At 65.2% G+C, this 56,244-nt stretch carries 56 protein-coding genes (2 of these 56 running past the window's edge); 42 read left to right on the top strand and 14 right to left on the bottom strand.

Annotated elements, in window-relative coordinates:
* From RQI43_RS07750 to RQI43_RS07675, 16 genes are all read left to right on the top strand, one after another.
* A protein-coding gene (locus tag RQI43_RS07750) for a methanol dehydrogenase [cytochrome c] subunit (protein ID WP_056255295.1) crosses the window boundary here: on the top strand, positions 1–276 show its 3' portion. 15 nt of this gene lie to the left of the window's left edge; the window shows 276 of its 291 coding nt (coding positions 16–291); the start codon falls outside the window, past its left edge; the stop codon is at positions 274–276.
* A gap of 110 nt (positions 277–386) precedes the next feature.
* Positions 387–1,418, top strand: a complete 1,032-nt coding sequence (locus RQI43_RS07745; RefSeq protein ID WP_056162404.1) for a MoxR family ATPase — start codon at positions 387–389, stop codon at positions 1,416–1,418.
* Complete coding sequence (locus tag RQI43_RS07740) at positions 1,415–2,287, top strand: DUF58 domain-containing protein (RefSeq protein WP_405030575.1); 873 nt, start codon at positions 1,415–1,417, stop codon at positions 2,285–2,287. Before RQI43_RS07745 ends, RQI43_RS07740 begins: the two co-directional genes overlap by 4 nt.
* A gap of 8 nt (positions 2,288–2,295) precedes the next feature.
* A complete protein-coding gene (locus RQI43_RS07735) occupies positions 2,296–3,216 on the top strand; it encodes a nonribosomal peptide synthetase MxaA (RefSeq protein WP_311274745.1) in 921 nt (306 codons plus the stop codon).
* A 57-nt stretch (positions 3,217–3,273) separates the two neighbouring features.
* Positions 3,274–4,314 carry a vWA domain-containing protein gene (locus RQI43_RS07730; protein WP_311274744.1) on the top strand — a complete coding sequence of 347 codons (1,041 nt, stop codon included), beginning with the start codon at positions 3,274–3,276 and terminating at the stop codon, positions 4,312–4,314.
* A 182-nt stretch (positions 4,315–4,496) separates the two neighbouring features.
* On the top strand, positions 4,497–5,063 hold the full coding sequence (locus tag RQI43_RS07725; protein WP_056255802.1) for a hypothetical protein: 567 nt from the start codon (positions 4,497–4,499) through the stop codon (positions 5,061–5,063).
* A complete protein-coding gene (locus RQI43_RS07720; RefSeq protein ID WP_311274742.1) occupies positions 5,060–6,049 on the top strand; it encodes a vWA domain-containing protein in 990 nt (329 codons plus the stop codon). The genes RQI43_RS07725 and RQI43_RS07720 overlap by 4 nt, the downstream gene beginning before the upstream one ends.
* Before the next feature lie 3 nt (positions 6,050–6,052).
* The gene (locus tag RQI43_RS07715) at positions 6,053–6,604 is read left to right on the top strand and encodes an SRPBCC family protein (protein WP_056430350.1); all 552 of its coding nucleotides are present in this window, start codon (positions 6,053–6,055) and stop codon (positions 6,602–6,604) included.
* Positions 6,601–7,554, top strand: coding sequence for a cytochrome D1 domain-containing protein (locus tag RQI43_RS07710; protein ID WP_405030574.1), 954 nt, complete (start codon positions 6,601–6,603; stop codon positions 7,552–7,554). Before RQI43_RS07715 ends, RQI43_RS07710 begins: the two co-directional genes overlap by 4 nt.
* Entirely contained in the window at positions 7,551–8,099 is a 549-nt protein-coding gene (locus RQI43_RS07705; RefSeq protein ID WP_311274741.1) for a hypothetical protein, read from the top strand. Before RQI43_RS07710 ends, RQI43_RS07705 begins: the two co-directional genes overlap by 4 nt.
* Positions 8,096–8,731 (top strand): response regulator transcription factor, encoded by a 636-nt coding sequence (locus RQI43_RS07700; RefSeq protein WP_311274740.1) that lies wholly within the window; start codon positions 8,096–8,098, stop codon positions 8,729–8,731. Before RQI43_RS07705 ends, RQI43_RS07700 begins: the two co-directional genes overlap by 4 nt.
* A gap of 159 nt (positions 8,732–8,890) precedes the next feature.
* The gene (locus tag RQI43_RS07695) at positions 8,891–10,213 is read left to right on the top strand and encodes an SLC13 family permease (RefSeq protein ID WP_311274739.1); all 1,323 of its coding nucleotides are present in this window, start codon (positions 8,891–8,893) and stop codon (positions 10,211–10,213) included.
* A 156-nt stretch (positions 10,214–10,369) separates the two neighbouring features.
* A complete protein-coding gene (gene sdhC, locus RQI43_RS07690) occupies positions 10,370–10,771 on the top strand; it encodes a succinate dehydrogenase, cytochrome b556 subunit (protein ID WP_056430365.1) in 402 nt (133 codons plus the stop codon).
* Positions 10,772–10,782: 11 nt separating this feature from the next.
* Positions 10,783–11,196 carry a succinate dehydrogenase, hydrophobic membrane anchor protein gene (sdhD, locus tag RQI43_RS07685; protein WP_311274738.1) on the top strand — a complete coding sequence of 138 codons (414 nt, stop codon included), beginning with the start codon at positions 10,783–10,785 and terminating at the stop codon, positions 11,194–11,196.
* Between the two features lie 28 nt (positions 11,197–11,224).
* Entirely contained in the window at positions 11,225–13,045 is a 1,821-nt protein-coding gene (gene sdhA, locus RQI43_RS07680) for a succinate dehydrogenase flavoprotein subunit (protein ID WP_056430371.1), read from the top strand.
* A gap of 62 nt (positions 13,046–13,107) precedes the next feature.
* Positions 13,108–13,911, top strand: coding sequence for a succinate dehydrogenase iron-sulfur subunit (locus RQI43_RS07675; RefSeq protein ID WP_311274737.1), 804 nt, complete (start codon positions 13,108–13,110; stop codon positions 13,909–13,911).
* Between the two features lie 73 nt (positions 13,912–13,984).
* Here the strand turns inward: RQI43_RS07675 and RQI43_RS07670 are convergent, their stop codons facing one another.
* A complete protein-coding gene (locus RQI43_RS07670; protein ID WP_056430377.1) occupies positions 13,985–14,167 on the bottom strand; it encodes a hypothetical protein in 183 nt (60 codons plus the stop codon).
* Between the two features lie 216 nt (positions 14,168–14,383).
* Between RQI43_RS07670 and RQI43_RS07665 the strand changes: the two genes are divergently transcribed.
* The 14 genes from RQI43_RS07665 (at position 14,384) to RQI43_RS07600 (ending at position 31,078) form a co-directional block, all read left to right on the top strand.
* A complete protein-coding gene (locus tag RQI43_RS07665) occupies positions 14,384–15,634 on the top strand; it encodes a glycosyltransferase (protein ID WP_311274736.1) in 1,251 nt (416 codons plus the stop codon).
* 310 nt (positions 15,635–15,944) lie between these two features.
* Positions 15,945–16,304, top strand: a complete 360-nt coding sequence (locus RQI43_RS07660; protein ID WP_311274735.1) for a phasin — start codon at positions 15,945–15,947, stop codon at positions 16,302–16,304.
* Between the two features lie 171 nt (positions 16,305–16,475).
* Positions 16,476–17,228: a hypothetical protein gene (locus tag RQI43_RS07655; protein WP_311274734.1), complete on the top strand. Its 753-nt coding sequence runs from the start codon at positions 16,476–16,478 to the stop codon at positions 17,226–17,228.
* 73 nt (positions 17,229–17,301) lie between these two features.
* Positions 17,302–18,753, top strand: a complete 1,452-nt coding sequence (locus tag RQI43_RS07650) for a DegQ family serine endoprotease (RefSeq protein ID WP_311274733.1) — start codon at positions 17,302–17,304, stop codon at positions 18,751–18,753.
* Between the two features lie 258 nt (positions 18,754–19,011).
* Positions 19,012–20,328 (top strand): replication-associated recombination protein A, encoded by a 1,317-nt coding sequence (locus RQI43_RS07645; RefSeq protein WP_311274773.1) that lies wholly within the window; start codon positions 19,012–19,014, stop codon positions 20,326–20,328.
* A 50-nt stretch (positions 20,329–20,378) separates the two neighbouring features.
* A complete protein-coding gene (locus RQI43_RS07640) occupies positions 20,379–21,881 on the top strand; it encodes a carboxypeptidase M32 (RefSeq protein ID WP_311274732.1) in 1,503 nt (500 codons plus the stop codon).
* Between the two features lie 153 nt (positions 21,882–22,034).
* Positions 22,035–22,592 (top strand): TerB family tellurite resistance protein, encoded by a 558-nt coding sequence (locus RQI43_RS07635; protein WP_207410567.1) that lies wholly within the window; start codon positions 22,035–22,037, stop codon positions 22,590–22,592.
* Between the two features lie 77 nt (positions 22,593–22,669).
* On the top strand, positions 22,670–23,917 hold the full coding sequence (locus tag RQI43_RS07630) for an Hsp70 family protein (protein ID WP_056430400.1): 1,248 nt from the start codon (positions 22,670–22,672) through the stop codon (positions 23,915–23,917).
* Positions 23,918–24,003: 86 nt separating this feature from the next.
* Positions 24,004–25,422: an RluA family pseudouridine synthase gene (locus RQI43_RS07625; RefSeq protein ID WP_311274731.1), complete on the top strand. Its 1,419-nt coding sequence runs from the start codon at positions 24,004–24,006 to the stop codon at positions 25,420–25,422.
* Positions 25,423–25,534: 112 nt separating this feature from the next.
* A complete protein-coding gene (locus RQI43_RS07620) occupies positions 25,535–25,912 on the top strand; it encodes a hypothetical protein (protein ID WP_405030573.1) in 378 nt (125 codons plus the stop codon).
* Positions 25,913–25,919: 7 nt separating this feature from the next.
* On the top strand, positions 25,920–26,633 hold the full coding sequence (locus RQI43_RS07615; RefSeq protein WP_311274730.1) for an HAD-IA family hydrolase: 714 nt from the start codon (positions 25,920–25,922) through the stop codon (positions 26,631–26,633).
* 76 nt (positions 26,634–26,709) lie between these two features.
* Positions 26,710–27,498 carry an ATP12 family chaperone protein gene (locus RQI43_RS07610; protein WP_056430409.1) on the top strand — a complete coding sequence of 263 codons (789 nt, stop codon included), beginning with the start codon at positions 26,710–26,712 and terminating at the stop codon, positions 27,496–27,498.
* A gap of 116 nt (positions 27,499–27,614) precedes the next feature.
* The gene (locus tag RQI43_RS07605) at positions 27,615–29,147 is read left to right on the top strand and encodes an acyl-CoA carboxylase subunit beta (protein WP_207410559.1); all 1,533 of its coding nucleotides are present in this window, start codon (positions 27,615–27,617) and stop codon (positions 29,145–29,147) included.
* 749 nt (positions 29,148–29,896) lie between these two features.
* On the top strand, positions 29,897–31,078 hold the full coding sequence (locus RQI43_RS07600; protein ID WP_311274729.1) for a calcium-binding protein: 1,182 nt from the start codon (positions 29,897–29,899) through the stop codon (positions 31,076–31,078).
* 353 nt (positions 31,079–31,431) lie between these two features.
* On the opposite strand, the gene RQI43_RS07595 is transcribed toward RQI43_RS07600, so the two are convergent.
* Positions 31,432–32,280, bottom strand: a complete 849-nt coding sequence (locus RQI43_RS07595) for an FkbM family methyltransferase (RefSeq protein ID WP_311274728.1) — start codon at positions 32,278–32,280, stop codon at positions 31,432–31,434.
* A gap of 419 nt (positions 32,281–32,699) precedes the next feature.
* Here RQI43_RS07595 and RQI43_RS07590 point away from each other — a divergent pair, with 419 nt between their 5' ends.
* A complete protein-coding gene (locus tag RQI43_RS07590; RefSeq protein WP_311274727.1) occupies positions 32,700–34,046 on the top strand; it encodes a NarK family nitrate/nitrite MFS transporter in 1,347 nt (448 codons plus the stop codon).
* Positions 34,047–34,127: 81 nt separating this feature from the next.
* Here the strand turns inward: RQI43_RS07590 and RQI43_RS07585 are convergent, their stop codons facing one another.
* Positions 34,128–34,607: an SRPBCC domain-containing protein gene (locus RQI43_RS07585; RefSeq protein WP_311274726.1), complete on the bottom strand. Its 480-nt coding sequence runs from the start codon at positions 34,605–34,607 to the stop codon at positions 34,128–34,130.
* Between the two features lie 230 nt (positions 34,608–34,837).
* Here RQI43_RS07585 and RQI43_RS07580 point away from each other — a divergent pair, with 230 nt between their 5' ends.
* Positions 34,838–35,602, top strand: a complete 765-nt coding sequence (locus RQI43_RS07580) for an alpha/beta hydrolase (protein WP_311274725.1) — start codon at positions 34,838–34,840, stop codon at positions 35,600–35,602.
* Between the two features lie 6 nt (positions 35,603–35,608).
* Here the strand turns inward: RQI43_RS07580 and RQI43_RS07575 are convergent, their stop codons facing one another.
* The 9 genes from RQI43_RS07575 to RQI43_RS07535 form a co-directional block, all read right to left on the bottom strand.
* Positions 35,609–36,370, bottom strand: coding sequence for an ABC transporter permease (locus RQI43_RS07575; protein WP_207410766.1), 762 nt, complete (start codon positions 36,368–36,370; stop codon positions 35,609–35,611).
* Positions 36,371–36,396: 26 nt separating this feature from the next.
* Entirely contained in the window at positions 36,397–37,323 is a 927-nt protein-coding gene (locus RQI43_RS07570) for an ABC transporter ATP-binding protein (protein ID WP_311274724.1), read from the bottom strand.
* A 149-nt stretch (positions 37,324–37,472) separates the two neighbouring features.
* Positions 37,473–37,958: an ATP F0F1 synthase subunit B gene (locus RQI43_RS07565; RefSeq protein ID WP_207410765.1), complete on the bottom strand. Its 486-nt coding sequence runs from the start codon at positions 37,956–37,958 to the stop codon at positions 37,473–37,475.
* Positions 37,959–38,030: 72 nt separating this feature from the next.
* Positions 38,031–38,594 carry a F0F1 ATP synthase subunit B' gene (locus RQI43_RS07560; protein WP_311274723.1) on the bottom strand — a complete coding sequence of 188 codons (564 nt, stop codon included), beginning with the start codon at positions 38,592–38,594 and terminating at the stop codon, positions 38,031–38,033.
* Positions 38,595–38,700: 106 nt separating this feature from the next.
* Complete coding sequence (locus RQI43_RS07555) at positions 38,701–38,928, bottom strand: F0F1 ATP synthase subunit C (protein WP_018044493.1); 228 nt, start codon at positions 38,926–38,928, stop codon at positions 38,701–38,703.
* Positions 38,929–39,018: 90 nt separating this feature from the next.
* Positions 39,019–39,774 carry a F0F1 ATP synthase subunit A gene (locus RQI43_RS07550; RefSeq protein ID WP_018044492.1) on the bottom strand — a complete coding sequence of 252 codons (756 nt, stop codon included), beginning with the start codon at positions 39,772–39,774 and terminating at the stop codon, positions 39,019–39,021.
* A gap of 82 nt (positions 39,775–39,856) precedes the next feature.
* Complete coding sequence (locus RQI43_RS07545) at positions 39,857–40,252, bottom strand: AtpZ/AtpI family protein (protein WP_207410550.1); 396 nt, start codon at positions 40,250–40,252, stop codon at positions 39,857–39,859.
* 204 nt (positions 40,253–40,456) lie between these two features.
* Positions 40,457–41,110, bottom strand: coding sequence for a DsbA family protein (locus tag RQI43_RS07540; RefSeq protein ID WP_056430592.1), 654 nt, complete (start codon positions 41,108–41,110; stop codon positions 40,457–40,459).
* A gap of 130 nt (positions 41,111–41,240) precedes the next feature.
* Positions 41,241–41,732, bottom strand: coding sequence for a DciA family protein (locus RQI43_RS07535; protein ID WP_311274722.1), 492 nt, complete (start codon positions 41,730–41,732; stop codon positions 41,241–41,243).
* 136 nt (positions 41,733–41,868) lie between these two features.
* Here RQI43_RS07535 and mutY point away from each other — a divergent pair, with 136 nt between their 5' ends.
* Positions 41,869–43,194 carry an A/G-specific adenine glycosylase gene (gene mutY / locus RQI43_RS07530; RefSeq protein WP_311274772.1) on the top strand — a complete coding sequence of 442 codons (1,326 nt, stop codon included), beginning with the start codon at positions 41,869–41,871 and terminating at the stop codon, positions 43,192–43,194.
* 67 nt (positions 43,195–43,261) lie between these two features.
* Here the strand turns inward: mutY and RQI43_RS07525 are convergent, their stop codons facing one another.
* Entirely contained in the window at positions 43,262–44,455 is a 1,194-nt protein-coding gene (locus RQI43_RS07525; protein WP_311274721.1) for a site-specific DNA-methyltransferase, read from the bottom strand.
* A 646-nt stretch (positions 44,456–45,101) separates the two neighbouring features.
* On the opposite strand from RQI43_RS07525, the gene RQI43_RS07520 reads away from it, so the two are divergent.
* From RQI43_RS07520 to RQI43_RS07495, 6 genes are all read left to right on the top strand, one after another.
* Positions 45,102–45,407: a septal ring lytic transglycosylase RlpA family protein gene (locus RQI43_RS07520; protein ID WP_018044485.1), complete on the top strand. Its 306-nt coding sequence runs from the start codon at positions 45,102–45,104 to the stop codon at positions 45,405–45,407.
* A gap of 213 nt (positions 45,408–45,620) precedes the next feature.
* A complete protein-coding gene (locus RQI43_RS07515) occupies positions 45,621–45,938 on the top strand; it encodes a polyhydroxyalkanoic acid system family protein (RefSeq protein WP_027172816.1) in 318 nt (105 codons plus the stop codon).
* An 82-nt stretch (positions 45,939–46,020) separates the two neighbouring features.
* The gene (locus tag RQI43_RS07510; RefSeq protein ID WP_056162480.1) at positions 46,021–46,251 is read left to right on the top strand and encodes a hypothetical protein; all 231 of its coding nucleotides are present in this window, start codon (positions 46,021–46,023) and stop codon (positions 46,249–46,251) included.
* Positions 46,252–46,308: 57 nt separating this feature from the next.
* Entirely contained in the window at positions 46,309–48,123 is a 1,815-nt protein-coding gene (locus RQI43_RS07505) for an ATP-binding cassette domain-containing protein (protein ID WP_311274720.1), read from the top strand.
* Positions 48,124–48,937: 814 nt separating this feature from the next.
* Positions 48,938–50,947, top strand: coding sequence for a BON domain-containing protein (locus RQI43_RS07500; protein WP_311274719.1), 2,010 nt, complete (start codon positions 48,938–48,940; stop codon positions 50,945–50,947).
* A 12-nt stretch (positions 50,948–50,959) separates the two neighbouring features.
* On the top strand, positions 50,960–51,343 hold the full coding sequence (locus RQI43_RS07495) for a hypothetical protein (RefSeq protein ID WP_056423751.1): 384 nt from the start codon (positions 50,960–50,962) through the stop codon (positions 51,341–51,343).
* Positions 51,344–51,371: 28 nt separating this feature from the next.
* Here RQI43_RS07495 and RQI43_RS07490 read toward each other — a convergent pair whose 3' ends face one another.
* Positions 51,372–53,678, bottom strand: a complete 2,307-nt coding sequence (locus tag RQI43_RS07490; RefSeq protein WP_311274718.1) for a lytic transglycosylase domain-containing protein — start codon at positions 53,676–53,678, stop codon at positions 51,372–51,374.
* Between the two features lie 185 nt (positions 53,679–53,863).
* On the opposite strand from RQI43_RS07490, the gene dapA reads away from it, so the two are divergent.
* The 3 genes from dapA to RQI43_RS07475 form a co-directional block, all read left to right on the top strand.
* The gene (gene dapA, locus RQI43_RS07485) at positions 53,864–54,763 is read left to right on the top strand and encodes a 4-hydroxy-tetrahydrodipicolinate synthase (protein ID WP_311274717.1); all 900 of its coding nucleotides are present in this window, start codon (positions 53,864–53,866) and stop codon (positions 54,761–54,763) included.
* 136 nt (positions 54,764–54,899) lie between these two features.
* Positions 54,900–55,373: an SsrA-binding protein SmpB gene (gene smpB, locus RQI43_RS07480; protein ID WP_018044478.1), complete on the top strand. Its 474-nt coding sequence runs from the start codon at positions 54,900–54,902 to the stop codon at positions 55,371–55,373.
* A gap of 427 nt (positions 55,374–55,800) precedes the next feature.
* Positions 55,801–56,244, top strand: the 5' portion of a protein-coding gene (locus tag RQI43_RS07475) for a prephenate dehydrogenase/arogenate dehydrogenase family protein (RefSeq protein ID WP_405030576.1). The gene runs 363 nt beyond the window's last position; only the first 444 of its 807 coding nucleotides appear in the window; it begins with the start codon at positions 55,801–55,803; the stop codon falls past the right edge of the window.

Below are 56,244 nucleotides of genomic sequence, written 5' to 3'. Positions count from 1 at the left end.
ACGGCTCTCGCAATCGGTGCGGGCGCGCTGCTCGCCGTTCCCGCGCTCGCCTATGACGGCACCAAGTGCAAGGCCGCCGGCGATTGCTGGCAGCCCAAGCCCGGCTTCCCCGAGAAGATCGCCGGCACGAAATACGACCCGAAGCACGATCCGAAAGAACTGAACAAGCAGGCCGATTCGATCAAGCAGATGGAAGAGCGCAACAAGAAGCGCATCGAAGCCGCCAAGAAGACCGGCAAGTTCGAATACGACGTCACCAAGATTTCCTCCAACTGACGTCGTCGCCGCCCATCGCTTTGGGCGGCCATCACGGTGACCGCGATCCCCTCAGGCGCCTGGACCGCTCCATCCGGGGATCGCGGCCGCTGTCCTCAAAGGCACACCCCATGAATGACATCCGCTCCGGCGACGCGATGCTCACCGATTGGCGCGAGGCGGCCGGCCGTTTCGAACGCGCGGTCCGCGGCGCCGTGGTGGGCCAGGACCGCGCGATCCGGCTTCTCACCATCGCCCTCTTCGCCCGGGGCCACGTGCTGCTGGAAGGCGATGTCGGCGTCGGCAAGACCACCCTGCTGCGCGCCGTGGCGCGGGCGCTCGGCGGCGCCTACGAGCGCATCGAGGGCACGGTGGACATGATGCCGTCAGACCTCATCTATCACACCTACCTCGCCGATGACGGCCGCCCGCGCGTGGAGCCGGGGCCGGTGCTGCGGCAATCCGAAGACCTCTCGATCTTCTTCTTCAACGAGATCAACCGCGCGCGTCCGCAGGTCCATTCGCTCCTGCTCCGCCTCATGGCCGAGCGCAGCCTGACCGCGTTCAACCGCGAATACCGTTTCCCCAATCTCCAGGTCTTCGCCGACCGCAACCGCGTCGAGCGCGAAGAAACCTTCGAACTCCCGGCCGCCGCCCGCGACCGCTTCCTGATGGAGATCGGGCTCGAAGCCCCGCGCGATGCCGAGGCGCGCCGCGCCCTCGTCTTCGATCCGCGCTTCCACGACACCGACGCCCTCATCGCCGGCATCGACGGCGGCGTCCTCGATCACGCCGCCATGGCCGGGATCGGCGCGGCGATCCAGCACGGCATCCAGGCGAGCCCGGCCATCGAGGCCTACGTGGTCGGCCTGTGGGAAGCCCTGGTCCGCCCGCACGAGGCCGGCATCCGCCTGCCCGGCATCGACATGTCGGCGCTGATCCAGGGCGGGGCCTCGCCGCGCGGCGTCGCCTTCCTCGTCCGCGCCGCCCGCGTCCGCGCCTGGCTGGAGGGCCGCGACTGGCTCGTGCCCGAGGATATCCGGGCGATCTTTCCCGAGGTGATGGCCCACCGCGTCTTCCTCGAGCCGATCTACGAGATGCGCCGCAGCACCATCGTGCCGGAACTCTGCCGCGCCGTGTTCGACACCGTGCCCGCCCCGTGACGGCGCCCGAGAGAACGCCCCAGGAGCCGACGCCGGACATCGTCTACCGCCCGCGCGGCCGCGTGCCCGGCACGGTGGCGGGTGCCCATCGCGGTCGCGATGCCGGCGGCCTCGGCACCTTCCGCGACCAGGTGCCGTTCCTGCGCATGCCGGATGCCCGCCGCATCGACGTCCGCGCCACCCTGCGCGACCCGTTCGAGGGCACCTATGTCCGGCGCTTCGAGAGCCGCACGGCGCTCGAAGTCTGGGCGCTGGTCGACCTCTCCGCCTCCATGCGCTTCTCCGGCGAGGCGGACAGGATGGGGCTCGTCTCGTCCTTCTGCGGCTGCCTCGCCGCCTCGGCCACGCGCATCGGCGACGCTTTCGGGCTGATCGGCTGCGACGCCGCATTGCGCGAGGACGTGTTCCTGCCCGCGAGCCGACGCCGCAGCATGGCCGGCGACGTGGTCTCCCGGCTGGCGGGCGCCGCCTGTACCGGGAACCGCGCGGACGGAATGGGGCAAGCGGCCCGCCGCCTCGTCGGCCGGCCCAAGGTCGTGTTCCTGGTCTCCGATTTCCGCTGGCCGGAGGCACTCATCGCCGAGACCTTCGCGAGCCTGTCGCGCCACGACCTCGTGCCGGTGGTCCTGGCCGATTCCGCTGAGGATGACGGCCTGCCCGAATGGGGCCTGATGGAACTCGACGATCTCGAAGGCGCGGGCCGCCGCGTGGTCTTCATGCGCCCCAGCCTGCGCCGCCGCTGGATCGCGCGCGAAGCCGAGCGGGCGGAGACCCTGCGCCGCATCGCCTCCACCTATGGCCGACCGCCTTTCCGCCTCGCGGGCCGCTTCGACCCGGACGCGGTCAGCCGCCACCTCCTGGCGAGTTGAGGCATCCCATGCGCCGCCTCGCCCCGCTCCTGTTCCTGCTCTGCTCGACGCTCGCCGCCCATTCCCAGGTGCGGACCGTCGAGGTGCGCACGCCGCGCCCGTTCGGCTACTTCCTCGGCGATCTCGTCCGCGCCCAGGTCGATATCGTGGTCGAGCCGGGCTTTGCCCTGCAGGCCGCCTCGCTGCCCCAGCCCGGCGCGATCACCTATTGGCTCGACCTTCGCACCGTCGCGGTCACGCAGGCATCCGCGGGCGGCGGCAGCCGGGTACGCCTCGATCTCACCTACCAGAACTTCTACGCCGCCCTCGATGCCCGTGCCCTCGAGATCCCCGGCTTCACCGTCACCTTCGTGAGCGATACGGACAAGGGCGCGACCACGGCCAAGGCCCAGGTCCCGCCCTGGTCGTTCAACATCTCGCCCCTGCGCGAGGTCCAGCCGCCGGCCCGCGAAGACCCGAAGACCTACCTGCGTCCGGACGGGCGGGTCGCCTCCCTCGACACGCAACCCCTCGTCGTCGGAAGCGCCGGCTTCATGGCCATGGCCCTGCTGGCCTTCGCGGGTCTCGCCTGTGACCGGACATGGTGGCCCTTCGCCAAACGCGGAGGAAGGGCCTTCGCGGCGTGCCTGCGCCGCCTGCGCGCCCTCGCCGGACGGGGGGAGGACGAGGCGGCCTACGAGACCGCCCTTCTCGCGCTTCACCGGGCGCTGGACGAAACCGACGGGCGCCGGGTCCTGGCCGACGACCTGCCGGCCTTCCTCACCCGCCACCCCGCCTATACGCGGGAACGGGCCGGCCTCGCCGCCTTCCTCGACGCCTCGCGCCACAGCTTCTTCGGACCCGGTCCGGCCGCCGCCATGCGGCGCCTGCCGCTGGCCGACATCGTGGCCCTGACCCGGAAACTCACCGCCATCGAGCGGGAATCATGAACGAGCCGAAAACCCGTCCGATGGCGGTCGAATCATGGGTCTGATGGCGGTGGTGTCATGCGCCTGATGGCGGATTTTCCCTGGGTGCTCTGGCTGCTGCCGTTGGCGCTGCTGCCGCTCGCCGCGTCGAGCCAGCGGGTCACCCCGCTGTCCAGCATCGCGGCCAGCCCCGTCGACAGCCTGTCGCGCCTCATCGGCTGGGGCCTGCGCCTCGCCGGCATCCTCGCCATCGCCGGCCTAGTCGTCGCCCTGTCCGGCCCTTATCGCCAGGGCGAGACCATCACCCGGACGGGCATCGGCGCCCAGGTCTCGATCCTGGTCGATCGCTCTGGCAGCATGAACGAGACCTTCGCCGGATTGCAGCCCTCCGGTGCCGAGGAATCGAAGGCGGCGGCCTCGCGCCGGCTGCTCGGCGAGTTCGTCGGCAGCCGCGCCCATGACCAGTTCGCCGTCTCGGCCTTCTCCACGGCCCCCATGCTGGTGGTGCCCATGACCGATCGGCACGAGGCGGTCCGCGCGGCCATCGCCGCCATCGACCGGCCGGGCCTCGACTACACCAACGTGGCGCGCGGCCTCGGCATGGCGCTCTCGCAGTTCGGCGCCAGTACCGCCAACGTCTCGCGCGCCCTGCTCATCGTCTCCGACGGCGCGGCGGTGATCGATCCCCGCGTGCAGGGGACGTTGCGCGCCGAGTTCGCGCGTATTCGTCCGAACCTCTACTGGTTGTTCCTGCGGACGAAAGGCTCGCCCTCCATCTCCGACCGGCCATCGGGCGAGGACACCCCTCAGGCCGCGCCCGAACGTCATCTCGACCTGTTCTTCAAGAGCCTCGGGACACCCTACCGCGCCTTCGAGGCCGAGGGCGCCGAGGCGGTGGCCGATGCCATCGGCCAGATCGAGCGCCTGGAGCGCGACCCGATCCCCTACATCGAGCGGCGGCCACGCCGGGATCTCGCAGGATGGGCCTATGGAATCAGCCTGTTGGGCTTGATCCTACTCGTCGCGGCCAAGCTCGCCGAGGCGGATCTCAGCTTGCGCCGGCTGGTGGCTTCCGCCTCCGCCGCGCCGGCTCCGCACCCGCAGAGGCTCGCCGCATGAAGGCGTTCTTAAAACCAATATCGCCGCAGCGCGCCAACCCTCCCCCCTCTGCGGGGGAGGGTGGTCGCACAGCGACCGGGAGAGGGGGCGACCTCTCCGGACAGCGCGCTCCCCTCTCCCGACCCTCGCTCACGCGAGGGCCCCCCTCTCCCGCAGAAGGGAGAGGGGGAGCCGGTGCCGGACTGGGCGGCGCCCTGCGCCGCGCCCGCCCGCACCTTCTCCTCGCCCTGCCGATTCTGCTGCTTCTCGTGGCCCTCGGCTTCGGCGCGGCGGCTTGGCGCATGGCGCGGGACAACGCCACGATCGCCGCTCTGGTGGCCGGCAAGGACGTCCCCGTTTCCATCGACGCGCCGGCTCCGCTCTTGCTGGCGCGGGTACAGCACCTCGCCCGCCGCGGCGTGACCGAGGAGATCGAGCCGCTGATCGAATCCCTCGACCGCCGGGGCGAGACCGACCTCTCCGCGCGCGCCCGTTATGCGCTCGGCAATGCCCGCCTGCGCCAGGCCTTCGACCATCTGGAACGGAGCAACCTCGATCCGGCCGGACCGCTCATCACCTTGGCCCGTCAGGATTATCGGCGCGCGCTCCAGGGTCGGCCGGACCTCTGGGACGCCAAGTTCAACCTCGACGTGGCCTCGCGCCTGCTCCGCGACTTTCCCGAATTCGACCGCAAGACCGGAGACGAGTTGAAGGCCGAACCGAAGAAGATCTGGACAGAGATTCCCGGCCAGCCGCGAGGCGAGCCGTGAGCGCGCCCGGCCTCATCCGCCGAAACCTGCGCGACCGGCGGCTCCAGCTCCTGACCGCCGCACTGGCGCTCGTGGCGCTCACCTTCGTGGCTCGCCCCCTGCCGCTGACCCGCAATGGCGTCGAGATTCTGGCGGTCCTCGACATCACCGGCAGCATGAACGTCCGCGACTACGTCGGCCCAGACGGCAAACCGCAGAGCCGTCTGGACACGGCGAAAGCAGCCCTGCGCGAACTCGTCACCGCGCTGCCCTGCGGATCGCGCGTGGCATTGGCCCTGTTCACCGAACGCCGGCCATTCCTGCTGTTCACCCCCATCGAAGTCTGCGCCGATTTCGGCCCCCTGGACGGTGCGCTGAGTGCCCTGGATTGGCGCATGGCCTGGGAAGGCGACAGCCGCATCTCGGCCGGCCTGTTTCGCTCTGTGGAGATGGCGGCCGGTCTCAGCACCGACCTCGTCTTCATCACCGATGGTCAGGAAGCGCCGCCCCTGCCCAGCACCGGCGGCCCCACCTTCGACGGAAAGCCGGGCGCCGTGCGCGGGCTCATCGTCGGCGCGGGGGCCTACGCCCTGTCGCCGATCCCGCGCTACAACGATCGCGGCCGTGAGACCGGCTTCTACGGATCGGGCGACGTCCAGCAGGAGAACCGGTTCGGGCCGCCCCCCGCCGATGCCGAGAGCCGCGAGGGCTACAACCCACGCAATGCCCCCTTCGGGGCCGCGGCGGCCTCGGGCACCGAGCATCTTTCATCCGTGCGCGAGCCTTATCTCAAGACCCTCGCGCAGGCGACGGGCCTGACCTACGCCCATCTCGATGGCCCTTCGGGGCTTGGGAAAGCTTTGACGGGCGCGGCGACCCCGCGCCCGCTCCCGGGCAGCCTCGACCTGCGCCCCGTCTTCGGCGGGATCGCCCTCGCGCTGATCCTCGCCGTCTTCGCCGCCCCTCTGTTCGGGGCCGGCCGTTTTGTCCCGGTAAAAAAGGTCTGATCGATGCGTTTTGCCCTGCCGTCCGCGTTCCTCGCTCCCCTGGCAGCCACCGCCTTCCTCGCAACCACGGCCCTCGCGCACGGCCCGACGCCGCAGAAGGTGGACCAGTCCATCGCCATCGCGGCAAAGCCCGATGCCGTCTGGGCCGTGGTCGGCGACTTCGCCGGCATCTCGAACTGGCATCCGGACGTGGCCAAGAGCGTCGGCACCGGCGGCAACGCCTCGGGCGGTCGTCGGACGCTGACCCTGAAGAACGGCGGCACCCTCGACGAAGGACTCGACGAGTGGGATGCAGCCAAGCGCAGCTATTCCTACCGTCTCGGCGATGCCGACCTGAAGGCGCTGCCGGTCTCCTCCTACTCGGCGACGATCACCGTCTCACCGGACGGCGAGGGCTCGAAGGTCGAGTGGCTCGGCCGCTTCTATCGCGGCGACACCGGCAACGAGCCACCGGAGGAGCTCAGCGACGCCGCCGGCAAGGATGCCATGAACCTCTATTTCAGCAACGGGCTCAAGGGTCTGAAGGCGCGCCTGGAGGGCAAGACGGCGCGATGAATCCTTCGCGCCCGATGCTCCTTGCCGGTCTCGTCCTGACGCTCTCCACCCCTCGGGTGGAGGCCGGGCCCGTCTATGTGGCGAGCCAGGGAGCGGGGACGCTGAGCCGCATCGAGGCCGGGGCAACCACGGTCGCGGCTACCATCGCGGTGGGGCAGGGGATCGCGCAGGTAGCGGCCGGACCGAACGGCCGCCTCTACCTGAGTCAACCGGACCATGCCGGAATCGACGTGGTCGATGGACGAACCCGCGCCGTGCTGAGACGCCTGCCGTTTCCGGGACAGGCCTTCGGCATCGCCGCCTCGGCGGACGGGCTGAGCCTCTTCGTCGGCGACTGGGCCGGGGGGCGGGTGGTCCGCCTCTCCGCATCGACCGGAGCCGTCGAGGGCGACTGCCCCGTGGGCAAGGACCCGGCCGGCCTCGTCCTGGATCGGCGCGGCCGGCTCTACGTGGCCGACCGCGAGAGCCGGCAGGTGAGTGTCATCGACACCGCGCGCATGGAGCGGGTGGCGACGGTGCCGGTGGGCGAGGGGCCGTTCGCCCTCGGCCTGAGCCCGGGCGAAGACAGGCTCTACGTGGGCAATGTCCGCAGCGGCGACCTCAGCGTCGTCGACACGGGCAGCTTGACGGTGACGACCACGGTGAGGATCGGCGGCATGCCCTACGGCGTCGCGACCAGCGAGGACGGCAGCCTCGTCCTCGTCACCAACCAGCAGGCGGGCACCGTGGCGGTGCTCGACTCAGACAGCCTCGATCTCAAGACGACGATCCCGGTCGGGCGCTATCCCGAAGGGATCGCCGTCGATGGGTCCTTCGCCTATGTGGCGAACTGGTTCTCGGATTCGGTCTCGGTCATCGACCTGAGATCGTTGAAGGAAACCGCCCGCATCCCCGTGGCGGAGGGGCCACGCAGCCTCGCCGTCGGCGCGAACCCGGAGGCGGTGCGATGAAACGGATCAGCCACGCGATCCTGTGCCTCCCCCTCGCCCTGGCGGCCTGCGACAAAGGCGAGGAGGCCGGCAGCGAGGCAGCGAAGACCGAGGATCAGGCCCTCGTCGCCACGAAATCCGATGCGGACGTTCCGACCTGGCTCTCGCATACGGACCCCACCGAGCCGGCCCGGTGGCTCGCGAGCCGCGAGATCGGCAGGCCCGCCGCGGAGGTGGGCTCGCAGACCGAGCATCTCCGCCACAGCCTCGCCCGCGCCAAGGCGGTCTTCATCGAGGATCCGCGCATGATGGCCAACCGCATCGTCCAGCTCGGCGAGATGCTGGCCGAGGCGGGAAAGCCCGAACCCTATGCCGATCTTCTCGACGGGCTGGAGGAGGTCGCCGCCGCCACCCACCGCAAGCAGCTCTTCGGCGAGATGTGCCAGCACTATTACAACACGCGCCAGCAGGGAGCCGACCGGGCAACGACTCTGGCGAGGCTGAAGGAGCGTTACTCGCTCCAGGGTGAGGGACGAGCCCCCCGTGAACGGGAGAACCGGCAATGACGGCCGTCCTCGTCGTGGACGATCATCCCGTGGTCCTGCGCGGCTTCCGGCGCCTCATGGAGGATGCGGGCGTCGAGACGATCCATGAGGCCACCGACATCATGTCCGCCTACCGGATCTTCCACCGCCTGCGCCCGCAGATGGTAGTCGCCGACCTGAGTTTGCAGGGCGAGGGACTGTCCGGCCTGTCGCTGATCCGGCGCATCCATAATCTCGCGCGGGACACGCGGATCCTCGCCTTCAGCATGCACAACGACCCGATCATCGTCTCGCGCGCCCTAGAGAGCGGCGCCATCGGATACGTCTTCAAGGATGTTCGGACATCGGAATTCCTCAAGGCCTTCGAAGCGGTACGCGCCGGGCGTAGCTATCTCGACCACGATCTCGCCGTGGAGATTGCAGTGCTGCAGGCCGGAGCCCGTCGCTCGCCCCTGGCTGATCTGAGCAGTCGCGAGCGCGAAATCCTTTCGCTCCTCAGCCGCGGCACCTCGTATCAAAGCATCGCCGACGCGCTATCTATCAAGTACAGAACGGTTCTCAACACCTGCTCCGCCATGCGTCAGAAGCTCGGTGTCAGCACGCTGGCAGACCTCATTCGTATCGCGGTAGATCAGGAAAATCGATTGCGCTGAACGATGGTCTGAGACCCATGCAGCGCAACGATCCTTCGCTCTTGGCGAAGGATCGGTCAGCGATATCCGAATTGCGAACCACTCCAATTCGAGAGCACTGTCCCCTCCGACGATACCGGGCAACCGCTTTTCACAGCCCGAGCGGAGCGTTCCCGGCAGATGCAGGCGGCGACCACCCTGACAGGCGATTGGACGATGGTCGTCACCGCGCTGTTGCTCGCCGTCTGCATGGGTCTGTGGGCAAGTGGCATCGTGGCCGAAGTGGTAACGGCGATGATGTTCTTCGCCGCAGCCATGCTTTTCAAGCTCGCTCCCGCAGCGACGGTCTTTTCTGGCTTCTCATCATCCGCTTTCTGGCTCGTTCTGAGCGGGATGGTAGTCGGTCTCGCGATCACCCGAACAGGCCTTGGCACTCGCTTGGCGCGAAGCCTCGCGGGCCGGCTGACCGGATCCTATACCGGTTTTGTAGCGGTCATCGTCACCCTGTCATTTGCCCTTGCCTTCGTAATGCCCTCCAATCTCGGGCGCATCGCCCTGTTGATCCCGGTGGTTCTGGCCCTTTGTGATGCATTCGGCCTGGAGCCTGGCCGCCCCGGGCGAAACGGCGCGGTCCTCGCCGTAGCCCTGGCGACACCATTGCTCTCAGCGGCGATCCTCCCCGCCAACGTCCCCAACCTGGTCATGGCTGGCACGGCGGAGACCCAATACGGCCTGCATGTCGGCTACCTGCCCTATCTGCTGCTCCACGCGCCGATCCTCGCCGGTGTGAAGGGGATCCTTCTGGTGGCTATCATCGTGCGCCTTTTTCCAGACCGGATGAGCCCAGCCACCATCGGTATCGGCGAGACAGGACCGGCTTTTTCCGCGCCGGAAGTGCGATTGACAATCATCCTGGCACTGACGCTGGGTTTCTGGGTGACGGACAGCCTTCACCATATCGCTCCGGCCTGGATCGGGCTGATCGCAGCAGTGATCTGCCTCCTGCCGCGCGTCGGCGTCCTTCCGGCGGAAGCCTTTGGCGCAGTGAACCTGAGAACCTGCTTCTACGTGGCCGCTCTCCTCGGGCTGGTCGCCGTGATCAATGAGACGGGCCTCGGCGCTCGGTTAGGCCATGTCCTACTTGCCGTAGCTCCGCTGGAACACGGAGCATCGGCGCAGAATTTCGGCGTGTTGACGATCATTGCGGCGCTCTTTGCCATCGCCGTCACAGCCAACGGCGCTCCCGCCCTCTACACAGCCTTGGCCGGTGAGATGTCCCGCGCGAGCGGTCTGGACCTCGCGAGCGTGGTGATGATCCAGGTCGTCGGATACTCGACCCTGTTCCTTCCCTACCAGGCTCCGCCCATCGTGATGGCAATGGATCTCGGCCGGGTACCGCTCCGATCGGCGACCATTCTGACGCTCGTAGTCGGTCTGTCGTCACTGCTCATTGTAACGCCGCTCGACTACCTCTGGTGGCGTATTCTCGGCCAGATTCCATGAGGACGAGCCGAATGACGATCATGTGAGTGTGTCACACCGCAATGCACATCTAACCGGCTTGCGCATTGGCGCATGGCCCTTACCCCTTTAGAGACGGTCCAATCTGAGCAGCATACCTGCTGGCATTGGCCCCAAAGTGCCGAGGACTTTCGCAGAATGGCCCCCACCGTCAGACCCACGATCGCGCAGCCGCTCTCGCCCTTTCTCCAGATCTACCGCTGGACCTGGACCATGGCGATGTCGGTGTTCCATCGCGTCACCGGTACCGCTCTCTACGGTGGAACCGCCCTGGTAGCGATTTGGCTCGTCGCACTTGCCTCCGGCTCGGCTGCGTACGGCTGGGTCGCTTGGTTCTTCGGCTCCATCATCGGGAAGCTGGTCCTCTTCGCCTACACCTGGATCCTGATGCACCACATGCTCGGTGGCCTGCGCCATTTCATCTGGGATTTTGGCTACGGCTTCGACCGTGAGCAGCGATTGGGCCTGGCTCGCGCGACCCTCATCGGCTCCGTGATCTTGACCGTCCTGATCTGGGCGCTCGCCCTCGTCCTGCGCTGAGGAGCGACTCCATGGTAGACAACCGTCAGAACACGAACGTGACCATGCGTACCCCGCGTGCGCGGGTGAAGGGTCTCGGCGCCTCCGGCCACGGCGCAGGGCATTTTTGGCAGCAGCGACTGACCGCCGCCTCCAACGCGCCTTTGATGCTCGGCTTTGTCGTCATCGTCGCAATGATGGCCAATCGGCCTTACCCCGAGGCGGTCGCGCTGATGTCGCACCCGCTCGTTGCACTCGTTCTTATCCTCGCCGTGATCTCGGTCACGCTCCACATGAGGATCGGCATGCAGGTCATCATCGAGGATTACGTCCACGACAAGGGACTGAAATTCTTGAGCCTGTTCGCCAACAATGCCTATGCGGTCGTCGTCGCCGTTGCCTGCCTCTACGCGATCCTGCGCGTGAGCCTCGGCAAGCTCGTCTGACCCGCCCACGAACCCGAAGGATCTGCCCATGGCCACCAACGGAACCAGCGGCAACGGCGCGCCCGCCTATTCCATCATCGACCACACCTTCGACGTGGTGATCGTCGGCGCCGGCGGGGCCGGTCTTCGCGCCACGGTGGGCTGCTCTCAGGCTGGTCTCCGCACGGCCTGCATCTCGAAGGTTTTCCCGACCCGCTCGCATACCGTGGCGGCGCAGGGGGGAATCTCTGCCTCCCTTGGTAATATGGGCGCGGACGATTGGCGCTGGCACATGTACGACACCGTGAAGGGGTCGGACTGGCTCGGCGACCAGGATGCCATCGAGTACCTGGTGCGTAATGCGCCCGCCGCCGTCTATGAGCTGGAGCATTGGGGCGTCCCCTTCTCCCGCACCGAGGAAGGCAAAATCTATCAGCGCCCCTTCGGCGGCATGACCACCGATTATGGCAAAGGCACCGCACAGCGCACTTGCGCGGCGGCCGACCGCACCGGCCACGCTATGCTCCATACGCTTTATGGGCAGGCAGTGAAGAACCATACCAACTTCTTCATCGAGTACTTTGCCCTCGACCTCATCATGGACGAGGAGGGCCGTTGCCTCGGCGTCATCGCCATCGATCAGGCCTCGGGTGAAATCCACCGTTTCCGTGCCCAGATGACCATCCTGGCCACCGGCGGCTACGGACGCTCGTATTTCTCGGCAACCTCGGCCCATACCTGTACGGGTGACGGCAACGCGATGGTGCTACGCGCCGGCCTTCCATTGCAGGACATGGAATTCGTGCAGTTCCATCCTACCGGTATCTATGGCGCCGGCTGCCTCATCACCGAGGGTGCCCGCGGTGAGGGCGGCTACCTGACCAATTCCGAGGGCGAGCGCTTCATGGAGCGCTATGCTCCAAGCGCCAAGGACCTCGCCTCGCGCGACGTGGTCTCACGCTCGATGACCATGGAGATCCGGGCCGGGCGCGGCGTCGGGAAGTCAAACGACCACATCTATCTCCATCTCGACCATCTCGACCCGGCGATTCTGCACCAGCGCCTGCCGGGCATCTCAGAATCTGCCAAAATCTTCGCAGGCGTCGACGTCACCAAGGAGCCGATCCCGGTCCTGCCGACCGTACATTACAACATGGGCGGCATCCCGACGAACTATCACGGCGAGGTACTGACCCTGAAGAACGGCAACCCCGACACGGTGGTGCCGGGCCTGATGGCGTTGGGTGAAGCTGCCTGCGTCTCGGTGCACGGCGCCAACCGTCTCGGCTCGAACTCCCTCATCGACTTGGTGGTGTTCGGCCGCGCAGCCGGCCTACGCTGCGCCGAGATCGTCGAGCCGGGCCGTCGCCAGATGGATCTGCCTAAGGATTCGGCCGACAAGGCCCTCGGTCGCCTCGACCGCTTCCGTTATGCTGATGGCGGCACGCCGACGGCGGAACTGCGCGCCGAAATGCAGAAGACCATGCAGAACAATTGCGCGGTCTTCCGCACCGGCGAGGTTCTGGAAGAAGGTAAGGCTCTGATCCATAAGGTCTGGCAAGGCGAAGCCGACATCAAGATCACCGATCGCTCGCTGATCTGGAACACCGACCTGCTCGAGACGCTCGAGTTCGATAATCTGATCGGTCAAGCCGTCGTCACCATGGAATCGGCTGCCAACCGCAAGGAAAGCCGCGGCGCTCATGCTCGCGAGGACTATCCCGATCGTGACGACAAGGAATGGATGAAGCACACGCTGTCGTGGCTAGACGACAAATCTCAGCAGGTGAACATCGATTACCGTCCGGTCCACACCTACACCATGTCTAACGAGATCCAATACATCGAGCCGAAGGCTCGCGTTTACTAGGAAAGCGGCTGCGGTCGCTCCCGACGATGGTACTCACGAGACGGATTTAGGCACGCCGAACCATGGCCCAATTCAACCTACCCAAGAACTCCCGGATTACCGAGGGCAAGACCTGGCCTCGGCCGACCGGGGGCAACAACCTTCAGGAATTCCGGATCTATCGCTGGAATCCGGATGACGGCGCCAACCCGCGTGTCGACGTTTATCAAGTCGACCGCGACGATTGCGGGCCGATGGTTCTCGACGCCCTCCTGTGGATCAAGGCCAAGGTCGATTCGACGTTGGTGTTCCGCCGCTCCTGCCGTGAGGGTATCTGCGGCTCCTGCGCTATGAATATCGAGGGTCAGAACGCGCTCGCCTGCACCATGGGCATCGACGAATGCCAGGAGCATGCGAAGGGTAAGAAGACCGGCGCAGTGCGGATCTACCCGCTCCCGCACATGCCGGTCCTCAAGGATCTGGTACCCGACCTGACCAACTTTTTTGCTCAGCATGCCTCGGTCGAGCCCTGGCTCCAAACCGAGACACCGTCCCCCGAAGGTGAGTGGAAGCAGACCCCGGAGGACCGTGCCCAACTCGATGGTCTCTACGAATGTATCCTGTGCGCTTGCTGCACCACGTCCTGCCCAAGCTATTGGTGGAACGGCGACCGCTTCCTGGGTCCCGCTGCGCTTCTACAGGCCTATCGCTGGCTCATCGACAGCCGTGACGAGAACACCGGCGAGCGTCTCGACGCTCTTCACGACCCGTTCCGGCTTTATCGCTGCCATACGATCATGAATTGTGCCAATGCCTGCCCGAAAAGCCTCAATCCCGCAAAGGCCATCGCTGAGATCAAAAAGATGATGGTGTCGCGCGAAATCTGATACCTGAGCCCACGACACCGAACCGCTACCAAAGCCGAGATGCCCAACATCTCGGCTTTGGTTATTCGTAGCCCTATTTCGTGATTTTTACCGAGACCGGATCGCTTGAAGGAAAGGTCTCCTCCAACGCTTCATCGAGTCGTTCGCTCATCTCATCCTGGTTATTACCGGGATTCGTCTTGTCACCGCCGCGCGCCGGGTCAACGCGAGGTTTCTCGTCGGCATCGGACGTGGCTTTTGGCTTCGGGTCGGACATCAGCGTCTCCTGGTGCTTGCCCGGTCATCACCGGGGTTGCGCATTCACCTCGACCAACGCGGATGGGACGACGCCCGATCCCTTTCATCGCTGGCGGTACGGCGGCTCGTCTGTGAGACGGTGGCGTTTACCGGACATGAGTCGATCGTCGCTACCCTGGCCATACCGGCCGGAGCCTCATGGGATCCTCGAGCTGGCCGAGGGATCGGGCGCGCCATGCATATCGTGATCCTCGCCGAGTTCGCCGTAGCGAGTGGCGGTGCTGAGAAAGTGGCGGTCGAATCTGCGCACGGCCTCGCTAAGGCGGGGATCGACATTACCTACATCCAAGCCATCGACGGCGCGGTGGATCCGTTACTCGATCATCCGAACATCCGGCACATTACCCTCGGTAACGCAGACATCTGGAGTCGCCCCCCTATGGAGGCGGCCTTGTCTGGCCTTTGGAATTGGCAATCCGCCGCACGCTTGCGCTCCATACTTCGCAGCCTCCCGAGGCCAGCAGACGTTATCCACCTGCATCAATGGACCCGGAGCCTTTCACCCAGCGTGTTCCCTGTCTTATTCGACAGCGGCGTCCCCGTGGCGGTGACGTTGCACGATTACTTTCTTTCCTGCCCCAACGGCGTCTATTACCGGTTCGACCAGGATCGCCCATGTGGACTGAAGCCACTCTCAAAGTCCTGTGTCGTAGCGCCTTGCGATCCAAGAAGCCGCTTTCACAAGGCCATCCGGGTAGGGCGAAGCGTCGTTCAAAGCCGTGCCTTGCGACGGCGCCATCTCGATCTGGTCCATGTCTGCGATGCCAGCCTCCGCCGCGCTGACGATCTGCAAGGCTCGTTCTCCGTGACGCATCATCGGGTCGACAATCCCGTCCGGGTGGAAAGGGGAGTACGGGCCAACCCGGCTGGGGCGGCAGCTATTGCCTATGTAGGTCGCCTGACGCGCGAGAAAGGCGCGGACCTCGTCGCCGAGGCAGCACGCGATGCCGGCATGCCGGCCCTCTTCATCGGAACTGGACCATTAGAGGCGGAACTGAGCGTGCAGCCGCATGTGGAAATGCTGGGATGGCGCTCTCCCGACGAGGTATGGACCATCCTTGCTCAACGTGCGCGTGCCGTGGCCGCGCCGTCCCGGTGGTACGAGACGGGACCTCTCACCGTCTACGAGGCTTTGGCGACCGGGCTTCCTGTCATCGCGTCAGACCGCTCCGGTGCCGCCGAGAAAGTCGTCAACGGCGTTACCGGTTATGTAGTCGCACCGGAGCGGACAACGCTCGCGGCGGCTTTCCGAAATCTCGACGCGATGACAGCGGAGACGCTCGGGCGTTCCGCTCACGCTAGATATTGGAACGCGCCGATGTCGATCGACGCCCATGCCGATGCACTTGTCCGCCTCTATCGAAGGATCACCCGAAACGTATCGCCTGCAACGCCCGATGTCTTAGAAACACCAAGTCATCGATAGCTGCAGAAAACCTGTGCGTCGGCTCCCACGTGAGATCCATCGAAAAGGATCATCCTCAAGCCCAACATGCTCAACACAGCCGCCAATGAATCGTTACTGCGGACGTCATATTTCACAATTCCTGACTTGCTGGCCTACATTGCATGCTCAGATCCTTCGGCATCCCGCTAATTTGAATCCAACACCGGGATGGCACTGCTACCGGTGGGCTCCGCTAAACGCCCCATCTTGACTTCCATATTGCACCGCAACATATCGATAGTGCGGCGCGTCATCCCGTGTCGCCACCGCTCATTCAGAGAGGAACGACATGAACGCGCCAACCTACGAGATTCCTGCCGAGCTTCGCGACTTCGCGGAGAAGAGCGTCAGTCAGGCCCGGACTGCCGTGAGCAGTCTGCTCGGCACGGTCGTCAAATCCGCCGAACAGCTTCAGACATCGTCCAACACGGTGCATGAGACGATCCAGTCCGTGATCGCCAAGGGCCTTGACCAAGTCCAGGCGAATGCAAGCTCGACGTTCGACTTCGCTCAAAAGCTGGTGCGTACCCGCGACGTGAAGGAAGCGTTCGAGTTGCAGAGCGCGTTCCTGCACAGCCAGATTGCCGCGATTCAGACCCAGGCCAAGGATCTCGGCGCCCTGGCGCAGAAAGCGACCAAAGGCGCCTGAATTTGCCTCTATGCGCGGACTGGCCAATTGCCAGTTCGCGCGCAAACCGGAGAAGCGGTATGGTGTCGGCGCAGTAAATGCGGTCCAACCGGAGTTCCGGCATGAACCGCGGAGGGCGCCGACCGGTACCTGGCGATGCATGTCCGACGATGGATGAAGGGGACGCGAATCATGGCAATACGCCGACCAGCACGCTCAGTAGAGCGCCCCAGAAGCAAAGCCAATCGATCGACCCAGCCTGCCAATGCGGACGCCGCTTCGACGACAGCCGAAGCGCCGGAGATCGTAACGAAGCCGCTCGAGGTGGCTCCGACCTATCAATCGTCGAGTATCGATTCTGCCTTGGCCGGGGCATCTCTGCCTGACGGCTCTACCCCGGTCATCGCGCCCCTGTTGGAGACCGTGTCTTCAGATGCTTTGACGGCCGGACAGTCTGTGACGGAGCTCCATTCCGGCATAGCAGAGACGCTCGCGGAGGATGGGGCATCCGAAGTTCACGCGCCTGCCGCCGTAAACGTATCCAACGCCGCGCAAGATGATGCGCCAGGACATGCCGGCGATGGCGAGGCGCGAACGGAGCACGAGGCGGAACTCGCATCTCTCCTGCCTGCCGAGATTGAGAGTGCGATCTCCTCGGCGAAAGATCTTGCCGCTCAGTCGCCAACCATTGAGGCCCCCTCGGCATTGAAGGAAATAACTGCGGCCAACGATACGCTGGCGACCTATGTCCGCAACGAGAGCATTGCCACTCTTGCGCATTGGCGTGCCTTATCGGCGGCGAAGAACCCCGCTGATGCTCTCCGTCTCCAAGTGAATGAAATGCAACGGGCAGCCGACGCCTCTCTCAGCTGCATTGCGAGTCTTGCCCGCCGCGCGGGCCGCATCGCCGACACGCTTCGACGCCCCGGACACCCCTCGCGCTGACGCCCCGGCGCGTCTAGATATCTCGGATTCCGCAGCGGCTCCGCTGTCTGCGCCTACTATCCGGGAGATCGCGATGATTCATCGGCCGCTGCTCGCCTGCCTCGTCACGGCGTCCATCGTCGTCTCGCCAAACGCTCAAGCGCAGATGATGAAGACGCCGGAAACGCACGTTCCGGCCAAGATCGTTCCCGGCTCGAAGGGCGAAGTCCATCTTTCTTTCGCGCCGGTGGTGAAGCGAGCCGCTCCCTCGGTGGTCAATGTCTACGCGTCGCATGTGGAGCAACGGGGCACGTCGCGTAGCGCCATGGACGAGTTCATGCGCCGGTTCTTCGGCGAGCAAGGCTCTGGTCGTGGCCAGGGCATGCCGGGCGAGCGGGCACAGAAATCCTTGGGGTCCGGCGTCATCGTGGATGAATCTGGGCTCGTCATCACCAACAACCACGTCATCGATAACATGAATGAGGTTCGTGTCTCGCTCTCCGACCGAAGGGAGTTCGAGGCCAGTATCGTCTTGCGCGATCCCCGCACTGACCTTGCCGTCATCAAGATCAAGAGTCCCGTTGGCAGACTCGTGCCGATGCCGATGGGGGATTCCGAGGCGCTGGAGGTTGGCGACTTCGTGATGGCGATCGGCAACCCGTTCGGCGTCGGCCAGACAGTGACGCAGGGCATCGTCTCGGCGGTGGCGCGTACCCAGGTCGGGTCTTCGGACTACCAATTCTTCATTCAGACCGATGCGGCGATCAACCCGGGCAATTCCGGCGGCGCTCTCGTTGACCTGCAAGGGCAACTCGTCGGCATCAATACGGCGATCTACTCGCAATCCGGTGGAAGCCACGGCATCGGCTTTGCCATCCCCACAAGCATGGTTCGCGCCGTGGTCGAAACAGCCAAGGGTGGTGCCACGACGGTACGCCGTCCGTGGCTTGGGGCGCGGGTGCAGAACGTGACACCGGACATCGCCGAGAGCATGGGCCTCGACCATCCGACCGGAGTCTTGGTGGCGAGCCTGCAGCCGAAAAGCCCGGCCGAAGAGGCCGGCCTGAAGCGCGGCGACCTGATCCTCACGGTGGACGACAAAGTCGTCGATGATCCGGAAGCCTTTGGTTACCGCTTTGCCCTGAAGGGAATCAGCGGAAGTGCCAAGTTCGGCATCCTGCGCGGCACCTCCCGCTCCACGATTTCGGTCAAACTCGCGTCGGCTCCAGAGACACGACCACGCGAGGCGGTGAAGCTGCGCACTCGCTCGCCCATGTTCGGCGCCACCCTGGTCAACACTTCGCCGGCCGTCGCGGAAGAATTGCAGAAGGATTTCGCCTCCGAGGGAGTAGCGGTCTCGTCCGTAGAGGAAGGGTCCATCGCGGCTCGCAACGGACTCCAGGTCGGAGACGTGGTCGTGGCGATCAACGGAGCCCCAGTGACCGCCACGAAAGATCTCGAGCGCCTGATCCGGACCAATCCCGGCATTTGGGAGATTACGATTAATCGCGGCGGCACAGTGTTGACCTCGGTGTTCGGAGGCTAGAGGCCTCATTCAGTCGACGCAGCCGGTATCCTCCGGCACCGGGCTCCGGAGGCGTGCCCTGGCGAATTAAACGTTGGTCATAGGAGGCCGGGATCGCGTGTGATTCGCTGGATCCCCATATGAGGAAAACTTGCCAGGCGCCGAGCCGATCTTTGCTCGGCATCCTAACTGCAAGGCAGGGCGGCAAGTCCACCGAAACGCGGGGACGAGGTCATTTCCAGATTGCGGGATGGCGCAGCCCGCGTCTTCTATGCGTCGATGTCCGATCTCTTCGCCTCCGCCGGTCTGCAGAACGATGCGCCTCGCCCGCTTGCGGACCGTTTGCGTCCGCGCTCCCTCGCCGAGGTGGTGGGACAAGAGCACCTCACCGGACCGGACGGATCGCTGACCCGGCTCCTTAACGGCAAATCCTTCGGCTCACTGGTATTCTGGGGGCCGCCGGGTACCGGCAAGACCACGGTGGCCCGCCTTCTGGCCCACGAGACTGACCTGAAGTTCGAACAGATCTCGGCGATCTTTTCCGGCATCGCCGATCTGAAAAAGGTCTTCGAGGCGGCGCGCCAGCGCAGGGCGATGGGTCAGGGGACGTTGCTCTTCGTGGATGAGATCCACCGCTTCAATCGGGCTCAGCTCGACGCTTTCCTTCCCGTGATGGAAGACGGAACCGTAACGCTCGTTGGCGCCACTACCGAAAACCCTTCCTTCGAGCTCAACGCCGCGCTTCTCTCGCGCGCCCGCGTCCTGCTGTTCCGCTCGCTCGACGACGTCGCCATTGCCAAGCTACTGGTCCGGGCAGAGGAATTGACGGGGCGTTCGCTGCCACTGGACGAAGATGCGCGCGGCGTCCTCGTCCGCATGGCCGACGGTGACGGACGGGCCTGCCTCACCCTGGCGGAAGAGGTCTGGCGCTCTGCCAAGCGAGACGAGATCTTCGACGCTGCCACCTTGCAGGAGATCGTCCAGCGCCGGGCGCCGATCTACGACAAGAGCCAGGAGGGGCACTACAACCTCATCAGCGCACTGCATAAGACTGTGCGTGGTTCCGACCCCGATGCGGCGCTCTATTATCTCTGCCGCATGCTCGACGGAGGCGAGGACAGGCTTTTCATCGCAAGGCGCCTCGTGCGCATGGCCGTGGAGGATATCGGCCTCGCCGACCCCCAGGCCCTCGTCGTCGCCGCCGCCGCTAAGGACGCATTCGATTTCCTTGGCTCGCCGGAAGGGGAATTGGCGCTCGCCCAGATCACCGTCTACCTCGCCTGCGCGCCGAAATCGAACGCGGTCTACAATGCCTACAAGGCGGCGACGCGAGTGGCTAAGGAGCACGGCTCACTGCCGCCGCCCCGGACCATCCTCAACGGCTCCACCAAGCTGATGCGCAAGATCGGCTATGGCGAGGGCTACCGCTACGACCATGATGAGCCGGATGCGTTCTCGGGCCAGGATTATTGGCCCGAGGCGCTCGGTCGCCAGTATTTCTATGAGCCCACCGACCGTGGCATGGAGACCCGCTACGGCGACCGCCTTGCCCATTGGGAGGCCTTGCGAAAGCAACGTCGTGACGAGGAACGCTGACCGCGACGTCCAGTGTTAGGGCGGCGCTCCGTCAAGCAGGAAGGCCAACCATGACCACGAATGCCTATCAGAGCCTCGCTACCCGCTTCGCTCGCATCGGGGCCATCGACGATGCGGCCGGCATCCTGGGCTGGGACGCCCAGACATTCATGCCGGACGGCGCCGCAGAGGGTCGGGCAGAACAGCTTGCGCAGTTGCGGGTCATCGCCCACGAGATTCTCACTGGCACCGAGACCGGCGACCTGATTGCGGAGGCCTCAGACGACGGGACCGGCCTCGGGACGTGGGAGCGCGCTAATCTGCGTGAGATGCGACGAGCCTATCATCATGCGTCCGCCGTGCCGGGCGATCTCGTCGCCGCGAGCTCCAAAGCTTCGTCCCACTCCGAAATGGTATGGCGGGAAGCGCGGGCAGGATCCGATTTCGCGATGCTGGCACCTCATCTCGCCGAGACCCTGCGGCTGCAGCGGGAGGTCGGGGAGGCGAAGGGCGCGGCCCTGGGGCTCGCTCCCTACGATGCCCTCCTCGACGGTTACGATCCCGGCATGCGCCAGGCGGCGATTGATCCGCTCTTCGCCGAGCTTCGTGCGATCCTGCCGGGATTGATTGAAGTGATCCGCGATCGTCAGGCTTCACTGCCGGCACCGATCCCGCTTCCCGGGCCGTTTCCGGTGGAGGCGCAGAAGGCCCTGGGATTGACGCTGATGCGCGCCGCCGGGTTCGACTTTCATCGCGGACGGGTCGATATCAGCCTGCATCCATTCTGCGGCGGCGCCACCAACGATGTGCGCATCACCACGCGCTACGACGAGACCGATGCCACCCGCGCCCTGATGGGCGTGCTGCACGAGACCGGCCACGCGCTCTACGAGCAGGGCCGGCCGGCCACATGGCTCCACCAGCCCGTGGGGAACGCCCGGGGGATGAGCCTGCATGAAAGCCAGTCGCTGCTGATCGAGATGCAGGCCTGCCGCTCAGCCGAGTTCTGCGCTTACCTGGCACCTCGGCTGCGCGAGGCGTTCGGCGGGCAGGGAAGCGCCTGGGATGCCGACAACTTGCACCGCCTCTACACACGAGTTGAGCCGGGCCTGATCCGAGTCGATGCCGACGAAGTGACCTATCCGGCTCACATCCTCCTCCGCTACGATCTCGAAACCGCGATGATCGCCGGTGATCTCGCAATCACCGATCTGCCGGGCGCATTCAATGAAGGCATGCGCTCGCTACTTGGTCTCCCGGTACCGAGCGACCGGCTCGGCTGCCTGCAGGACATCCACTGGCCCGGGGGCAGTTTCGGATATTTCCCGACTTATACCCTAGGCGCCATGGCGGCTGCGCAGTTCTTCCGCGCCGCTTGTGAGGACCTGCCCGGAATCCAAGCCGATCTGGCCGAGGGCGATTTTACCGCCATGCGCGGCTGGCTCGGCGAGAACGTGCACGGACGCGGCAGTTTCCTGGAGACGGACGAGTTGCTCGTTGCCACCACCGGCAAGCCCCTGGGCGCAGAAGACTACATGCGCCACCTGCGCCACCGCTATCTTGGGGAAGGCTGAACGCTCGCATCGGTTGGTTGCAAATCGGTTGCTGCGTGGCGATCCTTCGCGGGGTCGGACGTACCTCGGGGTTTGCCGCTGCCGCCATGGCGCTATGCTCACAGCCGAAACAATCGTCCGAGCCGGATCGGATCCGGGGAAAGGTTCGCTTGAATGGTCGTCATCGTCGCAGTGATCGGGATCGTGGGTGCCGTCCTGTTCTGGATCATCCGCGCACATGGCACCGCGACGGCGCTAAGGGAGGTCAATCGTGACACGAAGGGCCTTCAGCGTCGGGCGAAATCGACCCTGGAGGACATCATCGGCACACCGCTGAAGCGAGTGCGGGACGTCAGGCTCGCGGCGGTGATCCTGATGATCCAATTGGTGCGCACGGGTAGCCCCGTCACCGCCGCCGAGAAGACCAAGATCCTGGAATTCATGGATTCTCCGCTCCAGATCGATACTATCTCGGCCACGTTCGAGCGAGCGTGGACCTACACCGAGGCACGACGACCGTTCTCTCTCGTGGCAGACGAAATGCTGCCCCTGCTGCGGGACAACCTGACCGCGGCCGAGCGTCTGCATTTCATCGACATGCTTTCACAGGTCGCCAACGCCCATTCCGCCGCCAGCGAGTTGCAGCGAGAGGCGATCGTGCGGCTCAAGCGGCGGCTCACGGGTGGGAGCCCTGCGCTGAAGGCGAGCCGGGCCGGCGATTTCAAGCGCTGAGACCGGTGGACCGGGACGGGCCCAGCCTGTAGGTCGACGGCCCCCCATTCCAGCGGACCAGCGTCCGGAGATCCTACATGGCGGCCTGTGGCCTCGATTTCGGCACGTCCAACACCACGCTCGGCCTTGTGACCGAGGGACGGCCCGCCCTGCTGCGACTGGAGGGTGACCACGTGACAATTCCCAGCGCGATCTTTTTCCCGCCGGGTGGGACGCCCCTCGTCGGCCGCGCGGCCATGGCGGAGTACGTCGAGGGCACGCCGGGGCGGCTGATGCGCAGCCTGAAGTCAGTGCTCGGATCCTCGCTACTCGAGGAGACGACGCCAGTCGGGCGTGAGCGAATCCGCTTCCGCGACGTCATCGCTCGCTACCTCTTCGCTGTGAAGACGCGCGCCGAGGCGCAGGCGGGAACAGCCATCGATACTGTGGTGCACGGCCGCCCGGTCCACTTCGTCGATGGCGACCCGGAGGGTGACGCCCGCGCGGAGGATGCCCTGCGCGAGATCGCCCAGAGCATCGGCTTCCGCCACGTCTCGTTCCAATACGAACCCATCGCGGCGGCGCTCGATTACGAGCAGCAGGTGACGGGGGAGGAGATCGCGCTCATCGCTGATATCGGCGGCGGCACCTCGGATTTCTCCATCGTCCGGCTCTCACCGGAGCGCCATACCAAGGTCGACCGGTCCGGCGATATCCTCGCCAATGACGGCGTACGCATCGGCGGTACCGATTTCGACCGGCGGCTCAGCCTCGGCACGGTAATGCCGCTCTTCGGGCTCGGCAGCCCGATGAACCGAGGCGACCTCGACGTGCCGAGCGGGTATTTCCACGACCTCGCCACCTGGTCGAGCATCAACCGGCTCTACAATGCCAAGACCCTCCGCGAGATCGAGGAGGTCCGCCGCGACGCGCGCCGGCCGGACCTGATCGCTCGGCTCTACACCGTGGTGGAAGCCGAACGCGGGCATTCCCTGGCGATGGAAGTCGAGGGCGCCAAGATCGCTGCCTCGGATGCCGGCCAGGGCGGCGTCGCGCTCGGCTGGGTCGAGCCGGGTCTCGCCGCCAACCTCGACCATGCCGGCCTCGTGGCGCAGACGGAAGAGCTCTCTCGGCGAATCGCCGAGAGGATCGGGCGCTGCCTGAATCAGGCGGGCTTGCCGGCCGAGGGCATCGACGCCCTGTTCCTGACCGGCGGGTCCACGGGCCTGCCGCATGTCCGTGCCGCATTGGTGGCGGGCGTCCCGAATGCCAGAGTTGTGGACGGTGATACGTTCGGCTCCGTCGGGACCGGGCTGACCATCGAGGCGGGCCGCCGCGCCGCCTGAACTGCGGTTCATGCAACGTCGCGTTCTCGAAGCGCCCCATCCTCGAAGCGCTTTGCCCAGAGGGGCGAGGGTGTTACGAGCACGCGATGACCACCAGACCACCATCACGCGGCAATGCCGGACGTAAAGGTTCCGGCGCCGGCAAAGGCAGGCCGCCCGGCAGCGGCGGCAAGCCTTACCGTCCCGGCAAGCCCGGCGCGTTCCGCAGGCCAGACCGCGAAGGCACTGGCCCCCGCACCAGCGCCCTCGACGCCGCCCATCGCGCGGCGCAGTTGCGCGGCGAGGCCGACAAGCGCGCGCCCTGGCGCCCCGGCGATGCCCCGGAGACGCCGTCCGATGACGAAATCCCGGTGGCCCGTGCGCCTCGGACGCGGGCGCCCCGCAATGAGGTCGTGGAGAAATCGTTGGACGCGCCGCGTCCGCGCCGCGCTGGTGCCAAGTCCCCGGAACCAGTGGTCGAAGGACCGACCCGGCGCGAACAGCGCGCCGCCGCCTCCGCGACTTTGGCCTCCGGCGTACAGACACTGATCGTCGAGGAAGACGAAGCCGAAATGCGGATCGACCGCTTCCTCACGACGCGTTTCCCGCAGCTACCCTTCACCCGTGTTCAAAGCATCGTCCGCAAGGGTGAGCTGCGTGTGGACGGTAAGCGCGCCAAGCCGAACGACCGGCTCCTGCCGGGCATGAGCGTGCGCGTGCCCCCCCTCAAGCTCGACCCGCTGGCGGAACGACCGCGCAGTGTCGCGCGTGACGCCACCGATGCCGACTTCCTACGCTCGCTGATCCTCTACGAGGATGCGGACATGATGGTGCTGAACAAGCCTTTCGGCCTCGCGGTCCAGGGCGGCTCCGGCACCGTGCGCCACGTGGACGGGCTGCTGGAGGCTCTGACCGGACCGGACGGACAGAAGCCGCGCCTCGTCCACCGCCTCGACAAAGACACCGCCGGTTGCCTCATCGTCGCCAAGACACGCCTGGCGGCGGCGACCCTCGCCAAGAGCTTCCGATCGCGGTCCGCTCGCAAGGTCTACTGGGCACTTACCGCGGGCGTCCCACGCGTGCCCCAAGGCCGGATCTCGACCTATCTCGCCAAGGAGGAAGCCCCCGACGGCGATGCCCGGATGCGGGTAGCCCAGCACGGCGACGACGGCGCGGCCCACGCGCTCACCTACTACGCGATGGTCGACAATGCGGCGCAGAAGCTGTCCTGGCTCTCGCTGAAGCCCGTAACTGGGCGTACGCACCAGCTCCGAGCCCATGCCGCGCATATCGGCCACCCCATCGTCGGTGATCCGAAATATTTCAGCGTCGAGAACTGGGCGTTGCCGGGAGGCATCCAGAACCGGCTGCATCTCCTCGCACGTCGCATCGTCATTCCGCATCCGCGCACGCTGAAGCCGGTCGACGTCACGGCGCCTCTACCGCCGCATATGGCGCAGAGCTGGAACCTTCTGGGCTTCGACGCCTCGCGCTACGATCCCATCGTCGAGGCGCCGGAAGCGTGATCCGCTTTGGCCGCATCGGCGGAAAGCATTCACGTATGCGCCTTGGCAATTAGGCGCCATGCCTTATCCTTGTGGTCGACCACACCCGTCGTTGCAGCGAGAAACAATGCCGATGACGTTCGCGACCATGGCCAGCACCGCCTTGATCGGCCTGTTCGTGTGCTTCGGATCAGCGTCGCTGACCGCCGAGGCTGCCGCGCAGGCGGCGGGTCCACAACAGACCCCGCCAAGTCCCGCGGTAAAAGCGGTTCCCGCTCCGGCAACGCAGAACCCAGCTCCGCCACCTCCCGCCGTCGGCCGCCATGGATCACAGGCGCGGGCGGGCGAACGCAGGCGGCGGTCCTATGCCAGTTGCAACCGGCTTTCGCACGCGCGCGGCCTGCGCGGCGGGGTACGGCGGCGCTTTCTGATCCGCTGCAAGCTCGGCTACGAACGCCAGAAGCCAGGCCAGGCAGCGGCGCAACAACTGCAGCCAGGGCGTCAGCCGTAATGCGGCCATGCAGGACTCTTCCGTGAAGCTCGTCGTTTTCGACGTTGACGGTACGCTGGTTGATAGCCAGCACCTCATCGTTGCGGCCCAAGGCATGGCCTTCGCCGAGCACGGCATCGTTCCACCCTCGCGATCAGTCTCCCTTTCCGTTGTCGGCCTTTCACTGCCGCAAGCCTTCCGGCGTCTCGTAGGCGAGGATGGGCCTGTGGAAGGCCTGTCCGAGAGCTACAAGCGGGCCTTCAATACCTTGCGCCTGGATCCGGCCTATGAAGAGCCACTGTTCCCCGGAATGGGCGATCTGATCGAACGTCTGCATGCCCGAGACGATCTGCGCCTCGGACTCGCCACGGGGAAATCCCGGCGCGGTGTCGATCGGCTCGTAGAAAGCCATGGCTGGGGCGACGTCTTCGCCACCATCCAGACTGCCGACGACGCGCCATCGAAGCCCGACCCGGCGATGCTGCATCAGGCCATGGCCGCGGTTGGAGCACCGCCAGAGACGACAGTGATGATCGGAGACACCACCTACGACATGGATATGGCGGTGAGTGCCGGCGCGGCCGCCATTGGTGTCGCCTGGGGCTACCATCCGCCGGGAGCGCTGCTTGGCGCTGGGGCAGTGATCGTGGTCGAAACCGCTTCCGCGCTGGCAGATCTGTTCACGGGCGGCCTTCGAACGGTCGCTGTAGACATGACGATTGCGGATCTTACCCGCGAGTAAAGTTCGCTACAGCCATTCAGTATCGCGCCGGCTTCCTGCTCGCAGGCTGCGAGACGATGCGCTAGAACCTCTCGCCATGAGTACAGACGATCCTGCCGATTGGCTTGGCGACGCCCCTCCGGTGCACGATCCGCACAAGGCCGTGCGCGCACAAACCCGCCCCGCATTGCCAAAGCGGTTCTACAAAGTGGCCGGCCTCGCGGGTAGCGAGGAGGGGTTTCGCCTGATTCTCGACGGGCGATCTGCCAATACACCGGCCCGTAATCCGCTGACCTTACCGACCCGCTCACTTGGCGAAGCTATCGCCGCAGAATGGGCAGCGCAGGCCGAGTTCATCGACCCCTCGACCATGCCGCTGACTCGCCTCGCCAACACTGCCATCGACGGGGTCGCTCCCCGCCGTGACGCGGTGATCGATGATCTCTCGGCCTATGCAGGGACGGATCTCGTCGCCTACCGCGCCGGAGACCCGGAACGTCTCGTGGCCGATCAAGCCCGTGCCTGGAACCCCGTGATCGACTGGGCGCACGAGACCTTGGGCGTACGCCTGATATTGAGCGAAGGCGTGATGCATGTGACCCAGCCGGAGACGTCGGTGAACGCGCTTCGCGCTGCGATCGCGGCCGTCGAAGGGCCTTTCCGGCTGGCCGCGCTGCACACGATGACGACCTTGACTGGCTCTCTCCTGATCGCCCTCGCCACGCTGCGCGGACATCTCACTCCAATGGAGGCCTGGGCGGCGGCGCATGTGGACGAGGCCTATCAGGCCAGCGTCTGGGGTAGCGATGCCGAAGCTGAGGCTCGGCATGCCCTTCGGAAGGCTGAATTCGAGGCCGCAGCGACGCTGGCAACCCTGGCTCGTTAAATTCATTTTCGCTGCCTTTCCCCCGTGCTAAGGCGCTTTTGAAGTATACCGCCAAGCCATGCTGTCGGACACGGCACGGCTTCACCCCAACGAACCCATCTCAAGGCTCACCACGCATGAAGGATATTCTCGAGAAGCTGGAAGAGCGGCGCGCTCAAGCCCGTCTCGGCGGCGGCGAAAACCGCGTCGTGGCCCAGCACAAGCGCGGCAAACTGACGGCACGAGAGCGTATCGAACTCCTCCTCGACCATGGTTCGTTCGAGGAATTCGACATGTTCGTGCAGCATCGCTCGACCGATTTCGGGATGGAGAAGCAGAAGATTCCCGGTGACGGCGTGGTCACCGGCTGGGGCACCATCAACGGCCGCACCGTGTTCCTCTTCTCCAAGGACTTCACCGTCTTCGGCGGCTCGCTCTCCGAGACGCATGCCGCCAAGATCGTCAAGGTCCAAGATATGGCGCTGAAGATGCGCGCCCCGATCATCGGCATTTTCGATGCCGGCGGTGCCCGCATCCAGGAAGGCGTCGCCGCTTTGGGCGGCTACGGCGAGGTATTCCGCCGCAACGTCGCCGCTTCCGGCGTCATTCCGCAGATCTCCGTCATCATGGGCCCCTGCGCGGGCGGCGACGTCTACTCGCCCGCCATGACCGACTTCATCTTCATGGTCCGTGACACGAGCTACATGTTCGTCACGGGCCCGGACGTGGTGAAGACCGTGACCAACGAGGTCGTCACGGCCGAGGAACTCGGCGGCGCCAAGGTCCACACCACCAAGTCCTCCATTGCCGACGGGTCGTTCGAGAACGACGTGGAGGCGATCCTTCAGATCCGCCGCTTGCTCGACTTCCTGCCCGCCAACAACATCGACGGCGTGCCGGAGATCGAAAGCTTCGACGACCCGCTCCGGCTCGATAAGTCCCTCGATACCCTGATTCCGGACAACCCGAACAAGCCCTACGACATGGGTGAGTTGATCCGCCGGGTGGCCGACGAAGGCGACTTCTTCGAAATCCAGTCGACTTATGCGCGCAACATCATCACCGGGTTCGGCCGCATCGAGGGCCGCACCGTCGGTTTCGTCGCCAACCAGCCGATGGTGCTGGCCGGCGTGCTCGATTCGGATGCCTCCCGCAAGGCGGCCCGCTTCGTACGCTTCTGCGATGCGTTCTCGATCCCGATCGTCACCTTCGTCGATGTCCCCGGCTTCCTACCCGGCACCGCACAGGAATATGGCGGTCTCATCAAGCACGGCGCCAAGCTGCTCTTCGCTTACAGCCAAGCCACCGTGCCGCTGGTGACCATCATCACCCGCAAAGCTTTCGGGGGTGCCTATGACGTGATGGCCTCGAAGCATGTAGGCGCCGACATCAACTACGCTTGGCCGACCGCGCAGATCGCGGTGATGGGCGCCAAGGGCGCGGTGGAGATCATCTTCCGAAGCGAGATCGGCGATACCGACAAGATTGCAGCCCGAACCGGCGAATACGAGGATCGCTTCCTTTCGCCCTTCGTCGCAGCCGAGCGCGGCTATATCGACGAGGTGATCATGCCCCACTCGACGCGCAAACGCATCGCCCGGGCGCTCGGCATGCTCCGCACCAAGGAGATGGAGCAGCCCTGGAAGAAGCATGACAACATCCCGCTCTGAGCGGTGGTAGGCTTCCCACCGGGGAAGCCTATTCCCAGTGGCCCACCGCGAAGTGGATGGTGGGCCATGACATGGGGTGCGGGAGCCGCGATGGCGTCTTCGGCCATCCCAATCTCGACCTCATCGTCAGGTGCCGCGGCACCTGACGATGAGAAAGGCTCCAGCCGGACCTGAGCGAACGAAAGAGTTCCTCAAGACCCACATACGCGGGGCACATCTGGATGAGGTGGTTCGATGGGATGGGCGAACGTGCTCAGCCGACCGGCCGCTCGAAGTTCCCTCCGTCCGGTCCGGGTGATCTGACAGCCGTCCCGGAAAGCCGCCATACCTACCAAAGGCTCGGCACTCTCACCCATATCGCGATTGTTCCCGGATGCTGCCAGGATGATCCGACGCAGGAGGGACAGATCGAGAGCTTGCGCCGATGGTTCGCGGCTTGCGCCGGCAAGGGCCGGCTACCAGCTCGCTGGGTTGGGTTGGACCGGAATCTCCGCTTTTGAGCTTCCCCAACGCCCCATCGTGGCAAGACAAACAGTACCTTTTCTTTCAAGGGCATTGTCAGCACTGCCGTGAACAAACCCGCAAATCGCTATCACCGGTTACCGGCTCATCAATACAGAAATAAACCGCTCCAACGATTATTGCCTTAAAAACAACCTGCCTCTCTTTTTTCAGTTGCAACCTTAAATTTGACCGCTACGCTCAACCTAGTGATCGAGATCCTTATTGGATAGATTCTAGGATTCGCCATGCCGACCATTAAAATCACGGTAGGTACAGGTTACAATGATGACGATTCCATCACTGTATTTCCTCCGCAACGGTATGACGACGATCCGGAAGCAGATATTTATGTCCGCTCCGTCGGGGTCGATGAGCGACTCGTGATTCGCGATAGCGATGGAGACGGGACAACATTATTCTACTTTTCTGAAGATCGCTTGTCGCACCATGCTACGGCGTTTTCGGGAGGCTACGATTTCAACTTCTCCGACCGCCTTGGAAAAACGACACTCGAGGGTGGAAATTTCGCCGATGTCCTGACCGGTGGATCCGGCTCGGACAGTCTTCTTGGAGGGCTCGGAGACGACACGCTCAACGGTCGTCGCGGCAACGACGTGCTGGAAGGAGGCGCTGGCGCTGACATCTTGAACGGCAGCTTGGGAACCGACACGGCGAGCTACGAGCATTCCTCCGCGGGAGTCACCGTCAACCTGAGCACGGGCGTCAATCGAGGTGGCGATGCCGAAGGCGACGTCTTGATCAGTATCTCCAAGATCAATGGCAGCACCCATGGAGACCATCTCACGGGCAACGCCGCCGCCAACACTTTGATCGGCAACGGAGGAAACGACTCTCTTTACGGCCTAGGTGGCAATGACCGCCTCGTCGTTTCCGAGGATCCCGTCATCATCGACGGAGGCACCGGGAAAGACGTACTGATTGTCACGGGCGTTATCGAACTCACAAACAGCAACTTCAATAGTATCGAAAGGACCTACGTTCGGAACGGCGGTGATGTGTCGTTCGAGTTCGTAACGCAAGGTCAAACCATCGTATCTCAGACGACTTTGGAAAATAGCACCGTCATCTATGGCACCCAGGGCAATGATTGGATCTTGTCCGGCGACGGCAACGACAGTATCACTGGCGGCGCCGGCAACGATAAGTTGTTTGCAGGTTCGGGCGAAACCATTTTCGGCTATACGGACAGTAATTTCGGCCGAGACAACATTTATAAATTCGAAGTCGATATCGATCGCCTTAATGTAACACTCATCGCGAAAAACTTCAGTGACATTAAAATTAAAGCGATCAACGGCGGACAAGATACGCAAGTTACGTTTGCTGGGATTGCAGACCCTGCGCAGAAAATCATCTTGCACGATGTCGTGGCATCGAGCCTGACGGACGGTAGTTTTATTATCTAGCTGTTCCTACACGGCAACTTTACTGAAAGCATCAGTATGCGCCTGACAGGCAGGCATTGCTTCCTGCTACGAGTGCATTCCGGCGACGCAGTCGCCGGATCCTCGAGAGAGGCGCATTTTTACAATGGCCTTGGGGTACTGTACTCAAGCGGCGGTGTCGGTCGCGCCCCCTGAAGACACCCTTATCGCTCGTGAGGCCATGTGAGGTATTCTGGCGGCAGGGTAGGTGGATGGCGCTGAGCGGTCGATCGTGAGCGCAAAACTCCGCTTGGCCAAGCGTGGCAGTGTTTGTCCGTCGCCACCCTAACCGTGCGGTGAGTCCGCTCGAGCCATTCGAGTGGGCGACAATCGCTTCAGGCGACTCTCAGCTCGAAGATCAGGTTCAGCCGCGTGCGGGCGATCTGGCGATAGCCGCGCGATTCGAGCAGGCCGACGAGGTTGATCTGCCATTGCGCCGTGCCATCCTCGATGAGGAGCAGGCGAGGGTGCAGGGAGACCGGCGCCTCACGAAAGAACGGCTCCAGGATCAGGTCCTCGGCCCCCTCCACGTCGAGCTTGATCGCATCGATCCGGGTGATGCCTTCGCCCTGGGCAAGGCCCAGAAGGGTGACTGCAGGCACTCGGATCTGTGCGCCCTCGTTGGTGCCGACAATCTTCAGACTCGATTCGCCCCGGTTGCGCGGATCGACGAACAAGGTCAGTTCACCGGCCTTATCGGCCACCGCGCAAGCCACGGCCTTCACCGTGCCGAACGGGTTTTGGGCAATATTGTAGGTGAGCCGATCGAAGATGTCGGGTTGAGGTTCCACGGCTAGGATCCGCGCGCGGGGACCGGCGAAGGCGGCGACGGACAAGGCGTAGGCGCCGATATTGGCCCCGATATCGAGGAAGGTGCAGCCGGGCTGCAGCCGTGACTCCAAAAGCGCACGTTCTTCGGGATCGAAGAATTGCGGCGTGAACAGCACCTTCTTCTCACAATTGTTGTTGTAGGGGTGCAGCCGCATCCGTGCGCCAAAACGCTCCACGTCGAGGGGCTGACCCTGCAGCATCGTGATCGCGAGTCGCCTCAGCAGGAAGCCGAGACGCCGCCCCGCCCAGCTTTTGCCCGAGAGGTTCACCGTGCGCTTGGTGATGCGTGCCACAAGCCCCTTGGGCGCGTGGGTGCCGAAGGGTGGGATGCCGGAAGAATGCGTATCGGTCATTGCGCCGGGTGATGCCAGCCCGGCAGCCTGACGGCAAGCTTCTCCTGTCGTCCAGCACCGCCCCTGAAGCCTGCATAATCCGACGCCATGCCCACAAACGGCGCACGTCCCCGATTATCGACTGCGCAAACGGTTATCGGGGAGGCATCCTCCGCAGGACTGGCGCCTTCATGAAAAGGGTAGGGGAACCAAGCAGCCCCAGGGAAAGCCGCATTGAGGGGCAGTCTTACGAAACTGCTTATGTCTGGCACGTGCTGTGCAGATAGCTTCGGGTGGGCAACGGCGCCTGCGAGAGACGCCTTCGATGACGGGCGGCTCGTGCTCACTGTGGCGTGAGCGACCAATCTCTCCCCACCCCGTTCATGGGGGCCACTCGCGAGGAGTGCCGGGAGATATCCGATCGCCTGGAGCCTCTCCGCATGCAGTCCCAAAAAGCGACCCGAATCGATCTCTTCAGTCTGGCCACGCCCCAGATGCGTGCCTTCCACATCACCTGGCTCGCCTTCTTCGTCTGCTTCTTCGCCTGGTTTGCCGTCGCTCCGCTCATGCCGGTCATCAAGGGCGAGTTCAAGCTGACCAACGATCAGGTCTACAATATCAACATCGCCGCAGTCGGTATCACCATCCTGGTTCGCCTCCTGATAGGTCCCATGTGTGACCGGTTCGGGCCGCGCCTGACCTACACGGGTCTGCTGACCCTCGGTGCGATTCCGGTGATCGGCATCGCCTTCGCCAATTCCTATGAGAGCTTCCTGTTCTTTCGCCTCGCCATCGGCGCCATCGGGGCGAGTTTCGTCATCACGCAGTTTCATACCTCAGTCATGTTCGCACCAAACGTGGTCGGTACGGCCAACGCCACGGTCGGCGGCTGGGGCAATGCCGGCGGTGGTGTCACCCAGAGCGTGATGCCGCTGATTCTGGCGGCCCTCGTCAGCATCGGCGTCGAGAAGACGATGGGCTGGCGCCTGTCGATGATCGTGCCCGGCGTCATGATGCTGGTCGTGGCATTGCTGTATTACCGCTTCACGCAGGACACGCCCGAGGGCAACATCACCGAGCTTCGTGCGCGCGGCGTTTCGGTTGACGCCGGCAAGAAGGGCGGCCGGGCCGTCTTCAAACAGGCGATGGCGAACTATCGCGTTTGGATGCTCGCGATCACCTACGGCGCCTGTTTCGGCGTCGAGATCTTCATCCATGCGGTAGCGGCGACGTATTATGTCGAACGATTCAGCCTCGACCTGACCCAGGCCGGAATGGCGGCCGGCAGCTTTGGACTTCTCGCTCTCTTCGCCCGTGCGCTCGGCGGCATCGCGTCGGACCGGGTCGCACGTAAGAAAGGCCTCGACGGCCGCACCCTGCTCTTGTTCGTGCTGATGGTCGGCGAGGGTCTCGGCCTTCTCGCTTTCGCCTATGCGGGGTCGGTCGCGCTCGCCGTCATCGCCATGCTCGCCTTCGGTCTGTTCACCCACATGGCCTGCGGCGCGACCTATGCCCTCGTACCGTTCATCGATCGCAAGGCGCTGGGCGGTGTCGCCGGCATCATCGGCGCCGGTGGAAATGTCGGCGCCGTGGCGGCTGGATTCCTGCTCAAGGGGGTCGGCAACCTGCCCGGTGCGCTGTTCATTCTCGGCATCGCCGTGCTGATCTCGTCGCTCTGCGCGATCTCCGTGCGCTTCTCGCTCACCCATAAGGAAAACGAGCAGAAGCTGTACGACGAAGCGGTCGCCCAACGCGCCGTCGCCAGCGGCCAGCCCGCCTTCGCCTAGATCGCTCATCACATCCGCAACAAGGGGAGCAGCGACGCTAGTCGTTGCCCCCTTGTCGGCTTTAGACGCCGCGGCGCTCGTTCAGGCCAGCGAGGCGTGAAGCTTCTCGAAGCGGTCGCGCCAATGCAATCGATAGGCGTTGCGTACGTCCACGCTGACGATCCGGCGGTGCGTTAATGTGATCTCCGTGGCTTTGTCACCCACCGACAGAAGATCGACCTGCACGATAGTCTCGCCGATGCGCAGCATCTCGTTCGGCCCGTCATAAGTCCAGGTCTGATGCAGGTGATGCCCGCGTCGGATCTCTTCAAAATGACCGGTAACCGCGTGAAGTGCGCCCGCCTCATCCCGCCCACGCAGCAGGAATGTCCCCCCGACCCGTGGGTCGATCTCTACATGTTCCGCCACGGTTCCAACCGGCGCCATCCAGCCTCGCGCGAGCAATGGGTCCGTCCAGGCTCGGAAGACGTCCGGCTGCGGGGCGCGCACCACGTGTTTGAGAACGACGACGGGAACGATCTGAATCATGGGCCGTCCATATCCTGAAAGATCGAGCCGCATGGCACGCCCTGAATCGTTTAGCTGGGGCGGCCAGATCGTTCTTCGCCCCGCAAGTTCCGTGCGGCAAGGGGAGGAAGATGGTTGGAGCACGATGAGGACAAGGGAAAGGCCGTCCTGTCACCCCTCTGATCACTCGCGCCTTGCCTCAATGCCGCTCAAGGACGATTTTGGCGACCGATAGGCATGGCCCTCGGGCCGCCACCGACCTTCCGACAGGAGCATGCAGCGCGATGCAGACGTTCGATTCCGACGGGACCACCATCGCCTATATCGACGTGCCGGCGAAGGGAGGCAGCGGTGATCCGATCGTGCTGATCCACGGCTTCGCCTCAAACCATTCCGTGAATTGGGTCAATACACTCTGGGTGAAAACCCTGTCCGAGGCGGGGCGCCGGGTCGTCGCTCTCGACAATCGCGGCCATGGCGAGAGCGAGAAGCTCTACGAGCCGGAAGCCTATGGCTCCGACATCATGGCGCAGGATACAAGGCGGCTCCTCGACCATCTCGGTATCGAGCGCGCCGACATCATGGGGTATTCCATGGGCGCGCGGATCTCGGCCTATCTCGCACTCGACAACCCGGAGCGGGTGCGTTCGGTGCTGTTAGGGGGCCTTGGCCTGCATCTGGTGGAGGGAAAAGGCCTGCCAAATGGCATCGCCGAGGCTTTGGAGGCTCCGGCTGGCGAAAAGGCGCCCAATCTCACGGCCGCTGCCTTCCGTACCTTCGCCGAACAGACCAAAAGCGACCTTCGGGCGCTCGCCGCCTGTATGCGCGGCTCACGCCAGACCTTGTCACGGGAGGAAGTCTCTCAGATCGAGGCTCCCACGCTCGTCACGGTGGGCACCCTCGATACTGTAGCGGGCTCGGCCCCGGCTTTGGCGGCGCTCATGCCCCATGCGAAGAGCCTGGAACTCCCCAACCGCGATCACAGCACGGCTGTCGGCGACAAGCTGCACCGGCAGGGCGTTCTGGCCTTCCTCGACGAGCGGCCGTGACGGCGATCAGCTCTTCAGCCGATAGCCGGTGCGGAAGATCCACGTCACGCTGGCAAGGCAAAGGGCGAGGAAGATCAACGTCATCGCGAGGCTGATCTCCACCCCGACATCGGACGTGCCGAAGAAGCTCCAGCGGAAACCGCTGATGAGATAGACCACCGGGTTCACGAGACTCACCGTCCGCCAGAAGGGCGGCAGCATCTCGATGGAATAGAAGCTGCCGCCGAGAAAGGTGAGTGGCGTGACGATGAGGAGCGGCACCAGTTGCAGCTTCTCGAACCCATCTGCCCATAATCCGATCAAAAAACCGAACAGGCTGAACGTGGTCGCGGTCAGCAGGAGAAACGCTACCATCCAAAGCGGATGCTCGATCCTCAGCGGTACGAACAGGGCCGCCGTCGCCAAGATGATGAGGCCGATCAGGATCGATTTCGAAGCCGCGGCCCCGACATAGCCGAGCACGATCTCCAACGGCGAGACCGGTGCCGACAGGATCTCGTAGATCGTCCCGGCAAAGCGCGGGAAGTAGATGCCGAAGGATGCGTTGGCGATGCTCTGCGTCAGCAAAGAGAGCATGATCAGGCCTGGCACGATGAAGGCGCCATAGGCGACTCCATCCACGGAAGCCATGCGTGCACCGATCGCTGCGCCGAAGACCACGAAATACAGAGAGGTTGCGATGACCGGAGCAACGATACTCTGAAGGCCCGTGCGCCAGAAACGCGCCATTTCGAAAAGGTAAATGGCGCGGATCGCCGGCCAATTCATCGCAAGAGGATTCATCGGGGCGACCTTCATGCCTGCTCCCTCACGAGATCGACGAAGATGTCTTCGAGGGAACTTTGGCTCGTGGAGAGATCGCGAAATGGGATTCCCGCCGCAGCGAGGTCGGTGAGCAAAGTCGTGATGCCGGTGCGCTCGCCCTTGGTATCGTAGGTGTAGACAAGCTCCTGACCATCCGCCGATAGCGCGAGGCCGTGTGGGGCCAATTCGACCGGCAATGCGGGGAGCGGAGCCTGCAATTGCAGAGTCAGCCGCTTTTTGCCGAGCTTGCGCATCAGCTCGGCCTTCTCCTCGACCAAGATGATCTGCCCTTTTCGGATCACGCCGACGCGGTCGGCCATCTCTTCGGCCTCGTCGATGTAATGCGTCGTGAGAATGATGGTGACGCCTTGGTCACGCAGCTTCCGCACCAAGCGCCACATATCCTGACGTAGTTCCACGTCTACGCCTGCGGTCGGCTCGTCCAGGAACAGGATACGCGGCTCGTGGCTGAGGGCCTTGGCGATGAGTACGCGCCGCTTCATGCCACCGGACAGCGTCATGATGCGGCTGTCCTTCTTGTCCCACAGCGACAGGTCACGCAGCACCCGCTCGATATGACCAGGGTCGGCCTTCATACCGAACAGCCCCCGGCTGAAACTCGTTGTCGCCCAAACCGTCTCGAACGCGTCCGTAGTGAGCTCCTGCGGCACGAGGCCGATGGCTCTTCGCGCATTACGGTAGTCTTTTGCGATGTCGTGGCCGTCCACCGTAACGGTGCCGCCGCTTGCCCGGACGAGTCCGCAGACGATGCTGATCAATGTCGTCTTACCGGCACCGTTGGGGCCGAGCAGGGCGAAGATTTCACCCCTAGCGATATCGAGGTTGATATCCTTCAGGGCATGGAGACCCGATGCGTAGACTTTGGACAAGCCCGCGATGGAGATGATAGGCGGCATCGAATCTCCGTGGATTATTTTTCTTCGGAGCGACTAACGGCGCTGCCATACCATGGAGATGGGTGCCGCGGACGAGTGTGAAGCGGCACGCCGGAGAACAAAAAAGCCGCCTTGCGGCGGCTTTCTCCGAACGTCGATGGAGGTAACACTCAGGCCTGAAGGCGCCCTTTAACCTCGTCCAGACTGGAGCGGACGAGCGATAGAGCCGCATCGCCCCGGAGGCGCTCCCGCAGGATCACCTCGGACACCTTTACGGCAGCATCGGCGGCGGCGGCGCGAACCTGCGCGGTCGCCTGAACCTCGGCCTGGGCAATCTTGGTCTCGGCCGACTTGGTGCGGCGAGCAATGAACTCGTTCAGACGGGCGTGGCCCTCGTCGGCGATGCGCTGGGCCTCTTCGCGGGCTCCGGCGACAATCGCTTCGGCTTCGGACTCAGCCTGGCTGCGGCGCTTCTTGTAGTCGGCCAGTACCGTGGCGGCCTCCTCGCGCAGACGGCGGGCCTCGTCGAGTTCGGAGCGAACGCGGCGGCCGCGGGTGTCGAGGGCCTTGGTGATCTGAGCGAAGCCGCCGACCTTCCACACGACGCCCATGAACAGGACGAAGGCGACGGCGACCCAGAACTCGGCATCCAACAACATTCTCGTCGTCCTATTTCGTTGGCGTCCGGCAGGGCAGGGCCGGACCGGTCACGTCTGCTGCAGGCGCACTCAGTGCGGGATGGCGACGCGGTTCAATGCGGTATCGAGGCTGGCCTGGTCGGGAGCCGTCCCAGTGAGGCGCTCGACGATGGCGGTGGCCGTTTCGCCAGCGATGGAGCGAACGCTGCCCATGGCTTCGGCGGTGCGGGTGCGAATCGTGGCTTCGGAGGCGGCGATCCTGTCGTTGAGCTCGGCCTCGAGCGTCTTGCGACGGGCTTCAGCCTCGGAGCTCAAGGCAGCGCGGGTCTCGGTGGCGATGGTGCGGGCCTTCGCCTGGGCATCGGCCAGCGACTTCTCGTAGGCGGCTCCGGCTGCCTCGGCCTCGGACTTCATGCGCTGGGCCTCGTCGAGATCGGACGAGAGGCGCGTGGCACGGTCGTGCAGGATCGCCTGGATGCGGGGCAGGGCCACCTTGTCCATCAGGTAATAGAGCAGGCCGAAGGCCAGTGCGAGCCAGATCAGCTGCGAGAGAAAAGTATGGCTCTCGAACGGCGGAAAGCCGCCGCCATGTTCGGACGCGGGCGATACCATGATGCCTTCATGGGTTGCGGTCGGATGGGCCGGCTGAGCCATGACGTCCTTCGCTCAAAGTAAGTTCGTGAATGAGGACCGGGCGCGCGTCCAGAAGAATGGGGCGCCCGGTCCGGGTCTGCTGTCGGGTCGACGAACGTCGTCTGACTTAGACGGCGAACAGGAGGAGCAGCGCGACGAGCAGCGAGAAGATGCCGAGCGCTTCCGTCAGCGCGAAGCCGAGGAGCAGGTTGCCGCGCTGGCCGTCAGCGGCCGACGGGTTGCGAAGGGCACCGGCGTAGAACTGGCCGAAGAGATTGCCGAGGCCGATGGCGGCACCCGCCATTCCGAGGCAGGCGAGGCCGGCACCGATGTACTTAGCGGCTAAGGGATCCATCAAATTGCTCCTGGTGTCGGTTCGTTCGTTGCGTGGAGAGGAATCCGGCCGCAACCGCGGACCGGGGACGGAAGGGGATACCGCCGGGGCCTAGTGGCCGGGGTGGAGGGCGTCGCTGAGGTAGATCGAGGCGAGCGTCGCGAAGACGTAGGCCTGCAGACCGGCGACGAGGAACTCGAGGGCCGTCACCGCGACGCTGAGAGCCAGCGGCAGAGGAGAGATCGCACCCCAGGCACCCGCGGCGAGAAGCGCCGGCACGAAGCCCGCGAAGATCTTGAGGGCGATGTGGCCGGCGAGCACGTTGGCGAAGAGACGCACCGCGAGGCTGATCGGCCGCGAGACGAAGGAGACGATCTCGATGGCGACGATCATCGGCATCAGCCAGCCCGGCACGCCAGAGGGTACGAACACCTTCAGGAACTTCGTGCCGTGGGCCATGAAGCCATAGACGATGACGGTGGTGATCACGAGGAGCGCCAGCGCGAAAGTCACGATGATGTGGCTTGTCACGGCGAACGCATAGGGGATCATGCCGAACATGTTCAGGACGAGGACGAACATGAAAAGGGAGAAGATCAGCGGCATGAACCGCTCGGACCCGTGCCCGGCCGACTGACGGAGGGTCGAGCCGATGAACTCGTAGAACACCTCGGCCACGGACTGCATTCGGCCCGGCACCACCGAGCGCTGCGCCGTCGCCACGATCGTGATCAGCGCGATGATCCCGACAGCGGCGAACATGTACAGCGCCGACTGGGTGAACGCGATTTCCTGATTGCCGATATGACCGAAGGATACGAGCGGCTTGAGCTCGAACTGGTGGATCGGATCCATCTTTACGGCCATTGCCGCTACCGTCCTTCTGTCCACGAGCAGGCGAGATGCCTGCTTTGCCTCAGGACCGCTCGAAAGCGGCAAAATTCGCCGATCAGGATCGTTCCCGATCCTGGTTCTTGTCGACCGCGTTTTTCGCGGCCGGTCTCGAGAGCGAGCCCGAGACACGCATGACGTTATAGACGCCGGTTGCGAAGCCCAGCATGAGCAGAACGATCAGACCCCAGGGCTTCGTCCCCAGAAACTGATCGCACAACCAGCCGAGAATGCCTCCGGCGAGGACACCGGCGATGAACTCCGTGGAGAGTCGCATCGCCAGGCCCAAGGATGACGCCCCGTTGGAGCCACCGGCACCCGACGAGGGGCGGGAAGGAGCGGCGGGCCGCTTCTCCTCGATCCGCTTCTCGAGATGCTTCAGTCTCGCCGAGAGATCCTCGTCCGGCTTCTGCCGTCCGTCTCCATTCCCATCCCCTGCGTCGTTACCGCTCACGGCGAAAACTCACATTGGCGAGAGTGGAGGGAACCGGCCTGAAAACCCCGTCAAGCGCGGCGCACCATAGTTTCGCCTATCTTGAGTGTCAAGGCGCGCCGAATAGGTCTTAAGTTCCTGTAAAATATAGATAAACAGGCCCTTGCGACGATCCTGAACGATGCGCCCCGTGCATGAAGGGCAATCGGAGGCCAAGCTTCGGTCTCAGGCGCCCAGAATCGGCTTGATGACCTTCTCCATCCCGTCGATCGTCATCTCGCCCTTGAAGCGCTCGCCGTTGATGAAAAAGGTCGGCGTCGAGTCGACCTTGAAGGTGTCCAGCCCCTTCTGCTTCACCGCGTTCACGGCAGCGTAGAGCTTCTGATCCTTGAGACAGGTCTCGAATTTCTCCTTCGAGAATCCGGCTTGCCGCAACATCTGCTCCAAGGCATCCACCGGCGATTGCGGCTTCTGCACGTAGGCCCAGCCCTGCTGCTGGTCGAACAGCAGATCGGTGATGGGATAGTATTTCGCGTCGCCGTCGCAGCGGGCCAGCATGAAGGCCGCGGTCGCCAGAGGATCGAGCGGAAATTCGCGCAAGGTGAAGCGCACCTTGCCGGTGTCGACGTAGCGCTCCTTCAAAGCCGGCCAAGTGTTCTTGTGAAACGCGGCACAGTGCGAGCAGGTCATCGAGGCATATTCGATGATCGTGACCTTGGCGTCCTTCGGCCCCAGCCAGACATCGCCGAGGGGACCCGGCTCCATCAGGGAAGCGAGGTTCGCATCCTGAGCGAAGGCGTCGAGGGTCAGCCGGGGCAGGAGCGCGGCCGCGCCGATCGCCATGCCGGTGAGTTTCAAGGTGTCGCGACGGGTGATCATGATGTCGACGGGCTCCGCTCGAAGATCCGATCCATGCGGCTTGCGGTAGAGACCCGCGAACAATCTGACAAGACGGGACCTGCGGTCCCGCTTCCATGCGCCGCGACACGGATGGTGTCGGAAGTGAGATTCAGCGAGATTGCGGTGGTGAGGAAGCCACGATCGCCACGCCGAGCCTATCGAGGGCGTCACGCAACGCGTCGTCGCCGATGGACGACACGGCCAGGGCGACTTCCCCGCGCTTCACCGGATCGAGGGGCGGCACGACCCGCTTGCGAACGGCTTGATGAACGCGCCCCTGCTTGAGGACGAGCTTGCCGATGCAGGCCCAGCCATAATGGGCGTTGATGCGCTGGATCACCACGGGAGCCAGATGCTGCAATTCCAGGGCGAAGACACCCTCCACCCGCACCACGAGCGTGCCTGGATCCGGCCGGCCCTGCTCCTCGCGGCGGGCGCGGCGGGGCCATTCGAGCTTCGAGGGCTGGCAGAAACGGGCGAGGCGCTCGCCGACGATATCGGGCCAGGCCGCGAGGATATCGGTGGAGGCGAACCCCTGCGCGGCGAAAGCCGGTCCGATACAGGTCTCGATCAGCTCGGCGAGGGGTTTGATGCGGGCCATGAGCTCCGAGAGTTTCCGATGCGGGCGGACGCCGCATGATAGCCCGAACGGCGTCGGCTTTCGAATGCTTTGATCGTTCGCCGCCACCCTGTATGGACGGGCGCCCAACACGCCGGATCTCATGTCGCGGGATTTCATGTCACCGGACTTCACGGCAGCGACCGGTTCTTCTGTTGGAGGCCCGCAGGCCGCCGATCTCCTTTCATGGTACGACCGGCATCGCCGCGTCCTCCCTTGGCGCGCCCTGCCGGGGGAAGCTCCGGACCCCTATCGGGTCTGGCTGTCCGAGGTGATGCTGCAGCAGACCACGATCGCGGCGGTCAAACCGTACTTCCTGCGCTTTCTCGAACGCTTCCCCTCCGTGGAGGCCCTCGCGGCGGCGCCGGAGGAGAGCGTCATGTCGGCTTGGGCCGGCCTCGGCTATTACTCCCGCGCCCGCAACCTCCATGCCTGCGCCAAGGCGGTCACGGAAGCCGGCGCCTTCCCCGATACGCTCGACGGCTTGCGCAAGCTGCCCGGGATCGGCGCCTATACGGCCGGCGCCATCGCGGCCATCGCCTTCGACAGGCAGGAAGCGGCAGTGGACGGCAATGTCGAGCGGGTGGTGACCCGGCTCTTCGCAATCGAGACGCCGATCCCCGCCGCGCGTCCCGAGATCCGACGGCTGACGCAGAGCCTCGTCCCGGCACAGCGGCCCGGTGACTTCGCCCAGAGTCTGATGGATCTCGGTTCGACCATCTGCACGCCGAAGCGACCGGCCTGCGCCCTCTGCCCCTGGATGGCACCCTGCGAGGCCCGCACCCTGGGGCTGCAGGAAACGTTTCCACGCAAGATCAAGAAAACAAAGGGCGTCGAGCGCTATGGCGCGGCCTTCGTGGCGATCCGGAGCGGCGACGAGGCCGTATTGCTGCGGACCCGCCCCCCCGAGGGGCTGCTCGGTGCCATGGCGGAGCCTCCGACCAGCGCATGGGAGAGCGGTTACGACGTCGCCCAGGCCCTGCTCGACGCTCCGCTGGACGCGCGATGGAAGCGGCTGCCGGGCGTGGTGCGCCACGTCTTCACGCATTTCCCGTTGGGACTGACCGTCTTCGTCGCCCGCGTCGGCCTCGCCACGAAGGCACCGGCCGGCATGCGCTTCACGCCCAGGCGCGACCTCGACGAGGAACCGTTGCCCGGGGTCATGAAGAAGGTGCTGGCCCATGCGTTCGATCCGAAGCCCGAGGCCGTGAAGCGCGGACGGCCCAAGGCCATGCGGGCGGTCCAGGACACGCCACTCTTCGCAGAAGTCGAGGCTCCGCCGCCCGAGCCGCGGCCGAGCTTTCGCCCGGTGCCCAAGCCGGTGCCGCGCGCGGTAGCAAAGCCGCCGATCGAGGACGGGGAGGGGTTTTTCGGAGAGCCTGAGGAAGCGCCCCCGCCCGTGGCGCCGCGCAAGCGCGGCAGGCCGAAAACGCGTCCTCGATAGGACAAGCGCAAACCCTTCCCCTGCGGGAGAAGTCGGCTCGCATCCGATCCTCTCACCTATGAGAGAACTAGGCGGCCGAACCCATCGCGGCCCGCATCCGGCCCCGGAACACGTCGATCAGAACCAGTTTTCCGTCACGCTTGGCGTGCCAGAAATCCCAACCGTTGCAGGAGGGAAAGCCCTGGACGAGGGCGCCGATCTTGTGGATCGAGCCCATGGCCGGCCCGACCATCAGCGTCCCGTCGGGACGCACCACGGCTTCGTGGCGACCGCGCGCATCGGTGAGGATCTCACCCGCGCGGATATGGCCGGCCTCGATGACGCTGAGGAAGGCGACGCGCGGCTCGGCCCGCTTGGTCGGGGCGACGAGGAGGGCGGCCTGCGACAGGGGCTCGACGGCGTCGATCCGGGCGCGGGCCGCCTCGGCATAGACCGTCTCCCGCTCGATGCCGATGAAGCGCCGGCCGAGCCGCTTGGCGACGGCCCCGGTGGTGCCTGTGCCGAAGAACGGGTCGAGCACCACGTCGCCGGCATTCGTCGCCGAGAGCAGGGTCCGGGCGAGCAGGGCCTCGGGCTTCTGGGTCGGGTGGACCTTCTGGCCGTCGGCGCCTTTCAGGCGCTCGTCGCCGGTGCAGAGCGGGATGAACCAGTCCGAACGCATCTGGACGTCGTCATTACCGCCCTTCAGCGCCTCGTAATGGAAGGTGTAGCTCTTCGCCTCCGCCGAGCGGGAGGCCCAGATCAGGGTTTCGTGGGCATTGGTGAAGCGCTTGCCGCGGAAATTCGGCATCGGGTTGGCTTTCCGCCAGACGATGTCGTTGAGGATCCAGAACCCGAGGTCCTGAAGCACCGAACCGACGCGAAAAATGTTGTGGTAGGAGCCGATGACCCAGAGGGTCGCGTTCGGCTTCATCACCCGGCGGGCAGCGGTGAGCCAGGCACGGGTGAACTCGTCATAGGCAGCGAAGCTCGAGAACTGGTCCCAGGCGTCGTCGACGGCGTCGACCCGGCTCTGGTCGGGCCGCAACAGCGAGCCGTCCCCGAGTTGGAGATTGTAGGGCGGGTCGGCAAAGACACAGTCGACGCTTGCCGCCGGAAGGGCGTTCATGGCGGCGATGCAATCCCCGACGAGGATTTCGTCGAGAGGGAGACGCTGGGCGGCGGGTACGAGACCCATCCGCGGCGCCGACACGAGTCGCCCGGTACGCGAGACACTTTTCCGGGCGACGGTGTCGGCAACCGCGGTACGCAGGGAAGCCATGGCAAACACCGGTTACGCGACTGACCGGCAGACCATGGGGCCGTTAACGTAAAGGGCAGGTTGCCGGGGTGTAGACAATGCGTCTCGATTTGGGGCTGCAGATTTTGCCTACCCGCTCCAATACTGACGAATTTTCATCTCTTGCTTGATAAATTTAACTATCCGTTCACCATGAAATCACAGTCGAACGTATATCAACCAGCCGATCTGGAGTTCGACTTGGAACTTCGTCCGAGCCCGTCGCGGATGCTTTCGGCCCACGTGCACCCCATCGGCAGCCATTCCCGCATCGTCAGGGTCACGGGCGACGCGCGCCTCCCATGCACCGCACGCCGGGTTACGGCGATGTCTCGCCATCGATGTGGCAGGGGCCGTGACGGAGTTGGAGAACGGGAACGAAGCTGTCAACGACCGCCTCCCTCCGCTCTCAATATAGAATTTCAGCGCACGCCCGATTTGCAATATCTTTAGATTTTATTCACACATCCTGAGACCGTCGAAGGCTAATGAAGGCAGGCCTTGCCACATTCTACTGATCTCATTTCAGCCTTCATTGGCTCTATGTTCCGCAGCCTCTGCAACAACAAAGGGAATGCGGATGAATATGAAGCCTGTTCGTTGGACCGCTGCCGCTATTGGAACCGCCATGTCTCTCGCCGCACTCAGTGCACCGGCCGCAGCCCAATCCGGCGCGGCCTCCTGGTACGGCAGCGGCCGCAAGACCGCGAATGGCGAGCGCTTCAATCCGAACGGGATGACCGCCGCCCATCGCAGCCTGCCGTTCGGCACCCGTGTCCGGGTCGAGAACAAGCGCAACGGCCGCTCGGTGGTGGTGCGCATCAACGATCGCGGGCCTTTCGTGCGCGGACGGATCATCGATCTCGCCAAAGGCTCTGCCCGAGCGCTCGGCATGGGCGGCACGACCTACGTCTCGCTCAAGGTCGTGAACTGACGCGGAACCCGTGACGTCATGGGCATGCCATAGGATGGCGGTGCCGGGTCGCGACGACGTGCGGCATGCCTCATCCTCCTGATGCCGCATGGTGATTCCGCGCGAGACGGGTTTCACTGCCGCGCTTGATCAACTAAGGGGCCGGTTGCCGTTGCATGGATGGCGATCGGCCCCATCTTGACGGCTGGATGCGTGTTTGAGGATGGTTCCCCCATGGCAAAGCCCCTGATCGTCGAGATTCCCCACGAGATCGGTCCCGTCGAGGCGAAACGGCGGATCTCGAGCGGGCTGGACAAGGCGAAGGCGGCCTGCGCCAAGGCCGGAATCAATGTCGAGCACATGACCTGGACAGACGACCGTCTGAACTTCGCCATGTCCGCCATGGGCCAGAAGGTGGACGGCGAGGTCGACGTCCTTCCCGAGACGGTCCGTATCGAAGTGCGCCTGCCGATGCTGCTGGCCCTGTTCGCCGAGCGGATGAAGAAGATCATCGGCAAGGAAGGCAACCAGCTCCTGATCAAGAAGGGCTGAGGAGCGCCATCGGGGGAACGGCAACGGGCACTCGCCCGTTTCCAGCCCTCTCCCGAAACTTCGCGAGCAGGTGGCGCCGCCCATGTCGAATCCAGGCCCGATAGATCCCGCGCCCATCCCGGAAGCTCCGGTTCCCGATACGCCCTACGAGGCCCCCCAGACGCCGCCGCCGGCTCCAGGGCCGGATATCCCCGCGTCGACGCCGGCCGAGGCGCCCACCGAGAGCCCGACGGAGATCCCCGTGATCGACCCGAGCCCCGCTCCCGTCTCGCCCGATCCGTCGCCAACCGGCCCGGCTAACCCGACGATGTAGCCTCACAGGCAAAACCGCATTTGTTCGGGAGCGGCTGCGCTGCCATAAGCCCGCATCATGGCTGCTCCCCCGCTTCTCACCCTCCAGAACGTCGCGCTCACTTTCGGCGGCACTCCGCTGATCGAACAGGCCGACCTTGCGATATCCCCCGGTGAACGGACTTGCCTCGTCGGCCGCAATGGCTCGGGCAAGTCGACGCTGATGAAGATCGCCTGTGGGCTCATCGAGCCCGACAAGGGCGTGCGCTTCGTCCAGCCCGGCACCACGATCCGCTACCTTGCGCAGGAGCCAGATTTCTCGGGCTTCTCCACCACCCTCGATTTTGTCGAGCACGGTCTCACCCATGGCGACGACGCCTACCGCGCCCGCTACCTGCTGGAGAGCCTGGGCCTGACCGGCGCCGAGAACCCGGCGAGCCTGTCGGGCGGGGAGGGGCGGCGCGTGGCCCTGGCCCAGGCGCTTGCACCCGAGCCCGACATCCTGCTGCTCGACGAGCCTACCAACCATCTCGACCTGCCGGCCATCGAATGGCTCGAAGCGGAATTGAAGTCCGTGCGCGGCGCACTCGTTCTCATCAGCCACGACAGACGCTTCCTCTCGGCCCTGTCGAAGACCACCGTCTGGCTCGATCGCGGCATCACGAGGCGGATCGAGCAGGGCTTTTCCACCTTCGAGGCCTGGCGCGACGCCTTCTTCGAGGAAGAGGAGCGCGACCGGCACAAGCTCGATCGAAAGATCGCCGACGAGGAGCATTGGCTGCGCTACGGCGTCACGGCGCGCCGCAAGCGCAACGTCCGGCGCCTCGGCAACCTCCACGCCCTGCGCAAGGATCGACGGGAGGATCGCCGCCCCGTCGGCACCGCGACGATGACCTCCACCGAAGCGGAGAGTTCCGGCGCCCTGGTGATCGAGGCGAAGAATGCCGCCAAGGCCTATGGGGAGCGCCGTATCGTCGACGATCTCTCGATCCGGGTGATGCGTGGCGACCGGCTCGGCATCGTCGGCGCCAACGGCGCCGGCAAGACCACCCTCATCAATCTGCTCACGGGACAATCTGCACCGGATTCCGGCACCGTCGCCCTGGGCACGAACCTCAAGATGATGCTTCTCGATCAGGCCCGGGCTGTGCTGGACCCATCGATGACGGTCACCGAGGTGCTCACCGGCGGTAGCGGTGACAGCGTGGTCGTCGGCGGCGTGAGCCGTCACGTCATCGGCTACCTCAAGGACTTCCTGTTCGCCCCGGAACAGGCCCGGACCCCGGTGCGGGTGCTATCCGGCGGCGAGCGCAACCGCCTTCTCATCGCCCGAGCCCTGGCCCAGCCCGCCAACCTCCTGGTCCTCGACGAGCCCACCAACGACCTCGACCTAGAGACCCTCGACCTCCTGCAGGAGATGCTGTCCGATTATTCCGGCACGCTGATCCTGGTGAGCCACGACCGTGACTTCCTCGACCGCGTCGTTGGCAGCGTCCTCGTCAGCGAGGGGGAGGGGCGCTGGGTCGAGTATGCCGGCGGCTATACCGACATGGTGACGCAGCGCGGCCAGGGCGTCGAGGCGCGCAAAAGCGCCACCGCGCCTCGCCCCGACGGCAAGGTGAAGCCGGGCCGCCTCGTCAGCACGTCCGCGCCCCCGGCGCCCAAGACGAAGATGGGGTTCAAGGACCAGCACGAGCTGAAGACCCTGCCGGAGCGAATCGCGAAGCTGCAGACCGAGATCGCCAAGATCCGCACCGTCCTTGCCGACCCGCAGCTCTACAGCCGCAATCCGGCCCTGTTCCAGAAGGCCTCGGCGACCCTCGCGGCGGCGGAGGCCGACCTCTCGGCGGCCGAGGACCGCTGGCTGGAGCTGGAGATGCAGCGGGAAGGGTGAGGCGGGTCGCCCTTCGCACCGGACGCCCGGCAGAGCGTGTCGGCTCGGGCTCCCCCGCTGGGTGACACGCCCCCCCTCGACCGGGGGAAACCGGAGCGTTCACGAGACCTTCGCCCCCGATGGGATGCCAGAGAACTCCGAGGCTTCCCGATAGGGGTCCCATGGCCGAGACCGTTCTCCGCCACATGAAACTTCTTGATAAAATTCCTATTTCATGCCTATATCCCCACACCTGCCGCCCAGCGAAGGGGGCCTGTCCGGTGACCGACCGGGTGGGCCGAAAGGGGCGGCGGGGCGGTGCCTGCGTCGGTGGTGTCGGTCACCATCGCCCCGGGCGGCGGCTCGATAGTCTGGGGGCTCGGATGGGGGCGCGGTAGGTCGGGAGTTAAATGCCCCGGCACTGACCCCGCTCTGGGCTGCCATGATGAGGTTTGCGGCCCCTCCAATACGAGAGGGCGTGCGGGGCAAAGTCCGTTCGAACAGCCGGGCTGGGATGCAACACGACCACCTCAGGCGCGACGCAACGCGAGGACCGCTGGAGACACCGTGACGCAAAACAGGCCCCGGCGGGAACGCCGGAGCCTGACGGGACGCCGGGGGACCGGCAAACTTATTATAGCGCTCAATGGGTTCCGCGGCGTCCCGCGTCCCCCTTTTGGGGCTTCTTTTAGGCCATGCCCCCGGCGCTTGTCCGCGCGCGGGGGTGAAGGCGTGTGGACGAGGAAGAAGGCGGCGATCGATGGGAATGAGCCTGCGGCGTCTTCAAGATGCCGCGAAGCGGGTGTCTGGTGGCGGCCGATCCCCGAGGTTCGCATTGCCCGCCCTCCCGTCCCCCCCCTTGCTCAAGAAATTCGGCTGGGCCGTCGGCCTGCCCGGACTGGCGCTCATCGTCGGCGTTGCGACGCCGTTCCTCGCCACCCGCGCGGAGCGGCGGCTCGACGACAACGCCGAGGCTGTCGTGCGTGCGACGGCCGAGACGGGGTTGGAGCCCTGGCTGCGCCTGACGGTACGCGGCCGTGACCTCATCGCCACCGGGGAGGCGCCAGACGAGGCCGGGCGCGTCGCGGCCCTCGACAGGCTCAAGCGCCTGCCTGGCCTGCGCCACGTGGTCGGGCGTATCGGAATCGTCGAGGATGCCTCGCCCTTCGTCTGGACGGCGACACGCACCAGCCCGGAAAGGATCGAACTGACCGGCAACCGGCCTGTCGAGATCGGTCCGAGTGCCCTTGCCGCGAAGCTCGCCCCGGAACTTCCCTCCGAGACCAGGATCGTCGATCAGGCGAAAGCCGCGCGCGGGGCACCGCCGGACTTTTCCACCGCCTCTGCCTTCGCGCTCGAACAGCTGAAGCCGCTGGCTCCGGGCGCCAGCGCCACCATCGCCGATACCACGGTGTCGCTCAGCGGCGAGGCATCGACGGTGGCCGATTACGAGGCCGTCAGGCAGGCATTGGCCCATCCTCCGACCGGCTTCACCATGGGCAAGGTCGACATCAGGCCGCCGGCGACCCCCGATTTCCGGTTTGCGGTGACCCGCGAGCGCGGCGGCAACCTCGTCCTTTCGGGCAATGTCGTCTCGGAGACGGCCCGCGAGGAGATCCGCGCCATGGCCGACGACGCCGCCGATGGCGCCACGGTGGACGACCGAATGCAGACCGCCCGTGGTCTTGCGGATGGGATCGATCCGACCACGCTCGGCCGCTTCGCGTTTCGGGTCTCGTCCCTGATGCAGGACGGCAGCGTTACCTACTCCGACTCGCGCCTGTCGGTCTCAGGAACCGCCCTCGACGGGCAGGCCATCGGCGAGATCGACGCGCTTTTGCGCGACGGGCGACCGTCCGGCACCAGGGCCGGGCCTGTCGATCTCGCCGCCATGCCGCTCTCGCCCTATCGCTTCATGGTCCGCCGCGAGAGCGACGCGGTGACCCTGACCGGACACCTTCCCGACGGCGCCACGCGCGACCGTATCCTGGCGACGCTGCGACCGCGCTTCTTCCGCGAACGCATCGTCGACAAAAGCCGCATCGCGGAGGGCGCGCCGGCCAATCTCAGCGGCGCCATCGAGGCCGGCATCAGCGCGCTGTCCCTGCTCGCCACGGGCGAAATCCGCATCTCGGACAGGACTCTCGCGCTCTCCGGAAATAGCCTCTACCGCGAGAGCGCCGGACGCTTCGAAATGGACCTCTCCCGGCGGATGCCGGCCGGTTGGCAGGGGCAGGCCGAGGTCAAGCCGCCAGCCAGCGAGACCATGGAGGATAAGGCCTGCCGGGGCTCGTTCGACCGCGCGATCGAGGGGCGCCGCCTGCTCTTCGCACCCGGCAGCGTCACCCTGAAGGCGGAGTTCTATCCGACCCTCGACGCGGTGGCTTCAGCCGCGAAAGCCTGCACCGGCCTGCGCATCGAGGTGACGGGGCATGTCGACCCGGCCGGTGCCGCGGGCGCACCGAAACCCGCCCTTGATGCGGGAGTGGAGAACACTTCTTCCGTCGATTCGGGGAAGGCTCGGGACGCCGACAAGGCCTCGAAGCCGGTGGTCGCGAAGACCGACAAGCCCCCGGTGAAGCCCGCCGATCCCAAACCGGCTCCGGCGAAGGACGGCAAGGACAAGGCGACCGGCGACAAGGCGGCGAAGGAGAAGGATGCCAAGACGGAGGCCCCGAAAGAGGCGAAACCGGCTGAGCCGGAACCCGACATGGCTCGACAGCGAGCACTTGTGATCGTCGAGTATCTGCTCCAAGCCGGCATCCCGGCGGACAGGATCGTCGCCGCTCCCGCCGGTCGCGCCAATGCCACCGGGCAGGGCGTCGGCCTCGCCCTGCGCTCCTGAGAGATCGTCCCGATGCTTCTGCTGTTGACGATTCTCTGGCCCGCGCTGGCCGCCAGCTTCGCGCTGGGCACCGCCATCGGATGGCACTTCGGACCGCCACGCGACCGGCTTTCGACCGCCATCGGGCTCGGACTCGGATTTGGGGCCGTTGCGCTCGCTGGGCTCGCTTTCAGCGGGATCGTACCGGGCCGCCCGGGCTTCTGGGTGGAGAGCGCGGCGCTGAACCTGACGGCCTATATCGTTGGCGCCGGAACCGGAGCACTGGCGAGGCTGGCGCGTCCATCGCCGAGGGTGTCGGGCCTCGACGGTGTCGGCCGCTCCCCCGACCGCCTCGCTCCATCACCGAGACGGGCTGACAGTGCCGAGCAGAAGCTTCGAGGGAAAGTTTCGCGATGAGGTGGCCGGGAGAGGATAACCCCTCCGCTCACCGCGCCCCGCGCTGAAGGTCTCCTTCGATCAGCAGCGCGCTCTTGCCTTCCAACCGGCTGCGGTAGACCTGCAAATTCTCCATCACGCGCTGGACGTAGTTGCGGGTCTCGGTGAAGGGGATGCGCTCGACCCAGTCGATGGGATCGACGCCGGTCCGGCGCGGATCGCCATAGGCGTCGATCCACTTCTTCACGTTGCCGCCACCGGCATTGTAGGAGGCGAAGGCGAGGATGTAGGAGCCGCGCCAATCCTCCATCAGCTCCCCGAGATGGGCCTGGCCGAGGCGGGCATTGTAGGCGGGATCGCTGGTGAGGCGGTCCTGGTCGTAGGAGGCGCTGACCCGTCGCGCCGTGCGCTGGGCGGTGGCCGGCATCATCTGCATCAACCCACGGGCGCCGACGCTCGACTGGGCGCGAGGATCGAACTGGCTTTCCTGGCGGGCGATAGCGAAGACCATGGCCTTCTCCACCAGGGGAACGGCGGCGGAGGCCTCGTAATCGGGGATGCCGATGGTCGGGTAGGCATGGGCGTCGAGGGGCAGCCCACGCTGCACCGCGAGCTTACCCACCGCCACGAGGGCTCGGGAATTCCGCACCTCCACGGCGAGGTTGCCGAGCGCGCTGAGCTCAGCCGGGTTGGTCAGGCGATTCGCCGTGTCGATGTAGAGCGGCAAAGCCAGATCCTTCAGCGAAGCCGCCTCCAGCATCCGCAGCGCCCGCGTGGTCAGGCGGTTGTCGAACGCGGCCGCGGCAGCGGGCTCGAGATCGGGGACGACGCGGAGCGGCAGGCTCGCCTGCCCGAGCTTCGCCCGCGCGAGCTGCCCGTAATAGGCGATGGGCTGAAGCGCGGCGCGCTCGTAGAAGGTCTTGGCGAGGCCCGCTTCGCCTGCCGCCTCGGCGGCGCGGCCCTGCCAATAGGCCACGCGGGCCAGCGAGATCGCGGTCTCGGCAATGGTCGCGGCCTTGGCGAAATGGTTGGTGGCCTTGGCCGGATCGTCGAGGAAGCGCAGGGCGATCCAGCCGGCATGGAACTCGGCCTCGATCCGCTTCTCCACGGTGCGGCCGCTATGGCCGGCGGCGACCTCGTAGGCGAGGCTCGGATTGCCGATATCGATGAGCTTGCGGGCGACGATCCGGCGCTCGACCCACCATTCGTCGCCATCCACCAGGACATCGCCGTTGGTGGGAGCGGTGGCGAGGATCGCGGCGGCCTCCACCGCCTTGTCGGCCCGGCGCAGGTATTGCGCCCGCGACAGGATGTAGGACGGATCGCTGCGGAGCGACGGCGGCACGGCGTTCAACGCGGAGGCGGCCGAGGAACTCTTGTCTTCCACGGCACGGCGGGCGCGGACCAGACTGGCGTAGCCGCCGCCGGCATAGGAGGCGGCCCGCCCGGCCGTCTCGTAATCCTCCTTCAGGAGCGCGCGCTCCATGCGGAAGCGGTGATCGACGCGGGTGAGGACATTCGGAAAGGCGTCCATCACCTTGGTCTCGAGGGCGCGCCCGAAGGTTTCCGAGCGCCACAGGTCGCGGACCAGGGAGGCGGCGTCCTCGTCGAGGGAATCGGCCCGGAAGGCGAGCGCGAGGGCGAACTTGCCGGGAGCGCTCGACGGACGTGTTCCGGCGAAGAAGGCGCGCACGGTCGCCGGGTTCTTGCGCTCGGTGAGAAGCGCCTCCTCGGCACGGCGGCGCAGGAGCGGACCTGCCGGCCATTCCGGGTTCGTCCGGGTGAAGGAGACAGTGCGCTCGAAGCCGATGCCGGAGCCGGCGCGGATTGCCACCCATTCGAGCAGAGCGAGGGCCGCCGGATCGGTGAAGCCGTCGCGCAGGCGGTCGCCTTCGGAGACCTTGCCGCGCCGATAGGCGTCGATGGCCTGGCGCAGAGCGGGGAGGTCTACATCCGGCGCGACCTGCGCGGCGCGGGCGGGGTCGGGCACTTCCGGTACGGGCGCGGCCGGCGTCATGGCGGCGTCGGGAAGCGGGAAGGCGATCGGCGCTTCCGGATCGGCGGAGGCATAGGCCTTGGCGGCGGCGGGCAGGGCCTTGCTCGCCACGGTCTCGGCGCTGCGGTCATCCAGCTTCAGCGCATCGGCGGCGACTGCCTCGGTCTCCGCGGCCTTGCTGTCCGGCACCATGACGGAGGGGGCGACGGCGTCGCTCGACGGGCGGGTGGTGACATCCTCCCCCTGAGCCGCGGCGGCCGGGAAGATCGTGTTCGGCACGACCAGCATCGTCGTCCCCGCCAAGGCAAGGGCGAGGGAAACGGGGAGGGCGGCACGATGCGAGCGTGTCCAGAACGCCATGGTTCTTCAAGTCCCGTCAGATGCGGACATGCCTAAGCTGTCCCGGAGGGCATTAAGAAGTCATTAACCGCGCCGACAGAGCGTTTGCGCGCGTGCCGGCAAGGCCCTATGTCTGCCCGTCCGCGAGAGCGGTGATGCGGCCGGCACACCGGCCCACCGAAAAATCGACGGCCGGGAACGCCAGGATGACCGACACCACGACACAGCGCCTCAGGGGCGCCATGACCGCGCTCGCCACTCCGTTTCGCGATGGCGCCTTCGACGAGGACGCCTTTCGCAAATTCGTGAACTGGCAGATCGAGCAGGGCATCCATGGCCTCGTGCCCGTGGGCACCACCGGCGAGACGCCGACCCTGAACCATGACGAGCACGACCGTGTCGTGGCTGCCTGCATCGCCGAGACCGCCGGCCGGGTACCGGTCATCGCGGGCGCGGGCTCGAACTCCACGGCCGAGGCCGTCGACCGGGCCGTCAACGCGGAGAAGGCCGGTGCCGACGCCGTTCTCGTCGTGACGCCCTACTACAACAAGCCGACGCAGGCCGGGCTCTACGCGCATTTCAAGGCCGTCAACGACGCCATCGGTATTCCGATCATCATCTACAATATTCCCCCGCGTTCCGTGGTCGACATGAGCGTCGAAACCATGGCGCGGCTGTATGAACTCAAGAACATCGCCGGCGTGAAGGACGCCACGGCCAAGCTCGACCGTGTCAGCCTGCAACGCCAAGCCATGGGTGAAGACTTCATCCAGCTTTCGGGCGAAGATGCGACGGCGCTCGGATTCAATGCTCAGGGCGGCGTCGGCTGCATCTCGGTGGTCTCCAACGTGGCGCCGCGCCTCTGCGCCAAGCTTCAGGAAGCGACCCTGTCCGGCGATTACGCCACGGCCCTGCGGATCCAGGACCAATTGTTGCCGCTGCATGTGGGGCTGTTCGCGGAGTCGAACCCGTCACCGGTGAAATACGGTCTCTCGCGGCTGGGCCATATGAGCGACGAGGTGCGCCTCCCGCTCCTCACGGTCAGCGATGCCACGAAGGCGATCGTCGATTCCGCCCTGCGCCATGCCGGCCTGATCGACGGCTGAGCCCCCTCGCAGGCGAAACCCCGGCGAACCATATGAGTGTCGATCGGCCGCGTCGCGCGGCCGGCGACGGCATCAGCTTCCTTCCAGACAAGGGGCATCGGCTCGGATAGGCCGATGCACCAGAACCGACGATGTGATGGCTCCCAAACCGCAAGACACCCGCCGCGTCGTCGCCGACAACCGCGCCGCCCGCTTCCATTACGAAATCTCCGACGTCCTCGAGGCGGGCATCGCCCTGACCGGGACGGAGGTCAAATCCCTGCGCAAGGGCAAGGCGGCCATCGGCGAGGCCTATGCCGGTCCGTCGGGTGACGAGCTGTTCCTGTTCAACGCTTACATCCCGGAATATCTCGAAGCCAACCGGTTCAACCACGAGACCAAGCGTCCGCGCCGGCTGCTGCTCCACCGCAAACAGATCAACAAGCTCATCGGCGCCACGAAGCGCGAGGGCTACACGGTGGTGCCGCTGAAGATCTACTTCAACGAGCAGGGCCGCGCGAAGATCGAACTCGGCCTCGGCCGGGGCAAGAAGCTCCACGACAAGCGCGAGAGCGCCAAGGAGCGGGACTGGGAGCGCGACCGCGCCCGGATCATGCGCGACAAGGGCTGATCGGCGAACGCTCCGTTGACGGGCGATGCCCGTCCTGCCAAGACACCGCCCATGACGACGAACCCGATCCTTTCTGGATTGTATTACGCGCCGCTCCCTTAGCGGCGAGGTGCTCTGTCACGTCTCAACCGCCCCGGTCGTCGGCGGTTGACCCTTTTCCAAGCACCGCTGGCCCCTCGGCTCCATAGAGGTCAGTTCCGTGTCTTTGGTTACGTCCCCTCCATCACGCATCACCGTCGGGATCATCGGATTCGGCGCGTTCGGCCAGCTGATCGCCCAACATCTCGGGCGGTATTTCGCGTTGCGCGCCTACGATCCCGCCCTGCCGCACGCCGACGATATTCAGGCATCTCGCGGGCAGCACGGGTCTCTTCTCCTGGAAGGCTACGGCGTTCACACATCTCGCGGGATGCGCGGGTCCACACTCCTGGAAGGAGAGGGACAGGGAGAGGTGTGTGACCTTGTCGGAGGCGGACCACACCTCACCCCAGCCCTCTCCTTCCAGGAGAGGGAGCCCGTCGCGCCTCATGTCGAACCCACTTGGGAAGGGAGAACGGCCGGCGACCAGACATGTGAATCCGGTACGCAGAAAGGGGCGAGGAAAGCCGGGGTGCGGCTCGGCTCGCTCGCCGAGGCGGCTTCCTGTCCCGTGGTCGTGCTGGCCGCTCCGGTCTCCAAGCTCGCCGAGGTGGTCTCCGCCATCGGACCTCATCTGCGGCCGGGCGCACTCGTCCTCGATGTCGCCTCGGTGAAGATGGTCGCCGCACGGATCATGGCGGAAGGGTTGCCCGATCACGTCGGGATCGTCGCCACGCATCCGCTCTTCGGCCCGCAAAGCGCGCGCTCCGGCCTGAAGGGGCTGAAGATCGCC

The organism is Methylobacterium sp. WCS2018Hpa-22 (assembly GCF_031843785.1).
Classification (GTDB): Bacteria; Pseudomonadota; Alphaproteobacteria; order Rhizobiales; family Beijerinckiaceae; genus Methylobacterium.
This window is presented reverse-complemented; position numbering and strand designations above follow the sequence as displayed.

What these genes read in the sequence shown, in the direction of transcription:
- RQI43_RS07585 (WP_311274726.1), bottom strand. Translation starts at nt 34,607, where the DNA reads ATGCGGCTCGATCTTTCAGGATATGGACGGCCCATGATTCAGATCGTT.
- RQI43_RS07705 (WP_311274741.1), top strand. Translation starts at nt 7,551, where the DNA reads ATGAAACGGATCAGCCACGCGATCCTGTGCCTCCCCCTCGCCCTGGCG.
- RQI43_RS07650 (WP_311274733.1), top strand. Translation starts at nt 17,302, where the DNA reads ATGATTCATCGGCCGCTGCTCGCCTGCCTCGTCACGGCGTCCATCGTC.
- RQI43_RS07520 (WP_018044485.1), top strand. Translation starts at nt 45,102, where the DNA reads ATGTCTCTCGCCGCACTCAGTGCACCGGCCGCAGCCCAATCCGGCGCG.
- RQI43_RS07590 (WP_311274727.1), top strand. Translation starts at nt 32,700, where the DNA reads ATGCAGTCCCAAAAAGCGACCCGAATCGATCTCTTCAGTCTGGCCACG.
- RQI43_RS07675 (WP_311274737.1), top strand. Translation starts at nt 13,108, where the DNA reads ATGGCCCAATTCAACCTACCCAAGAACTCCCGGATTACCGAGGGCAAG.
- RQI43_RS07575 (WP_207410766.1), bottom strand. Translation starts at nt 36,370, where the DNA reads ATGAATTGGCCGGCGATCCGCGCCATTTACCTTTTCGAAATGGCGCGT.
- RQI43_RS07620 (WP_405030573.1), top strand. Translation starts at nt 25,535, where the DNA reads ATGACGTTCGCGACCATGGCCAGCACCGCCTTGATCGGCCTGTTCGTG.
- RQI43_RS07490 (WP_311274718.1), bottom strand. Translation starts at nt 53,678, where the DNA reads ATGGCGTTCTGGACACGCTCGCATCGTGCCGCCCTCCCCGTTTCCCTC.
- RQI43_RS07615 (WP_311274730.1), top strand. Translation starts at nt 25,920, where the DNA reads ATGCAGGACTCTTCCGTGAAGCTCGTCGTTTTCGACGTTGACGGTACG.
- RQI43_RS07745 (WP_056162404.1), top strand. Translation starts at nt 387, where the DNA reads ATGAATGACATCCGCTCCGGCGACGCGATGCTCACCGATTGGCGCGAG.
- RQI43_RS07630 (WP_056430400.1), top strand. Translation starts at nt 22,670, where the DNA reads ATGGCGGCCTGTGGCCTCGATTTCGGCACGTCCAACACCACGCTCGGC.
- RQI43_RS07625 (WP_311274731.1), top strand. Translation starts at nt 24,004, where the DNA reads ATGACCACCAGACCACCATCACGCGGCAATGCCGGACGTAAAGGTTCC.
- RQI43_RS07660 (WP_311274735.1), top strand. Translation starts at nt 15,945, where the DNA reads ATGAACGCGCCAACCTACGAGATTCCTGCCGAGCTTCGCGACTTCGCG.
- RQI43_RS07535 (WP_311274722.1), bottom strand. Translation starts at nt 41,732, where the DNA reads ATGGCCCGCATCAAACCCCTCGCCGAGCTGATCGAGACCTGTATCGGA.
- RQI43_RS07710 (WP_405030574.1), top strand. Translation starts at nt 6,601, where the DNA reads ATGAATCCTTCGCGCCCGATGCTCCTTGCCGGTCTCGTCCTGACGCTC.
- RQI43_RS07700 (WP_311274740.1), top strand. Translation starts at nt 8,096, where the DNA reads ATGACGGCCGTCCTCGTCGTGGACGATCATCCCGTGGTCCTGCGCGGC.
- RQI43_RS07495 (WP_056423751.1), top strand. Translation starts at nt 50,960, where the DNA reads ATGCTTCTGCTGTTGACGATTCTCTGGCCCGCGCTGGCCGCCAGCTTC.
- RQI43_RS07580 (WP_311274725.1), top strand. Translation starts at nt 34,838, where the DNA reads ATGCAGACGTTCGATTCCGACGGGACCACCATCGCCTATATCGACGTG.
- RQI43_RS07655 (WP_311274734.1), top strand. Translation starts at nt 16,476, where the DNA reads ATGGCAATACGCCGACCAGCACGCTCAGTAGAGCGCCCCAGAAGCAAA.
- RQI43_RS07525 (WP_311274721.1), bottom strand. Translation starts at nt 44,455, where the DNA reads ATGGCTTCCCTGCGTACCGCGGTTGCCGACACCGTCGCCCGGAAAAGT.
- RQI43_RS07695 (WP_311274739.1), top strand. Translation starts at nt 8,891, where the DNA reads ATGCAGGCGGCGACCACCCTGACAGGCGATTGGACGATGGTCGTCACC.
- RQI43_RS07600 (WP_311274729.1), top strand. Translation starts at nt 29,897, where the DNA reads ATGCCGACCATTAAAATCACGGTAGGTACAGGTTACAATGATGACGAT.
- smpB (WP_018044478.1), top strand. Translation starts at nt 54,900, where the DNA reads ATGGCTCCCAAACCGCAAGACACCCGCCGCGTCGTCGCCGACAACCGC.
- RQI43_RS07550 (WP_018044492.1), bottom strand. Translation starts at nt 39,774, where the DNA reads ATGGCCGTAAAGATGGATCCGATCCACCAGTTCGAGCTCAAGCCGCTC.
- RQI43_RS07635 (WP_207410567.1), top strand. Translation starts at nt 22,035, where the DNA reads ATGGTCGTCATCGTCGCAGTGATCGGGATCGTGGGTGCCGTCCTGTTC.
- RQI43_RS07645 (WP_311274773.1), top strand. Translation starts at nt 19,012, where the DNA reads ATGTCCGATCTCTTCGCCTCCGCCGGTCTGCAGAACGATGCGCCTCGC.
- sdhA (WP_056430371.1), top strand. Translation starts at nt 11,225, where the DNA reads ATGGCCACCAACGGAACCAGCGGCAACGGCGCGCCCGCCTATTCCATC.
- RQI43_RS07670 (WP_056430377.1), bottom strand. Translation starts at nt 14,167, where the DNA reads ATGTCCGACCCGAAGCCAAAAGCCACGTCCGATGCCGACGAGAAACCT.
- RQI43_RS07735 (WP_311274745.1), top strand. Translation starts at nt 2,296, where the DNA reads ATGCGCCGCCTCGCCCCGCTCCTGTTCCTGCTCTGCTCGACGCTCGCC.
- RQI43_RS07510 (WP_056162480.1), top strand. Translation starts at nt 46,021, where the DNA reads ATGTCGAATCCAGGCCCGATAGATCCCGCGCCCATCCCGGAAGCTCCG.
- RQI43_RS07605 (WP_207410559.1), top strand. Translation starts at nt 27,615, where the DNA reads ATGAAGGATATTCTCGAGAAGCTGGAAGAGCGGCGCGCTCAAGCCCGT.
- sdhC (WP_056430365.1), top strand. Translation starts at nt 10,370, where the DNA reads ATGGCCCCCACCGTCAGACCCACGATCGCGCAGCCGCTCTCGCCCTTT.
- RQI43_RS07540 (WP_056430592.1), bottom strand. Translation starts at nt 41,110, where the DNA reads ATGATCACCCGTCGCGACACCTTGAAACTCACCGGCATGGCGATCGGC.
- RQI43_RS07640 (WP_311274732.1), top strand. Translation starts at nt 20,379, where the DNA reads ATGACCACGAATGCCTATCAGAGCCTCGCTACCCGCTTCGCTCGCATC.
- RQI43_RS07610 (WP_056430409.1), top strand. Translation starts at nt 26,710, where the DNA reads ATGAGTACAGACGATCCTGCCGATTGGCTTGGCGACGCCCCTCCGGTG.
- RQI43_RS07515 (WP_027172816.1), top strand. Translation starts at nt 45,621, where the DNA reads ATGGCAAAGCCCCTGATCGTCGAGATTCCCCACGAGATCGGTCCCGTC.
- dapA (WP_311274717.1), top strand. Translation starts at nt 53,864, where the DNA reads ATGACCGACACCACGACACAGCGCCTCAGGGGCGCCATGACCGCGCTC.
- RQI43_RS07555 (WP_018044493.1), bottom strand. Translation starts at nt 38,928, where the DNA reads ATGGATCCCTTAGCCGCTAAGTACATCGGTGCCGGCCTCGCCTGCCTC.
- sdhD (WP_311274738.1), top strand. Translation starts at nt 10,783, where the DNA reads ATGGTAGACAACCGTCAGAACACGAACGTGACCATGCGTACCCCGCGT.
- RQI43_RS07570 (WP_311274724.1), bottom strand. Translation starts at nt 37,323, where the DNA reads ATGCCGCCTATCATCTCCATCGCGGGCTTGTCCAAAGTCTACGCATCG.
- RQI43_RS07715 (WP_056430350.1), top strand. Translation starts at nt 6,053, where the DNA reads ATGCGTTTTGCCCTGCCGTCCGCGTTCCTCGCTCCCCTGGCAGCCACC.
- RQI43_RS07595 (WP_311274728.1), bottom strand. Translation starts at nt 32,280, where the DNA reads ATGACCGATACGCATTCTTCCGGCATCCCACCCTTCGGCACCCACGCG.
- RQI43_RS07730 (WP_311274744.1), top strand. Translation starts at nt 3,274, where the DNA reads ATGCGCCTGATGGCGGATTTTCCCTGGGTGCTCTGGCTGCTGCCGTTG.
- mutY (WP_311274772.1), top strand. Translation starts at nt 41,869, where the DNA reads ATGTCACCGGACTTCACGGCAGCGACCGGTTCTTCTGTTGGAGGCCCG.
- RQI43_RS07665 (WP_311274736.1), top strand. Translation starts at nt 14,384, where the DNA reads ATGCATATCGTGATCCTCGCCGAGTTCGCCGTAGCGAGTGGCGGTGCT.
- RQI43_RS07560 (WP_311274723.1), bottom strand. Translation starts at nt 38,594, where the DNA reads ATGGCTCAGCCGGCCCATCCGACCGCAACCCATGAAGGCATCATGGTA.
- RQI43_RS07505 (WP_311274720.1), top strand. Translation starts at nt 46,309, where the DNA reads ATGGCTGCTCCCCCGCTTCTCACCCTCCAGAACGTCGCGCTCACTTTC.